The sequence below is a fragment of the Cognatishimia sp. genome (genome assembly GCF_964229375.1).
In the GTDB taxonomy this organism is placed as follows: domain Bacteria; phylum Pseudomonadota; class Alphaproteobacteria; order Rhodobacterales; family Rhodobacteraceae; genus Cognatishimia.
In genome coordinates, this window is sequence record NZ_CAXREH010000155.1 from 1 (window position 1) to 55,279 (window position 55,279).

A 55,279-nucleotide genomic window follows, 5' to 3' on the forward strand; every position below is an offset into this window, starting at 1 on the left:
TAGCTTAAGTTTTTGTTTCTTCATTTCCGCGATAGAAAAGTCGCTGGAACCTGGGGCACGTTGCTCTTCTTCGACCTGTTGGGAGAGGGTTTCGTGTTTCCGTTTCAGTTGTTCCAAATGCGAGCTCACACTCATGGCAGCCCTCCTCTCTAAGTTTCAATGTAGGTCTGCGATTGCAGCACAGATCGCCACGTCTGTCACGCTGCAGGCGCATCATAGCGCCAAGAAAGTCAGTTTCCGCCGATTGGGGGCTTGGCGATTGCGCCGAGCATCCCGCAAATGCGCAAGACGTTGAAAGAGGTGCCTGAGGGGTTAATCGGGCATCCCAAGCGCCGCACCTTGGCGCAAAACATCTTTGATATGCGGCGTGTAATCCTCGCCGTCTTGACCATGTTGCGCGCCCGCGTGCATCAGAATCGGCGCGTGAAATCGCAACGGAGCCTTGCCCGAGTGTCGCGCCCGCAAAATCACCAGATGTGCGTCGCGCCCCAGTCTGGGCTGCAGCGGTTGGATTTGAACCGACCCAAGAACCTTGGGCAAACTTACCAACAAATCCTGTACGCGTTCGGCGCGGTGAATAAAGCTGACATAGCCTTTCGGCTTTACGCGCCGGGCCGCGACATCCAGCCAGTCCGCAAGTGGGGTCGCCTCGCCCATCGCCGTTTCGCGCCCCTTATTCTGTGCGGCATGGCCAGCATCGCGGTCAAAATAGGGCGGATTGGCGATGACATGGTCAAAGCGCATGTTCTTGACCGTATCGGGCAGCGCGGTCAGATCGGCCTCAACAACGGTCAGATCGGCGGCGTTCAACGTCGCATTTTCGCGTGCAAGGGCTGCATATTCAGGTTGAATCTCAACCCCTGTTAACGCCAGATTGCCCACCCGCGCCGTGAGACAAAGCGCCGCTGTCCCGACGCCAAGGCCCAACTCTAATACAGCCTGTCCAGGCCGCGCCGGAACAGAAGCTGCCAATAGCACCGGATCAACCCCGGCCCGATAGCCCGTGACAGGCTGCCGGATCTGGACTTTTCCGCCAAGATACTCATTTTGCGAGATTTTCTGACTCACGGCCGCCCCAGCGGGATCTCGTTGTCGCGCATCACACGTTCGGCCGCGTCAACCATATCGTCGCGCACCATCAAACGGCGGGGAAATATGCCGATACCGCCTTCTAGGACGCTCATATTTACGTCCATTTCAAAGCAGTCTATACCCTCCCCCTGAAGGAGAGCTTTGGCGAAAGCAATGATCGTTGGGTCGGTGGTGCGAAGAAGCTCTTTCATACAAGGGATGTAAGGCCAAGGGCCGGGGTTTGTCGACCCTAGTGACGGGAACGTTATGAGTCTGGATCAGGCAGCACATAAACCACACGAAGCGCTGGCGGCGCTGTTGGCGGACGACATGGATCGCGTAAACGCGCTGATCACGGCACGCATGGCCAGCGAGCACGCACCGCGCATTCCAGAAGTAACCGCGCATCTTGTCGGCGCTGGTGGCAAGCGGTTGCGCCCGCTGCTGACACTCGCAACCGCGCATCTGTGTGGCTATGACGGCCCCTATCACATTCACCTCGCGGCAACGGTCGAATTCATTCATACGGCCACATTGCTGCATGACGATGTGGTCGACGAAAGCGCCCAGCGCCGTGGTCGCCCAACGGCGAATCTTTTGTGGGACAACAAAAGCTCGGTTTTGGTAGGGGACTATCTGTTCTCGCGCTCGTTCCAGCTGATGGTTGAAACCGGATCTTTGCGGGTACTGGACATTCTGGCCAATGCCTCTGCCACGATTGCGGAAGGCGAAGTTCTTCAGCTGACCGCTGCGCAGGATCTGGCCACGGACGAAAGCATCTATCTGCAAGTTGTGCGCGGCAAGACCGCGGCGCTTTTCTCGGCCGCAACAGAAGTTGGCGGCGTCATTGCAGGGGCGGATGACGCCCATGTCAAAGCGCTGTTTAACTACGGCGATGCGCTTGGGATTGCCTTTCAGATCGTAGATGATCTGTTGGATTATCAAGGCGATAGCGCCGCCACTGGCAAAAACGTTGGCGATGATTTCCGCGAGCGCAAGCTCACCTTGCCTTTGATCAAGGCCGTAGCGAAAGCCGACGACCAAGAGCGCGCGTTCTGGCAACGCACGATCGAGAAGGGCAAGCAGGAAGACGGCGATCTGGAAACGGCCCTCACGTTGCTGAAAGCCCATGGGGCGCTTGATGAGACCCGTCAGGATGCCCTGAAGTGGGCGCAGGTTGCGAAAGATGCGCTGGCAGATTTGCCGGACCACCAGATCAAGACACTTCTGATCGATCTGGCGGATTACGTGGTCGCCCGCATCAACTGATCCCCCAAGACGCGGTGGGAGTCACGTGCGTTGGCGGCTGCCGCTAGGCTGGATTTAACAACTTACCCGCTTGGACCCACCACTCTGGGTGACGCGCTGCGATGCTTTTGGCGGCGTTCTCTATGTCGGGGCTTTCGCTTTCAAACAGAGCAAAACACGTCGCGCCTGATCCTGACATCCGCGCAAGCAACACGCCTTTTGCGGCCGACAGCTCTGCCAGAACATCGCTAATGACCGGAGCTGTTGCGACCGCAGGCGGCTCTAAGTCGTTGCGCTGTGTGCTAAGCCAATCAGCCAGATCTGCGGCAGTCTCCCAGACAGGCAATTGCGCAGGCATCGGCGCGTTGTCGCGGCTGCCCAAGGCCTTGAAAATACTGGGGGTGGCGACGTGAACACCCGGATTGACCAAGAGGATGTCACAGGCAGGCAGCGGCGGAAGCGGTGTGATCTGCTCGCCGATGCCAGCCATACGCTGGGGTCCGGGCGCAAGACACACGGGCAAATCTGCACCAAGCACGAGCGTGTCTGAGGCGTCAGGCATCGGCACATCCCACAGCTCGGCCAAGGCCCGAAGGGTTGCGGCTGCGTCAGACGATCCGCCACCAATACCGGATGCCGCGGGCAAGGTCTTTTCAAGCGACAGTGCAACGGGCCTTTCGGAATCCATCAAGTGCGCCGCCTTTGTCATCAGATTGTGCGCATCCGTCGGCACTCCGGCGGCCCGAGGCCCTTTGACCGTCAACGATGTCTCGTCCGCGTTTTTGGCGCTGATGTGATCGCCAATATCGGCAAAGGCCACCAAGGAATCCAACAGATGGTATCCATCCGGCCGCTGGCCTGTCACATGCAGGGTGAGGTTAACCTTTGCCGGGGCAAATGCCCTGACACTATCCGTCATTGGCCACCTGAACCGGATCGCTGCCTTCTGCCTCAAGCACCGCATCCAGACCAGTTTCGAGCTTGGCGCGAATGCGTTCAGGGTCGGCTTCTGGCGCGCTGTCTTCGGTGATGAAGGACAGAGCGCGTTGCCACTGGAATCTTGCTTCGGTTTTTCGCCCAACCATCCAGTAAACATCGCCCAAATGGTCATTGACGATTGGGTCAACCGGCATCAAAGCCGCCGCACGTTCCATCGGTTCCACCGCTTCTTCAAAGCGACCAAGGCGATACAGAACCCAGCCATGGCTGTCGACGATATAGCCTGAATCTGGGCGTGCTTGGACGGCGCGTTCGATCATATTCAGCGCCTCGTCCAGCTTGATACGCTTCTCAACCAAGGAATACCCAAGATAGTTCAACACCTGCGGCTGTTCCGGATTAAGCGCCAGCGCCGCACGGAAATCCGCCTCGGCCGCTGGCCAGTCGCCTAGACGTTCATTGGTGATCCCACGCGCATAGAGCGTGAACCACTTGCCGTCGCTGGGATCTTCCATCATCGACAGCGCCTTGTCATAGGCCGCCGCCGCGCGTGCATAGTCCTGTTGTTGGCGGAACACATCGCCAAGCGTGTTGTGAACCACCGGCAAGTCGCCATGCGTGCGGGCCAGCTGCTCTAGAACTTCGATAGCGGCCTCGACACGGTCACTGCGACGCAGCGCTTCGGCACGGCCCAGTTCCGCCGCATGAAAGGACAGATGATCCGCTGGCACAGAGCGATATGCGCGGGTCGCAAGGTGAAATTGCTCTAGGTTCTCAAGCAGTTCTGCCGACAGCAACAAGGCATCTACGTGGTCGGGACGCAGGAATTCGGCGGTGCGTGTATACAGCAACGCATAGTCAGGGTCCGCTTCACCGCGCAGTGCATCTGCCAGCGAATAAAACACCTCGGCGATGCCCTCTTTCGCGTTCCGAACATGCGAAAACGGCAACCGCGTGCCCGCCGCCAGATCCGCGCGCAGCTGGCGCAATTGCGGGTCCAGATCTTTGCCAAACAAAGCGTCCAGAATTTCCAGACCGTCTTCATTGCGGCCAAGCTGACTGAGGATTTCGATCTGCGCCATCGCTCCGCGACGGGTCAGTTGCATCCCACGTGCGCCTTCGGACGCGTAAATATTCTCGGCACCGGCAAAATCGCCAATCGAGGCCATCGCAAGCGCCTTATGGTAAAGCGCAAATCCCGCCAGACCCGGTTCCTGGGCAACCGCGTCAAATCCTGCGATCGTCGCGTTCATATCCCCATCGCCCAGCGCAGCCCATGCCTGAACCAAACCATCCACCAGCGGGCCGATTCCCTGACCGTCCTGAATTCGCGCGATCACTTCGCCAAAACTGCCGCGTTCGGCAAGATCCGCAACCAGAGCAATATTCGCAAGCTGGCTGGACATGCCTTCGATCGCGTTCAAGCGACGCGCGACCGGAATCGCCTTGTCCATATTGCCCAGCGAGACATTCGCCAGAACCAGGCTTTCCAACAGGAACGGATCACTGGGATTCGCCACCAAAAGCCGTGTGTAATAGATCGACGCAGCCTCGTAGTCATAGCTGCTGGCGGCGGCGCGTCCGGCCAGATAGCTGCCGGCAAGACCTTGGGCCGAAGCCGGAACTGATGTGACCAGAACACTGGCCGCAATGACGAAAGACTTAAGCAAGGTGAAACGCACGATATGTCCTTGGATCTGATGGGCACAGACAGCCTATCGGGGTCTTTGACAAGGAGCAATGGCAGCCGCTTCGCAATCCTGTGAGCCGTGGTATTGCGGCTGCGATCTTGGTACATAATTGGCAAGGTTGGTTGCCCGTTGCTGCAAGGAGATCCACGATGCAGGCTGTTACCTCTGTAAAAGACCTCGAAGCGCTTTATGACGTTGTGAATCCGTTGTCGCTGGACAAAGTCGCGCGGCAGATCACCCCCAGATATCGCCAGTGGATCGAGGCTTCGCGGTTTGTGATCCTTTCTACCGTTGGGCCAGAGGGCACCGACGCTAGCCCACGCGGCGATGTTGATCCGGTGGTGCATATTCAGGATCCCGGCACTTTGCTTTTGCCTGATTGGCGCGGGAACAACCGGCTGGATTCGCTGAAAAACATCGTCCGTGACGAGCGGGTAAGCCTGATGTTCATGGTCCCCGGCAGCAACAACGTCGTCCGCGTGAACGGCACCGCGATCGTCACCGCCGACCCAGATCTCTGCGCGAGGTTTGAAAAGAAAAACATCACCCCCCGTTCGGTCATCGTGATGACAGTCGGCGAGGCCTATTTCCAATGCGCCAAAGCCATCATGCGGTCGCGTCTTTGGGCCGCAGAAGATGACAGCGACAAGGTGCCAAGTGCCGGTGATTTCCTGCGCGAGGTCAAAGAGGACTTTGACGGCGCGGGCTATGACACGGGCTATGCAGACTACGCAAAAGACCGCCTTTGGTGACCCGTTATGACAACTTGTGACCTGAAGTAAGGGATAAAAGTTGACTTCTGACCGCATTGACGTGAGGAGAGTGGCGATAAATCGTCACGACCTCGTCTTTACTGGCGACCCCTAAGCGAAAAGGAAAATCTGGATGACCATCACAGAAGCCGACCTGTTGCAGGCCCGCACAGCCTGGGGCGACGCCCTTGTCGCGATCTCTAAGGCCTATGAGAACGCGGGCATCGACGGCGCGCGGGCGCTGGCCAATGACGTTCTGGATGCGGCCTATGGCTATAATCTGGGTCCGGTGATGTTCAAACCAACGCTGGCCAGTGGCGACAAGACGTTTCGCCCAACCAAAGACGGCGCGCTGGCGTATTTTGTGGGCCACGACAAGAACTATCCATTGGACGGCGGCTTTGGCCTCAAAGGGTGGCGTCAGGCGGAGTTTGAAACATCCGCGCATTTCGTCGAAGGCAATGTTGGCATGTGGATGGGCTGGGGTCGTTTCACAGACAAAGACGGCAACGTGACCACGGTGAACAAAACCTTTGGCTATAAGAAAGACGAAGACGGAGCCGTGCGCGTCGTGTTGCACCACTCTTCTCTGCCTTACGAGCCATAAGACATGCGCGCGCGGCTCATGTCGCGCGCACCGTTTTCAGCCGTGGGCACTGGCTCTGCTAGAAAAGCCCGCAGGCGCCCCACAGGGTTTCTGATGTCGCTGCGGCAGACATCAGCAGGGCGAAAAGAATAACCAAGAACCCAACTGGCAGAATTTTCTGAGACATCACGCACTCCACGTCGCTTGCTGTGCAGTGATACGGAGCCCACGCGAAGGTCCGTCGCAGAAATGGCTGTGATTTTCGATTTTTCTCAATCGGCCCGCCAAAGAAAAAGCCCGCCAAACGCGGCGGGCTTTTCTAGGTTACATGTTCGGGTAATTCGGTCCGTCGCCACCCTGCGGGGTGACCCATGTGATATTCTGGCTTGGGTCTTTGATATCGCAGGTCTTACAGTGAACGCAGTTCTGGAAGTTGACCACGAATTCGGGCTTGCCATCTTTTTCCACGACTTCGTAGACGCCCGCCGGACAGTAGCGCTGTGCAGGTTCGTCAAACTGCGGCAAGTTCGTTGCGATTGGCAGGTTTGGATCGGCCAGACGCAGGTGGCACGGCTGGCTTTCCTCGTGGTTGGTCGCGGCAAAGCTGACGTTGGTCAGGCGATCAAACGACAGGGTCCCGTCGGGCTTTGGATAATCGATCGGCTTGTGCTTGTCGGCGGATTCTGTCGACTGCGCATCGTTCTTGCCGTGCTTCAGCGTGCCAAACAGCGACAGGCCACCCGTGAGGGTCTGGAACCACATATCAAAGCCGCCCAGTGTCAAACCTCCCAACAGGCCAAATCGGCCATTTAGGGGCGCAACATTGCGCACTTTCTTAAGGTCCGCACCGACAGGTCCGCTACGCAGTTCTGCATTGTACGCTTCAAGCGTATCGCCTTGGCGTTCAGCTTTTATGGCTTCAACCGCGGCTTCGGCAGCAGCGATGCCGGACAGCATGGCGTTATGGTTGCCCTTAATTCGCGGCAAGTTCACAAGTCCGACGGAACACCCTAAAAGCGCGCCGCCAGGAAAGGCCGCTTGCGGAATAGACTGATAGCCGCCTTTTGTTACCGCACGTGCGCCATAGGCAACCCGTTTTCCGCCCTTCAAAAGCTCGGCAACCTTTGGATGGTGCTTAAAGCGCTGAAACTCCATGTAGGGGAACAGATACGGATTTTTATAGTTCAGATCGACGATCATACCGACGTAAACTTGGTTGTTGTCGAGATGGTAGATAAACGTGCCGCCGGTATTTTTGGTCCCCAAAGGCCAACCCATTGTGTGGGTCACTTCGCCTTCGTTGTGCTTTTCTGGATCAATCTCCCAGATCTCTTTCATACCGACGCCGAATTTAGGGACGTCGCAATTCGCATCCAGATCGTATTTCGTGATCACCTCTTTCGAGAGCGATCCACGCACACCTTCAGAGAGGAAAACATATTTGCCGTGCAGCTCCATGCCCGGCTCTGTGTTGGGGCCATAGGTGCCGTCGGCCTCCAGACCAAAGACGCCCGCAACGACGCCTTTGACTTCGCCGTTCTCGCCGTAAACCAGTTCAGAGCACGCCATCCCCGGGAAGATCTCGACACCCAGTTCTTCGGCTTGTTCTGCCATCCAGCGACAAACGTTGCCCATCGAGACAATATAATTGCCGTGGTTGTTCATCAGCGGCGGCATCACAAAGTTCGGAATACGAACTTCACCTGCTTCGCCCAGCATATAGAAGTTGTCTTCTTTGACAGGCACGTTCAGCGGCGCGCCTTTTTCTTTCCAGTCAGGGATCAGCTTGTTCAGGCCAACCGGGTCCAGAACCGCGCCAGACAGGATATGTGCGCCGACTTCGGATCCTTTTTCCAAAACGACCACATCCAGGTCAGCATTCAGCTGTTTCAAACGGATCGCCGCCGACAGGCCGGCCGGACCTGCACCTACGATGACAACGTCATATTCCATTGCTTCGCGTTCGATTTCCGCCATCTGGCTAGCTCCTTGCGTGGCTAGAGAAATTTTCTTTCGCCGTTGCTAGCGCGAGTTTATTGATTAGGTCAATCAGAACCCGACGGGAATCGTCACAGAAACGTAGTGTTACGAATGGTTTTCCTGAATTTTACCGACGCATAGAACAACACATCCCAATTCTTCCGGAAATCGTGCCTTAAAGCGTGGTTTGGCTTGCATTCCCCTGATCAAATGGGTCACTTATTCCAACCCCAAATCACTGGGCGGACGATTTGCCCGCCCCCTGAGACTTTCTGAGGAAGACCGATGGATAAGATCCCCACGACGCGCAAGGGATTTGCCGCGCTGGAAACCGAGCTGAAACAGCTCAAGTCCGTTGAACGCCCTGCGATCATCCAAGCGATCGCCGAGGCGCGCGAACTGGGCGATTTGAAAGAAAACGCAGAATATCATTCTGCGCGCGAAAAGCAGGGCTTTATCGAAGGTCGCATCAAAGAGCTTGAAGGCATTATTTCGCTGGCCGAAGTGATCGACCCGACATCGCTGTCCGGCTCTATCAAATTCGGCGCAACTGTCACGGTTGCTGACGAAGATACAGACGAAGAAAAGACCTGGCAGATCGTTGGCGAGTATGAGGCCAATGTGGAACAGGGGCTTCTCAATATCAAATCCCCTATCGCCCGTGCCTTGATCGGCAAAGAAGAAGGCGACAGTGTAGAGGTGCGCACACCGGGTGGTGTGAAAAGTTACGAGATCGTCGAGATTGCCTACGTGTAAGCTCGGCACAGGGTGAGCCGGGGGCCTCATGGCCGAAGATCAAGAAAGCCAGCCAACTCCGATTGGCCTGTATCGGCGTCCGAACGCGCCAAACGTGACCGGCGTCGAGCTGATTGCGGTGGGATTGACCGTGGTTTGGGTGACAGCCTGCGTTGTGTTTTTTGTCGTCCTCGAGGCAGACACCACGGCCCTGGATTCGCTTCGGTTCATCATGACCTCTATGGCGATCTTTATGCCCGTCGCGATGATCTGGGTGGCGGCATTTGTCGCGCGCTCCAGCCGCATCATGCGCGAAGAAGGTCGGCGCCTTCAGGTCTCGATCGACGCGCTGCGCCAGAACTATACCGGTCAGGTTCAATCCACCGGTCGTGGGCTCGAGCCATCTATCGCCAAGAAACTCGATGAGATCGCCGCAGCACAACGCAAAACCGAATCCGCGATTGCCATGTTCTCGACATCGCGCGATGCCGCGCCGGCCACGCGCCCCGTTGTTGAACCCGCACCGGAAATCGATGAGGACAATCAGGGTTTCCTGGCCCTTGGCACAACCGCCGAAGATCTGACCCCACCGCTGGAAAAGCCCGACTTTATCCGCGCATTGCATTTCCCAGAGAACGCCGAAGATCAGACAGGCTTCAACGCCTTACGGCGCGCGCTCAAGGATCGTCAGGTCTCGCAGCTTGTGCAGGCGGCGCAGGATGTTCTGACACTGCTGAGTCAGGACGGGATCTATATGGATGATCTGCGTCCGGATCTAGCCCGCCCCGAAATCTGGCGCATGTTCGCCGAGGGCAAACGCGGTCGGGAAATTGCGTCATTGGGCGGGGTGCGGGATCGCTCGTCGCTGGCTTTGGCGGCAGGCCGCATGAAGCAGGATCCGATTTTCCGGGACGCAGTGCACCATTTCTTACGCCGCTTTGACCAGTCGTTTGTCGACTTTGAGAAAACCGCCAGCGATGCTGATATCGCGGCCCTAGGCGACACCCGCACAGCGCGCGCATTTATGTTGCTGGGGCGGGTGGCCGGAATTTTCGACTGATCAACTGCTAGAGACCAAAGTCTGAATAAGACACGAACTTCACAGGAGTTCCCGGCGTGATCTCTTGCGCCGCGTCAGACAGCTCGACCAGCCCTTCGGCCCAGCTGAGACCCGAAATCCTGCCCGACCCTTCCGAGGCAAAGACCTCGACGGCGCCATTTCTGACACGTGCGCGCAGATACTCACGACGCCCAGCCTTTTTGGATTTGTGAAAGGCCGCAGGCAGCATGGTGCCTGCGGGCAGCGCCCAGCTTTGACCCGCCAGAACACGCATCACGGGGCGTGCAAACACCAAGGTGCAGACCATCGCCGCCACCGGGTTGCCCGGCAGTCCGAACACAGGCGTGCCATCCCACATTCCCAGCGCCAAAGGACGCCCCGGTTTGATCGCAATCCGCCAGAGCGCCATTGTACCCGTTTCATTCAACAGCGCGGACATGTGGTCTTCGTCCCCCGCCGAGGCCCCGCCCGAGGTTAGAATGACATCCGCCTTGGACGCGGCCTCTTGCAACGCCTGCGTCAGCAACGCGCGTTGATCTGGAATGCGGCCCATGTCGATTGGCACATAGCCAAGCTGCTGGATGGCCGCCAAAAGCATCGGGCGATTGGCGTCGTAAATCTGATCTGGGGAGGCAGCCGATCCGACTTCTGCCAGCTCATCTCCGGTCGAGATCACCGCAACCCGCAAGGGTTTGCGAACAGACACCTCGGACACGCCCGTCGCGGCAAGCAAACCCAGGTCCGCAGGCGTCAAGCGATGCCCAGATGGGAAAAGCGCTGTGCCCTCTGACACGTCCTCACCCCGTTTGCGTGCATTGGATCCGGTCTTTAAAGGCCCGTGAAAGGCGACCTTGCCGTCCTGCAGGCTGACGTCTTCTTGCAAGATAACCGTGTCAGTCCCGTCAGGCAGGTTCGCGCCCGTCAGCACCCGAACCGCATGTGTGTCAGGCACGCGCCCCGCAAACGGTTGCCCCGCGGCAGACCGGCCCGTCACCAGAGGAACCTCGTGGACGCCCTCGCCAAAGGCAGCCCCGGTCAGTGCATATCCGTCCACCGCACAATTGGCATGAGGCGGATGCGCCCGCGCCGCTGTGACCGGAGCGGCTAGAACCCGCCCCAAGGCCGCCATAGGCGAAATAACTTCCTGTCCAGTCACAGATGTCAGGCGCTCGTTCAGAAGGTCCAAAGCTTCGTCCACGGGCGTCCATTCCACACCGGGCGGCAGTGCAAAGCAATCGTTCTTCAGCGGCGGCGGCTGGGTCATTGGTCAAGCTCCAGATAGCGCGCAATGAAATCGGCGATTGTTGGGATGTTGTTCAGGTCAAACTGCGGAATATCGCGCTCCAGACGGACCGGCGTATCGGTTGCGATGGCCACCACCGAAGGCGTGTTGGTCGCAATCAGCCCCTGCGCAGTCTCGGCACGGTGCGCCTCGATCTTTGGGTGGTTTTCGGATTTGAACCCCTCGATCAGCACCAAATCCACAGGCGCCAGACGGGCAATCAGTTGGTCGAGTGACGGGGGCACATCGCGATGCTCTTTCAAAATCGCATAACGCGCATCCGAGGCCAGAAGAACCTCAGACGCACCGGCCGTCCGGTGCTTGTGCGTATCCGTGCCCTTGGGATCCAGATCGACAGAATGATGGGTGCGTTTGATGGTAGAAACCGTCAGCCCACGCGAGGTGAATTCGGCCACCAACCGCTGAGTCAATGTGGTTTTGCCCGCGTTCTTCCAGCCGGTGATGCCAAATCGTTTCATGGCATATCCTCATAGATCGCGCGCGCGACCTCAAGATCCTGTGGCGTGTTCACGTTGAAAAATGGGTCAAAACCAGCGGTCTCAAACTCGGCCGTGGCCGCGCCATGCTGATCGGTCCAAAGCACCACTTTGCGCAAGCCATCCGTCAGCGCGCGGCGCAGATCTTCGCGCAATGCAACGGGCCAAAGCCCGAAGGTGGGTTGCCGCCAGAGCTTGCCATTCTCATCGCGACTTGCAGCCAAAGCCAGAGGCATATCCCCCGAAGCCGCCTGAAGCTCGGCCACCAGGTTTTGGGGATAGAAAGGCGTATCTGCTGCGACGCTGACAATGCTGTCCGCGCCCTGTTCCGCCGCCCAGTCCAATCCGGCCAAAACGCCGGCCAACGGCCCGGGCAGACCCGCCAGATTGTCAGGCAGAACCGTCAGACCCAAATCATCAAACCGCGCCCGTTCGCCATTGGCATTCAGGGCAATCGCATCAACCTGCGGGCGCAGGCGATCAATGACCAAGTCCAACAGGCTATTGTCGTCCAGCAAAAGACGGCCCTTATCGCCACCCCCCATGCGACTGGCACGCCCACCCGCCAGAATGACACCCAAGGGCGCGGTCACGACACAGCGCCTTTGCGACGGCTGGAATTCGGATCATCAGCAATGGTTGACGGGTCCGCATCATAGATCAACCGATCCTCGCCAGACAGACACATGAACCGCGCGCCCCGCAGGCGTCCAATCAAGGTCAGGCCCACCTGCCGCGCAATCTCGACACCCCAAGCGGTGAACCCAGACCGGCTGGCCAACGCGGGAATGCCCATCAGGGCACATTTGATCACCATCTCCGAGGTCAGCCGCCCGGTTGTGTAAAGCACTTTGTTGTCAGGCGACGCGCCCGTTTCATACATCCAGCCCGCGATCTTATCGACCGCGTTGTGGCGCCCGACGTCCTCCATGTAAACCAGCGGCCTGTCACCTTCGCACAGGACAGTGCCGTGGATCGCCCCTGTCGAAAGATAAAGCGACGGTGTGCGGTTGATAATCGACGACAGCCTGTACAGATCCTGCGTCCGGATGCTGAGCGCGGGCAAGGTCAGATCCTCAAGCCCCTCCATCATGTCGCCAAAAACAGTCCCCACGGCGCAGCCACTGGTGCGGGTCTTCTTTTTCAGTTTGTCTTCGTGGCTGGTCTCTTGCTCGGTCCGGACCACGACGGTTTCAAGCTCTTCGTCAAATTGCACGGCTGTGACGCGGTCTGCGTCCGACAGCATCCGTTGATTGCGCAGAAAACCCAGCGCCAAATACTCAGGGTAGTCGCCAATGGTCATCGCCGTTACGATTTCCTGACTGTTCAGGTAAATCGTCAGGGGCCGCTCTTCGATGACGCCTGTGTCCAGAGGCTGGCCCGTGTGATCCACCCCCGTGACGGCCCGCGACAGCCCGACCCCCTCGGGGTTGGGTGCGATAAGATACGTGTGGTCACTTGATTTTGCCAATTGCAAGACTCACTGGGCAAGATTAGGCGTTATGCGTTGGTAAAGTTAGGCAATTTGTATGAGTACGACCACCACGAAATCGTCATTTTGGCAAGGCTTCCGCGACGGGTTGCCTTTTATTCTGGTGATCGCACCCTTCTCGGCCCTTTTTGGCGTTGTCGCGACCGAGGCCGGATTGAACGTCATCGAAGTGTTGCTGTTTTCCGTTGTCGTGATCGCAGGTGCTGCACAGTTTACCGCGATCCAGTTGATGATGGACAACACACCGACAGTGATCGTGATCGCATCCGCCCTCGCGGTAAACCTGCGTATGGCGATTTATTCAGCCTCGCTGGCGCCCTATCTGCGAGAGGCCAAAACCTGGCAAAGGGCCCTCGTCGCCTATGGCACGGTCGATCAAAGCTATGCGCTTTCTGCCGCAAAATATGAGGCAGAGCCGGATATGACCACGCGCCAAAGGCTCGCCTATTTCTCGGGATGTCTGGTTCCGGTGCTGCCGCTTTGGTACGGGTTCACGGTGGTCGGCGCCTTGGGCGGCAAGGCCGTGCCAGATGCCCTTGCGCTGGATTTTGCAGTGCCGCTGACGTTTTTGGCGATGATCGGCCCGATGCTGCGGACCCTGCCACATGTGACGGCCGCGCTTGTGTCGATCGCAGCCGCCCTTGGTTTTGCCTGGGTTCCGTTCAACCTTGGCCTCTTGATCGCCGCATTCCTCGCTATGGTCATGGCGGTACAGTGCGAATCCTGGCTCGAGCGGAGACAAAAAACATGAGCGAACATCCAGATCTTTGGCTGATAATTGTCGCGCTTGGTCTCGGCAGTTTTGGACTGCGGTTCATGTTCACTGGCCTGTTGGGCAATTGGGCGATGCCCACCATTATCCTGCGCCACCTAAGATATGCGGCGGTCGCGGTTTTGCCCGGTCTGGTCGCCCCATTGGTTCTGTGGCCCAGCGCAACCGACGGCCAGATCGACCCCGCGCGTCTCACAGCAGCCGTGGTCACCCTTGCCGTCGCGATGATCTTTAAACGCGTGTTGCTGGGCATCCTGACAGGTGCAGGAACGCTGTTTCTGATTTTATATTTGGTGGCTTAGCGCTCGTATTCAGGAACGAAGGCGGCCAATACGCCGGTTTTGTCGTCGCTGTCATACTCATAAAGACGCTCAAAGGTCGCGCCTTTTTCGGTGAAGTAATCCATCAGCTTGCGTGGATAAAACGACTGTGGCGTGTCTTCGAAACCTGGCAATTGCCCGATCAACGCAGATGTGGATTTCGCACAGTAGGATTGCTGAACGGCAGGGTGGCTGACTGCCAATTGCAACGCCATTTCAGCAACTTCTGGTGACACGACCAGTTCCTGAATCACCACGTGATAGGTCTCACGAGCGTGAAAGCGTGTGTATTGGTCCACCAGATAAGGCGTCATGCCATAAACGGTGTCATTGCGCGACACGATCTCGGGATGACGGAAAGAGCCCGCCGGATCAAAGGCAACCCGCTGGCTGCCGTTGATCAAAAGTGAGGTATGCGCGCCCGCGCCAGAGCGGTTTGACAGCATCGTATAGAGCGTCAGTTTCGGGGCGCCACCATGGGCATAGCTTGCGCGCTGCACCTCTTCCAGACTCGCCCCGCCTTTGTTGGGCACCGTACATGCGGTGAGCAGCAAGGGGAAAACCAGAAGAATAAGGGCTTTGAAGACGCGCGCCATGCCAATTACTCCTGAAACGGGATTAGCCGTTTACGATCGCGAGGAAAATCAGAACCGCAACGGAAACTGCTGCAACCCAAGTCGAGCCTTTGATGAAGCCAGCGAAAGCCTTTTCCTGCACTTCGATGTTCATCGAGCCATGTTCATGTTCAGCCATGAGAGATGTCCTTAGTATCTAGAGTTACTTGGTGGATACTGGATTCCCTGCACCCTGTCACCACACCAAAAGCGCTCCGCGGCGAAGAATCGCGGGCTAGGTGTTTTTCTGCAAGTCTTGGGCCAGACGGAAGCCGATGCGATTTGGCTCTGGCAGCTCTTTTGGCTTTGGCAGCGCTCGAAGCATGACGTTCAGCTGGCTGACGTGCTGTACCAGCTGAGTTTTGGCACCAGCGTCATCCGTTCCATAAAACGTCACGATGTCCGGATCGAAAAACCCCATGCCTTCGATGCGCAGTACCCCGACGTCGCCGCCGGCAAACCCCATGGCAACCTCATGTTCGTTATCGAGCTGCTTTTCAAAGTTCTGAATATACAGGATCAATCGTTCATAGGCCCATGCCGCGGCGCTTTTCTGCGCCATCGGCTTTTCGGCAATCATATCTGGGAAATCGGTTTCGGCGTCCGGGTTCGAGTGGGCTTCGTAATGCTTGGGCAGTGCCTCGGCCTCGAGCGCCTCGGCAGAGGTCTTGATCTGGTCACTCATCAGGGGTCGTCCTTTAACCTACTTAAATAGCCTGCCAGACCCATGCACCATCATCACGCCGCGTGCGGCTGGCTTGGCCACTTTGATACAGGTGACTGAGATGAGCAAATGCTTCTACCAAGGCAAGGCCATATTCCGCAGGCCCGATCGAGCGTTTGAACAGAACCGGAAAGCACGCGCCGGCAACTTTAGGCGTCGCGATGTATTCGTGCAGACGTTTCAGAGCACCGTGGTGGTTGTCAATCAACTGCTGCATCCGCAGCGGCAACCCTGTGAAGGGCGTTTTATGCCCGCCCAGAACCAGATGATCCTCGCGTGCGTATTGGCTCAGCCGTTCGCAGGCCTCCATCCAGTCGCCCACTGGGTCTGCTTCGGGTTCGGTCGCATAGACACCAATGTTTGAGCTGATGGACGGCAAAATCTGGTCTCCCGAGAGCACAAGATTGTCGTCGCGACTCCAGAAGGTGGCGTGTTCCGGCGCGTGACCGTTGCCGATGCGCACGTCCCAGTCGCGACCGCCAATGCGCACGACATCGCCTTCTTTGATGCGGTGAAAGCCCAGCGGCATGGGATAGACCACATCCGCGAAATTGAAAGGCCGCTCTGTCCGTCGGGTTTCAAGGATTTCGGGATCCATTCCAGCGGACTGATAGAACGCGAGCGTTTCCTGCGAGGGCACCGGCTGTTCATCGAGCTGCAGCATCCGCGAAAACAGCCATGCAGTGCGCGTGGTCCAAAGCGTGGCGCCGTGTTCGGACTGAAACCATCCGGCAAGACCCACGTGGTCGGGATGGTGGTGGGTGACAATCACCCGAGACACAGGCTTTCCGGCCAGTGGCCCGGACAACAGCTTTTCCCAGATCGCACGCGTGCGTTTGGACGAGAACCCGGTATCGACGATGGTCCAGCTGTCGCCATCATCAAGCGCATAGGCATTCACATGGTCCAACGCCATCGGCAACGGCAGGCGGATCCAGTGGACCCCTTCTGCTACTTCGATTGTTTCGCCTTCAGCGGGCGGCTCCGCCCACGGATACCGTAGTCCGCTGTGTGCGTTCATGACGCCAGATCTTCCTCACTAAGCGCGTAGAGATCTGCGGCTCCTGCCATCGCATGGGTAAACAGACCCGCGTGTTCCGGCAGCAAGCGTTTGATATAAAAGCGCGCCAATTTCGTTCGAGGTCCATCGGTAGCCTCGGCCACCGCTGCCTTCAAGTGATAATGCGCACCCAAAACCCGGGCAAACCCGCGCAGGAACGGCACCGCGCCCGCGAACCGTTCGTTCAGCGCGCCTTGGCTAACCATCCATTCGGTCGCCTCGCGCAGCGTTTCCGATGCCTGCCAGACCGGTTCGGCCAGTTCCGGATGATCGCCCTTGATGCCTTCGGCGAAACTTTCGATGTCGTCGACCAGTTTATAAGCCGCATCGCCGCCATCCATCAGTTTGCGCGCCACCAGATCCATCGACTGAATCCCGTTGGTGCCTTCGTAGATCGCAGTCACCCGCACGTCGCGCGCATATTGCGCCGCGCCGGTTTCCTCGATGAAACCCATGCCGCCGTGAACCTGAATGCCCATATTGGCCACGTCGATACCCACATCAGTTCCAAAGGCTTTGGCAATTGGGGTCAAAAACGCCGCACGGGCGCGCCAGTCTTTCTCACCGGTTGCGTGGCCCATGTCGATAGACAGAGCACAATCCGCAGCGATGGCGCGGCTGGCAAAAATATCTGCCTTCATCGAGGTCAACATGCGCCGCACATCCGCATGATCCACAATAGCGCCAGAGCCATTTTCAATCGGGCTGCGACCTTGTTTACGGTCCATCGCATAGGCCAGCGCGTGCTGATACGCGCCCTCTGCGGCCCCGATGCCCTGCGCGCCGACGCCGAGGCGGGCATTGTTCATCATGGTGAACATGCATTTCATGCCGTCATGTTCATCACCGACAAGCCAGCCTGTGGCCCCGTCAAACTGCATCACCGCAGTCGGAGACCCGTGCAAACCCATCTTATGTTCCAGGCTGACCACCTTCAGGCTGTTGGCCACGCCCGGCGCACCGTCGGCGTCGGGAATATGGCGCGGCACCAGAAACAGGCTGATACCTTTTGTGCCCGGACCACCGTCGGGCAGGCGGGCCAACACAAGATGCACCACGTTCTCGGTGAAATCATTGTCAGCCCAGCTGATATAGATCTTTTGCCCCGTCACAGAATAAGTGCCGTCACCGTTTGGTTCGGCTTTGGACGCAAGCGCACCGACGTCAGAACCGGCTTGCGGTTCGGTCAGGTTCATTGTGCCGCACCACTCGCCGGACACCAGCTTGGGCAAGTAAATCGCTTTCAACGCGTCGCTTGCGTGCGCTTCTAACGCCTCGACCTGGCCTTGTGTCATCAGGGGATTAAGCTGCAAAGACAGGCAGGCCCCCGCCATCATCTCATTGACCGCATGCGTCACAGTCAACGGCAAGCCCATACCGCCGAACTCGGGGTTCGCAGAGCTGGACACCCAGCCCCCTTCGGCAATGGCTTTATAGGCTTCAGCAAACCCCGGCGAGGTCCGCACCTTGCCGTTTTCCAGATAGGCTGGCGTCAGATCGCCGTTGCGCTGGACCGGCGCCATAATGTCATCGCACATGCGGCCCGCTTCGGTCAGAACCGCCGAAACCGTGTCTGCATCCGCCTCGGCGAATTTATCCGTCCCCGAGACCTGCGTCAGTGGGACAACATTCTCAAAGATGTATTCATAGTCGGCAACAGGGGAGCGATACGGCATGTGGGTCTCTATTCGGTTGGCTTTCGTCGGCGGTGCTTGTAATGACCTGTGACTCTTAAAATAGAACGGCAACCGGCAACCAGCCAATAAAACGCGGCGTCAGGAACATGAGTGACCTTACGAAAATCATGCTTGCAGCAGATGCGGACGGCTTTCGCGCCGCAGCCGATATCTGGGCGTCAGGCGGGCTTGTCGCGTTTCCAACCGAGACGGTCTATGGTCTGGGTGCTGACGCGCGCTCTGATTTGGCCGTTGCCAAGATTTTTGAGGCCAAGGAACGCCCCAGCTTTAACCCGCTGATCGTTCACATAGACTCTATTGCCGCGGCGCAAAAACTGGTGGTGTGGTCTGACGCCGCAGAACGGCTGGCCGCCGCATTTTGGCCCGGCCCCCTGACGCTGGTCCTTCCGATCCAGCCGGATGCGGGCATCTCGCCTTTGGTGACGGCGGGCAAAGACACTTTGGCGGTGCGCATGCCGGCCCACCCCATCGCACAGGCGCTTTTAACAGAGTTTAACGGGCCTGTGGCGGCGCCGTCTGCCAATCCGTCGGGCAGGATCAGCCCCACAAATCCAACCCATGTGGCCGAGGGTCTGGGCACGCGCGTTGACGCAATTTTAGACGGTGGCGCATGTGACGTCGGGGTGGAAAGCACGATTGTCGGGTTGTTTGACACGCCTACGCTGCTGCGTCCGGGTGGCTTGCCACATGAAGCGCTCGAGGCCGCCTTGGGTGGACCTCTCGCGACACTTGGCGATCACATTTCAACATCTGATCTGACGGCCCCGGGTCAGTTGGCCTCGCATTATGCACCCGGTGCCGCTGTGAGGCTGAACGCGACAGAGGCCAACGCGGGTGAGGTGATGCTGGGGTTTGGCGACATCGCGGGCGATTTGACCTTGTCGGCCAGCGGCGATCTGCGCGAGGCGGCGGCGAATTTGTTCCACCACCTGCACGCCTTGGACAAGATGAACGCCAGCGGAATTGCCGTTGCCCCAATTCCTGACCACGGATTGGGTCTTGCGATCAACGACCGCCTGACCCGCGCAGCCGCACCGCGCGAAGGCTAGGCCCGTCCGGCAGAGCCTGACAACATATGCGGATCAACGCCAAGCTGCTTAAGCGCCTGCGCCCATTTTTGGTCGTCTTCTTCCACAAACATCAGCGATGACGTCGGATCTGCGACAAGCCAGCTGTTGTCCAGAATCTCTTCTTCCAGCTGCCCTGGTCCCCAACCGCTATAGCCCATAGCCAAAAGCGCCAGCTCCGGACCCTTGCCTTGGTTGATTTCCTCAAGAACGTGCAAGGACGCTGTCATCGAGAATGCATCGGTTACTTTAAGCGTGACGTCTTCTGCACAATAGTCCGAAGAGTGTAACACGAACCCCCGTTTGCGTTCGACGGGGCCGCCAAAGTGCAAAGGCAACCTGTGATTGTTTGGTTCCTCACTGCTCTCGTCCGAATCGAGAATCTCGGACAGTTTCATAAATCCAAGAAATTTGTTCACGATCAGGCCCATAGCCCCATCTTTGTTGTGAGCACAAATAAACACGACGGAGTGAGAAAAACGCGGGTCTGCCATACTGGGCATTGCTATTAAAAGACGACCCGTAAGGTCTGAATATTGATCAATGGCCACGAAAATGTCCGAAATTCACAAAGTTAGTAATATCTAGACTGCGCCTAGATGCGAAAAGGTTCAAGCAGGTTTTATGATAGAATTTGAACATAACAGCCAATCGCTCGAAAGTGAGTTGGCATTTATCATTTACTCGCGCATGTCTAAACACATGAAAACCATAACTTACGCCCTCGCCTCTTCTATTTTGTGCACCTTGTCCGCTGCGCCTGTCCTGGCACAGGGATCAGGAATCGACTTGCCAGACATCAAAGCCGAGATCGTCCAGGGATGGACACGGTCGGACGGCAAGATGGTCGGCGCGTTGCAGATTTCGCTGGATGGCGGGTGGAAAACCTATTGGCGCACGCCTGGCGACGGTGGCATCCCACCGCGCATGGATTGGTCCAACTCGCGCAACCTCGATGGGATCGACGCGCTTTGGCCGGCGCCGACAGTCTTCGTCGAAAACGGCATGACGTCTTATGGGTTTGTCGACGAATTGCTTTTACCGCTGGTCGTGACGCCCCGCAAAAGCGGGCGCGATGTCGAACTGACCGGCTTTTTGCAGATTGGTGTCTGCAAGGAAATCTGCATCCCCTATGCGCTTGATGTGTCCGGTGCGCTTGCAGCAGGCGAAACCGCGATCGCTGCGCCGATTGCGGCGGCCATGGCAGAGCGTCCGTTCTCGGCCCGCGAAGCGCGCGTTAGCGATGTATCCTGCCGCATTGCCCCAACCGACGACGGGATGATGGTAAGTGCGACCATCGACATGCCTTCGGCGGGTGGTCGCGAGTATGCGGTGATTGAAACCGGCAACCCCGAACTTTGGGTGCAAGAAGCAACCGTCTCGCGCAGCGGTGGCGAATTGACGGTTGCCAGCAACGTGCTCCACGTCGAAGAGGCGCCCTTTTTCCTTCAGCGCAGCGATATGACGATCACCGTTATCGGCACGGACTACGCGGTCGAGATCAACGGCTGTCAGGCGGGCTGAGCCCGCCGTCTGCGCAGCCACAACGACACACCGGCTGCGCAATAGCTGACCAAGATCAGCACCAGCACACCCAGCAGGAACAGACCAAGCGCGACGGAATCACCCTCGGCGGAAACCACGTCAGGCAGGGCATTCGCGACCACCGGATGCAGGCTGCCATAAAGCAGAGACCACCCCAATGTCAGTGCCAGCCACCCTGCAATCACAAGCGACAAAGGCAGCATCACCACCTGCATCGCACGCGCCTTCAACGCATGGCGAAGCGCTGTGAACTGGCGCGAAACATCTTGCTGCATCGCCAAGAGCGCCGGCACAACCAGCAACACCAAGAGCACACCAAACCCAAGACCGTAGACCAATGTAATCACCGTCGGCTTCAGGAACTGCGCCTGTACCGAGCGTTCAAACAACAGTGGAGTCAGACCCAGAACGGTGGTCAGCGTCGTCAGCATCACAGGGCGCAGACGATCCGCCGTGCCCTCGATGATAGACGGCACCAGACCGCGTTCTTTGGCGTGTTCATCGATCGTGGTCACCAGAACAATCGAGTCGTTGATGATGATCCCGGTCATCCCCAACAGGCCAACCACGGTGAACATCGACAGCGGGACATCCCAATAGTTATGTCCCCAGATCGTCCCAACCAGACCAAACGGAATGATTGCCATGACAACGATGGGTCGCGTCCAACTGCTGAACACCCAGGCAAGAACCAGATAAATCGCTGACAAACACAGGATCAGGCCCGTTCGGGCATCATTCAGGAATTCGTTTTCCTGCTCGGCCAGTCCAGACAGGCGCCATTCCACCTGCTGAAGGCTTGCAATCTCTGGCAGGATTTCCTCTTGCAGCGCGCGCTGGATTTCTGTGGCGCGGTCTGCATTGTCCTCAGAGATATCTCCTGTGACGGAAATCACCCGAATGCCGTTTTCGCGCCGCACCGTAGAGAAGCCGGTGCGCCGGTCGACACTGACGATATCGGCCAGCGGAACATAGTTGCCCGTTGGGGTCCGCATCATCGAACGTTCCAAAAAGTCTGACGTCAGCTCGCCATCGGGCAGTTCGATCTGGATCGAAGCCGTGCGCACGCCATCCGGATAGGTCGCCGCCTCAAGGCCATTCAGTCGGTGCCTGAGGACACGGCCAAGACCATCGATGGTAAAGCCCAGCGCCTGCCCCTGCGGGGTTAGTTCCAGGATCAGCTCTTCCTTGTCATAGGGCAAAGTATCCTGAACCGCAGAGACCTCTGGATAGCGCAGCAATGCTGTTTGCAACTGCTCGGACGCAGCTTTCAGCGTCTCGGCGTCGGCACCGTAAAACAGCACGTCTAGCGCGTCGCCACCGGGCCCAGAACGCCATCCTCTAAAGCTGATGGTCTCGGCAAGCGGGTGCCGGTTCACGCGATCCTGAAGGTCTGCAACGAAGGCAAAACTGGAATAAGGCCGCAAGTCCGCGTCAATCAATTCGATCGAAATCGCGCCCAGCTGATCTGCCGTGCGCTGGTCAGCCCCCGCCAACCCGCGCCCGGAATTCCCGCCCACCTCTGCAATCACAAAGGCCAGTGGGTTGCGACCGTGGCGCTCTTCGTATTCCTTGCCAATCTCTTCGGTTGCGCGCTGCATTTCGCGCATCATGGCCAACGAGTCCTCGCGGGTCGCATCCGAAGACATCAGGAAGTTGCCAGTAACAGACCCGCGTTCCGGCGCATTGAAGAACCGCCATTGAACGTCGCCCGTCATGAACACGCTGATCTGCGTCGCCAGAAGGGTAATCGTGCCGGCCAGAACCGGATAGCGCGCCCAGATCACCAGCGCCATAAAGCGGCGAAACACCCGGTCGCGGAACCAACGGAACCCCGCGTTCACGACGCGGCTGGGCATATCGTACCAATGTTCTTTCGCACTATGCGCCAAGGCGTGACGCATGTGGTTGGGCAGACTACGGAAGCATTCCACCAATGAGGCCAACAGCACCACGATGACGGTGAACGGGATGTCGATGATCAAGTCTCCGAACCGACCGCCGACAGCCGTCAGACCAAAGAACGCGATGATCGTGGTCAGCGTGGCCGCAAACACCGGCATGAACATACGTTTTGCAGCATTTTCCGCAGCAACCGCCGGAGCCTCGCCCATGCGCCGCGCGCGCGCATCGGCGTGTTCGCCCACCACAATGGCATCATCCACCACAATCCCAAGCGTGATAATCAATCCAAACAGCGAGATCATGTTCAACGTGATCCCCGCCGCATACATCAGCGCAACGGCAGCACAGAGCGCCACCGGAATGCCAGCCGCAACCCAAAAGGCGATGCGCGCGTTCAGGAACAGGAACAACAGCATCAAAACCAGGCCAAGCCCCATCAACGCGTTGTCCAAAAGCAGCGCGATCCGGCCGCTGATGGCTTCGGCGCGGGTCCGGATCAACTCGATGCTGGCCCCTTGTGGCAACGTCGCCTGAAGCGCATCCGCAACCTCTTGCACCTGTGCCTGAATGGCGATGGCGTCGCCTTTTTCAGACCGGTCAACCCGCACGGAAATCGCCGCGAGATCACCCACAAAGTAGCTGCGAGAGCGATCTGCCCCCTCGACAATCACCGTGCCGAGGTCGCCGACTGTCAACGACGAGCCGTCTGCATTGCTGCGCAGAACGATATCGGAAATCTGTGCCGCGCTGCGTTTCGCAACCCCTGTCCGCACCCGAGCGTTTGCGCCTGCCACGTCGCCCGCGGGATCCGCGTCGACCTCTTGCGCAATCGCGGATGCGATCTGTTGCATTGTGATGTCATGGGTAATCAGATTGGCGGAGGGAACTTCGATAATGGTCCGCGGGGCGGCAACACCGCGGATCGTGGTCCGTGTCACACCTTCGGCAAACAGGCGGGTAACGAATTCATCTGCAAAACGCCCCAGTTGTTCCGCCTGCAACGGGCCGCTGATGACAACATCGGTCACACGATCCCGCCATGCGCCGCGCCGCACATTGGGATCATCGGCGTCCTCTGGCAGCGTGCTGATAGCGTCCACAGACGTCTGCACATCATCTGCGGCGCGCGCCATGTCCCAGCCGGGTTCAAAGTCCATGGTTATGGTGGCCCGCCCCTCAGTCGAGCGCGCCTCGGTGCTTTCCACACCTTCGACACTCAGCAATACGGGTTCCAGCACCTGAACAATGGCGCTGTCGACGTCTTCGGCTCCGGCCCCGTCCCAGCCTACAGAAACTGTGACATTGTCGATGATCACGTCCGGAAAAAACTGCGCCCGCATCTGGGGCGCAGCAGACAGCCCCGCCATGACCAGAATGACCAGCAACAGGTTGGCCGCGGTTCCGTGGCGCACAAAATAAGACAGAATGCCCTTGGCAGAGTCAGCTACGCGAGATGCCATGGTTTATCCCCCCATCCGCTGTTCAAGGCGGTTGACCAGCCGGACAGGGACTTCGGTGCCTTGCAGCTGACCCAGTACCCGCTGTTTGGCTTCGGCTGGCATCCGGTTGTTGGCTTCGATAAAGGCCACCAGTTTCGCACGACGTTCTTCAGTCAGGGACACCATTTCAGGCGCATCGGGCACTTCGATCTTGGCCCCCTCGCGGATCGGCTTCACACGAATGCCGACGCCCAGCACCGGCGACAGGCGGGCAACGACCTCGCGACCGCCCAGTTCACGGCCCCGGACAATAATCTGATCGTCCTGACGGCGCAGCAGCCGCACTGGCAATGCCTCCAGCCGGTCCTCCTCGCCAAGCACAAGCACCTCGCCCTGTGGCGTCAGCGCGGACGACGGAATGGAAATCACACCATTAAGCACCGGTTCCTGCACCGAGACTTTAACGAAATCATCCGGTTTAAGTCCACGCGGTGCATCCAGAGTTGCAAAGACCAGACGTCCGGTCTGTCCTTCACCGACGGCCGCGCTGTCGCGGCTGATTTTCCCGCTGGCGGTCAGATCAATGCCGCTGACGTTCAATGCTACGGTGACATCGGCGTCACGCAGACGACCCGACTCATCCAAAAGCCGCGCGTATTGCGCAGTCGAGACCCGGAACGCCACTTCGAGCGCGTTGGGGTCGATCAACTGGGCAATGCGTTCATTTGCCGTGACCAACCCGCCAGTCACGGCGGTCACCTCGGCCAGGGTGCCGGTGAAATCGGCTGTGATCTGGCGATCCATCAGATTGCGTTCGGCTTCTGATACGGCCAGTCCGGCCCGTTCCAGCGACGTTGCGGCCTGATCCACGCGAGCTTCGGCATTGGCCAGCGATTGGCGACGCGACAAGGTGGCCTGACGCGCCGAGGCCAGATTGAGTTCGGCGGCCTCAATCGCGGCGGCGGTTCCGACGCCGCGCGCTTCAAGATCTTGCTGGCGGGCAAGCGCTTTGATACGCAGGTCGGCTTGTTCGATCGCAGCAGCAACATCATCCTGCGCCAAAAGCAGGCCACGGTCCGCGTCGCGCACTTCGGCCTCGGCCTCGCGCCACTCGGTTCGCGCGCGGGCCAGCGCATCGCGCGCATCCGCATCATCAATCCGCAGCAAAAGATCCCCTGCGGAGACCTGCCCGCCCTCTTGGAAATTCTCGGAAAGCTCGACGATGGATCCGCCCGCCGCGGCCCGCAGCTCCAATGTACGACGGCTTTGGATTTCGCCGAAAACCGTCAGCACAGGCGCGATATCTGCAGGTACGGCCGGAACGACATTCACGGTGAACACACGCTCACGTTGCGGAGGCGTGCGCGGTTCCTGCGCCATGCGTTCTTGCACCGCACCCCGGATCAAATTTCCAGCCATCATCAACAGCGCCACTGTCAAACTCAGCAGAAACAGCCCCGCCAGACTTTGTCTCAGAAATCGCATCGCTCACCTTCCCTAAACGGCTATCTCGTTCAAACGGCAATATTTTATCGCGCAAATGCGGCGCACATTCCAATCACCCATAGGTTATACGGTCGTGGTCGGAGTTTCCGTCACAATTAAATGAAAAAACTAGGTGTCCTGGGTAAATTTCAAGAAAAAATCGATTTTTTCGAGAAATGTGGCGCAGATTTATCCTTTGGTCCGCGCCAAATGCTCGTCGAGCCGCGGCAAGATCTCCACAAAGTTGCAAGGCATGTGACGGTAATCAAGCTGATATTTCAGGATCTCATCCCAGGCATCTTTACAGGCCCCTGTGCTGCCCGGCAGCGCAAAAAGATAGGTGCCCATGGCCACGCCACCCGTGGCGCGGCTTTGGACAGCCGATGTGCCAATCTTTTGCATCGAGACGATGGTAAACACGGTGCCAAAGGCGTCGATTTCTTTTTCATAGACATCGCGGTGCGCCTCGACCGTCACATCGCGTCCGGTCAGGCCGGTGCCGCCGGTCGAAATCACCACGTCGATGTCCTTGCGTGCGCACCAGTTGCGCAATTGCTCGGCTATCTCGGCGCGTTCGTCTTTCAGGATCATCCGATCCGCAATATTGTGGCCTGCCTCTTCGATCCGCTTCACCAATGTGTCGCCGCTTTTGTCTTCAGCAAGGCCACGGGTGTCGCTGACGGTCAGAACCGCGATGTTAACCGGAATGAAGGGGCGGCTGTCGTCGATACGGCTCATCAGTTTTTCTCCAGAATAGCCAGACGCAACGCCAGCGCCGTAAAGATCGTTGCAGTGACATATCCAATGCCACGCTGGAATTTCTGCGAGCCCGCAAGCCTTTGGCCCAGCCCGCTGGCAAAGGCCCCCACGAGGCCGTTGATGATGAAACCGCCCGTGGCAATGATACCGCCAAACATCAGAAACTGCAGAAAGACGCTGCCGGCAGAAGGGTCAACGAATTGCGGCACAAAGGCCAAGACAAACAGGATCACCTTTGGATTGCTGAGGTTCACGATCAGCCCTTGTTGAAACGCCTGGCGCGTGGTCAGGCGCACCGAGTCCGCATCCTGTGCGCTGCTGCGCAATGCTGTCGCAGCCAGATACAACAGATAGGCCACGCCCACCCAGCGGATCACATCAAAGACCCAGGGAAAGGCCGCAAGAAGCGCGCCAAGCCCAAGCCCTGCGATACAGACATGAATGATTGAACCGGTTGAAATACCCGCACTTGCAGCGAAGGCTTGTTTGGTGCCCGAACGAAGCCCCTGCCCCAAACAGAACAGCATATCCGCGCCCGGCGTCAGGTTCAGTGCCATTGCGGCGGGCACAAAGGCCAACAACAGATACAGGTCCACTCTTTATCCTTTGCCGTTCAGTCGAGATTTCAGATCGAGCAGATCCGCCCAGGCCTCGCGTTTCAGAACCGGGTTTCGCATCAGCGCGTCGGGGTGATACATCGGCAGAGCCGGTTTGCCGAAGGCCTCGACCCAGTGCCCGCGCAGACGCGAAACTCCGCGTTTGCCCAGCACGCCCTGACAGGCAATATTGCCCATCAGCACCAGTATGTCGGGGTTCGCCAGTTCGACATGACGCGCCACGAAGGGCATCATCATCGCGATCTCGTCAGCCTTCGGGTCGCGGTTTTGCGGTGGTCGCCAGGGCAGAATATTGGTCACATAGACCGAGGACTCAGCCTCTGAGCCATCCCGCGACAGATCAATCGCCGCAAACATCCGGTCAAACAGCTGACCGACGCGGCCAACAAACGGCCGCCCTTCGCGATCCTCGTCCCGCCCCGGAGCCTCTCCGATAATCATCACCTTTGCCGCCGGATTGCCGTCAGCAAACACCATCGAGCGCGCACCGCGACGCAAGTCGCAATGTTCAAACTGCGCCAAAGTCGCCTTAAGCGCCGCAAGATCGCCTGCGCCCTGTGCCTGGGTTTTGGCAACCTGAACCGGATCTATCTTGGGCTTTTTGATCGGAGCGATGGGCGCATCGGCCTTGGGTTTTGGCTTTTGTGCAGGGGTTTCATAGCGGTTCACCGGCGCATCCAAGATCGCCTCGGTCGCGCCAAGCTCGATTTGCCACTCAAGGAGTGCACGGGCCGTATGATAGTCCATCGCTGATTCCATACCCCGGAGCCTATCTGCTGACGCGCCCGGCGAAAACCACATAAGCTGTGCCGCTTTGAGCAAGCCATCGCGCCTCCGGCGGGGATATTTTTGGCAAGAGAAAAACAGGGTGGCTTGTCGCACCGCCCCGAGGTTTCTATAAGCGGCGCAGATCATCACAAGGGAGCCCGCCATGAGTTTTCGCCAAAAGCATCTTTTGGGGATCGAGGCATTGCGGCCTGACGAGATTACCACGGTTCTGGATCTGGCGGATCAGTATGTCGATCTGAACCGCAAGGACGTCAAACATTCGGACGCGCTGACCGGGCTGACCCAAATCAATATGTTCTTTGAGAACTCCACCCGCACGCAGGCCAGCTTTGAGTTGGCGGGCAAGCGTCTGGGTGCGGATGTGATGAATATGGCGATGCAAGCCAGCTCGATCAAAAAAGGGGAAACCCTGATCGATACAGCGATGACCCTGAATGCGATGCATCCGGACCTGTTGGTGGTGCGTCACCCGCATTCCGGCGCGGTGGACCTTTTGGCGCAGAAAGTAAACTGCGCGGTGCTGAACGCTGGAGATGGGCGGCATGAGCACCCGACGCAGGCGTTGTTGGATGCTTTGACGATCCGTCGCGCGAAAGGACGACTTCATCGGTTGAACATCGCAATCTGTGGCGACATCGCGCATAGTCGAGTGGCGCGCAGCAATCTGATTTTGCTTGGCAAAATGGAAAACCGTGTGCGTCTGGTGGGGCCACCGACCTTGATGCCCAGCCAGATCTCTGAGTTTGGCGTCGAAGTCTATGAGGACATGGCCGAGGGACTGAAAGATGTCGACGTGGTTATGATGCTGAGGCTTCAGCGCGAGCGGATGGATGGCGGGTTTATTCCCTCTGAACGCGAATATTACCACCGCTATGGGCTGGATGCCGCCAAGTTGCGCCATGCCAAAGACGACGCGATTGTGATGCATCCGGGTCCGATGAACCGGGGCGTGGAAATTGACGGTGACATCGCAGATGACATCAACAGGTCTGTCATTCAGGAACAGGTCGAAATGGGTGTCGCCGTGCGCATGGCGGCGATGGACCTGCTGGCGCGCAACCTGCGTGCGGCGCGGGCCAATAGATCTGTAGAGGTGTGAGATGGAAGATCCGAAAGACCCGAAAATGAGCGGTCGTGTGGCCACCGTTGCTTTGCTGGTGATGTTTGCTGTGGTGGGCCTGATGGTCTGGGTGGCAGGCTAGGTCGGCAGAGCAGGCTAGGTCGGCAGACATGGCGCAGACGCGCGATATTGGCCTGAAGGCCCTCCGCGATCAGGGATTTGATCTGCACGGAGGCGAAGAGGTGCAGGACGTGTTTCAGACCCGCTTTCTGTCGTTCATGCAGCGCAGTCTGGTGATTGGTATTCTGACCACGCTGGGGTTTGGGCTGGTGCCGGGCTTGTCCATCAGCTTTGCGATGCAGGTGGGTTTGGCTCTGATGATTGTTGTGGTCTGGTTCTTTGTGTTTGACGAATGGCAAGAATGGCGCGACCGGGGCGCTGACGTCTGGATTTTGACCAATCACCGGCTGATCCTGATCAACCCGCGCGAGGACGTCAGTGCCAGTTGGTGGAACCTGAGCGATATCCACTCTGTGCGGCGCGTGTTTTGGTGGGCCCTGCTCGTCAGAGCGCGCGACGGGCGGGCAACGCTGATGCGGTATGTGGGCCCTCTGAGCGACGTGCGTGCGCGTATCCTGGCGGCAAAAGAAGGCGCGCAAAATGTCTGATGTCTTACACGTAGATCCCGGCGAGCGTGGCAGCCTGCGCATTTTTACTGTCGACATAGAGGCCAGCGCGCGGCGCAAATTGCTGACCCCGAAATCGGACATGCCCCCGGTTGGCGCAGCATTGGGTGGATTGCTGGGCGTTGACTGGATCGATCCCGATCATGCCGATCTGTTTGATATTGCGGAATTGGACGACCTGGGGCTGCGAGGCTTTCTAAGCCAAGGGGCCGGCGTTTCGGAGGCCGATCTTGATGCGCATCGCGCACAGCTTGACGCGCTGAGCGGCACGGTTCTGATCGTTTATGCGCGCGGGTTTTCCGAAGCGGGCCATCAGCTGACGCCCGCACCGCAGGTGACCCCTGTGTTGTATCTTAGGGAAGACAAAGAGCACATTCAGTTTGACCCATTGCCAAGTGCCGCTGCGCAAGGACAGTTGACGCCCCCACCGCCGGTGCAGAAAACCCCGCATCTGACGGTTTTGCTGGCAATCCTGGCATTGCCCATTCTGGCGCTGATTGTTGGCGCGGTGGTGCTGGGGGTTCTCAGATGACACAAAGTCCGCGCGCAATTTTGTTGACGGGCCATCCCCAAAAAGGCATGTCGCCAGACACGCGCTTGGACCTGCAGGAAGAGATGACATGAAAACAGTTTTCATCAATGCACGGCTGATTGATCCCACGCAGAAGCAGGATCTGCATGGCAACCTTCTGGTCGAAGACGGCAAGATTGCAGCCCTAGGCGCGCATATCGACATACCTGCTGACGCCAAGGTCATAGACTGCGCGGGGGCCTGCCTTGCGCCCGGAATTGTCGACATTGGCGTTAAGGTTTGTGAACCCGGTGAACGTCACAAGGAAAGCTATCGATCCGCGGGCCTCGCCGCCGCGGCCGGAGGCGTTACGACGATTGTGACCCGGCCTGACACGACCCCTGCCATCGACACGCCTGAGACGCTCGAGTTTGCCACGCGTCGCGCAAACCAAGCCGCGCCGGTCAATGTTTTGCCTATGGCCGCGCTGACCAAGGATCGCGCCGGGCGTGAAATGACCGAAATCGGGTTCCTGATGGACGCCGGGGCCGTAGCCTTTACCGATTGCGACCATGTGGTCACCGAGACCAAAGTGTTTTCGCGCGCGCTCACCTATGCGCGCAGCCTTGGCGCTCTGGTTATTGCCCATCCGCAGGAACCTGGCCTGTCAAAAGGGGCCGCAGCGACGTCTGGGAAATTTGCCTCGCTACGCGGCTTACCGTCGGTGTCGCCCATCGCCGAACGCATGGGGCTTGATCGCGACATCGCCCTGATCGAAGTCACGGGCGCGAAATACCACGCCGACCAGATCACAACTGCGCGCGCGTTGCCCGCGCTTGAGCGCGCGAAAAACAACGGGCTGGATATCACCGCCGGCACTTCTATCCACCATTTGACGCTGAACGAATTGGACGTTGCGGATTATCGCACCTTTTTCAAAGTCAAACCGCCCCTGCGCAGCGAAGACGACCGTCAGGCCATCATCGCCGCCGTAAAGTCCGGCTTGATTGACACCATCAGCTCGATGCACACACCGCAAGATGAGGAAAGCAAACGTCTGCCCTTTGAGGAAGCTGCCTCTGGCGCAGTCGCGCTCGAGACGCTGTTGCCTGCGGCCATGCGGCTTTTCCACGCTGAACTTTTGACGCTTCAAGATCTGTTTCGGGCGATGTCCTATAATCCGGCCAAGCGTCTTGGCCTTGCCTGCGGGCGTCTGGACGTAGGGGCCCCTGCGGACCTTGTGCTGTTTGATCCCGATGCGCCCTTCGTGCTGGATCGCTTCAAACTGAACTCGAAATCCAAGAACACGCCGTTTGACGGCCAGCGGATGCAGGGCAAAGTCCGCGCCACATTTGTGAACGGCGTCAGCGTCTTTCAGACCTGAGCACCCGGCAAACGCGCCTTTGATCCCTGTGTGCCCCAACCGCCCTAACGACGGAGACATCCATGCCTGAATTTACCACCGTTCCCTCGCTTTTGGCGCTTGCTGCTGTGTTTGGCTATGTTTTGGGGTCAATTCCATTTGGGCTGATTCTGGCGCGCGTCATGGGGTTGGGCAATCTGCGCAACATCGGATCGGGCAATATCGGCGCAACCAACGTGCTGCGGACGGGGTCAAAGACAGCAGCAGCTTTGACGTTGCTGCTGGACGGGGGCAAAGGCGCGGTTGCAGTCATTTTGGCCCGCGTCTGGATCGGCGAAGACGCCGCGCAAATCGCGGGCCTCTTGGCGTTTGTCGGTCACTGTTTTCCGGTCTGGCTGCGGTTCAAAGGCGGCAAAGGCGTCGCGACATTTTTAGGGCTGATGCTGGCGCTGTTCTGGCCCGTCGGAATTGCGTGCTGTTTGACATGGCTGGCGACGGCCGTTGTGACACGGATCTCGTCACTTTCGGCCCTTGTCTCCGCTGCCAGCGCTGCGCTTTGGTTGGTGGTTTTTGGCCAGACTGGTATGGTCGCGCTGGCCTTGGCGTTAACCGCTCCTATCTTTTGGCGGCACGGGGCCAATATCGCGCGGCTGCGCGATGGCACAGAACCCAAGATTGGCAAGAAATAGCCCGCAAGCTGGTCGCTGCGGGCCGGTCCAATCAATAGCTGAATTCTTCGTATATCCGCGACAGATCCCCACCCCATTCGCCGTGATACTTGGCCAAAAGCTCGTCCGCAGGCACCATGCCGCTGTCGATGCTTTCCTGAAGCGCGTTCAGGAAGTGGGTTTCATCAGGCACCAGACCGCCTGCACCAGCTAGGTTGCGTTCTTTCAGGCCTGCCTCGCTGATCGCCAGCACCTCGCGCGCCAGTTCATGCATATTGATATTGCCGACGCGGGCCTGCAACCCGTGCACACTGGCCTCAACGCGCAGGGCTTCGCGGGTTTCCGCGTCCCAGTCTTTGACCAGATCCCAGGCCGCATCAAGCGAGGATTGCGAATACATCAATCCAACCCAGAACGCAGGCAAAGCGCACAGACGACGCCACGGACCACCATCCGCGCCGCGCATCTCCATGTATTTCTTGATACGGGCTTCTGGGAAGGCGGTCGTCAGGTGATCTGCCCAATCAGACAGGGTCGGGATTTCACCGGGCAATGCCGGAAGTTGACCCTTTAGGAAATCACGGAACGACTGACCTAAGGCATTGATATATTTGCCATCTCGATAGACGAAATACATCGGCACATCGAGCGCATATTCCGCATAGCGCTCAAACCCCATGCCATCTTCAAACACAAACGGCAGCATGCCCGTGCGCGCGTCGTCCAGATGACGCCAGATATAGCTGCGCCAGGATTTGTGGTTGTTCACCTTGCCCTCAAAGAAGGGCGAATTCGCAAACAGGGCTACGGCAACCGGCTGCAACGCCAGGGCCACGCGCAGCTTTTGAACCATGTCGGCCTCGGATCCGAAATCCAGATTGACCTGCACCGTGCAGGTGCGCCGCATCATCGCGCGCCCCATCGAGCCGACTTTTTCCATGTAGTCGTTCATCAACCGATACCGGCCTTTCGGCATCAGCGGCATCTCGTCGTGGGACCAGATCGGAGCCGCCCCCAGACCGATGAATTTTGCGCCGATTTCATCGGCAATATCCTGAACTTCGCGCAGGTGAATATTCACCTCGTCGCACGTCTGGTGAATGGACTCCAGCGGAGCGCCAGACAGCTCGAGTGCGCCACCCGGCTCAAGGCTGACATTCGCGCCTTCTTTCTCAAGACCGATCAGCTTGTCGGCTTCCATAACGGGGGACCAGCCGTGGCGGTCACGCAGCCCCTCAAGGATCGCAACAATCGACCGTTTTCCATCAAATGGCAGAGGTTGCAGCGTGTCTTTGCAATAGCCGAACTTCTCGTGTTCGGTGCCAATGCGCCAAGCATCTTTGGGTTTACACCCCGAGACCAGATATTCCGTAAGTTGATCGTGGCTTTCGATGGGTCCGCCACCGGACTGTGGGATCGACATGAGGCGCTCCGGCTGTTTCGCTAACGCTAGGGTGCTTAGCTGTGACGCGAGTCGGCGGCAGTGTCAATGCAATGCGCGTGGCCGTTTGGCCCAGATCACAACCACGTCATCCGCCCCCTTGTTGAGCGCAGTCAAAAGGTGATCTGTGCGGATGCCCGACAGGGCCGCAAAAGCATCAAAAAGCTGGTCCGTGCCTTCGGCATTTACCGGGATATACAGATCCGCCTGCCCCGGTTGGCTTAGAACCCAGACCGGTGGTGTGCTGGTCGGGTCAAGGCTGAGCATGTTCAGCTCTCGGATCGATACAGTGCCGCCGTTAAACGGGCCAAAATAGCTGATTTCGCCCTCATCGACGGTCACAACACCAACGCCCCCATTGCCCACGCGAAACCGCGCGCGTTGCAGGCCCGTAAAGGTCAAGATCGCACCGCCAATCGCCACGACCCCTCCGACCCATTGCAGAAGGCCGGTGCCGGTCGTCCAGTAAAGCCCCAGCACAACAACAAGAATACCGATAAGCGCTTCACGCCACCGCAGGAATACCGCCTGCGCTTCGGGTCTAATGAAATTCATAGCTGCCCTCCCAGTCGCACTGGCGTTTTGGCTAGAAAGAGACGGTAGTGCCCGATCTGCGTGAAGCCAATTTTCTCATAGGCTTTGGTGGCCATTTCGCTGGCCGCGAACAAAATCGCCTGCTTTACACCTGCCCCACGCTCTTCGGTCATATGTGCCGCGATAACGCGACCAGCAAAGCCTTGCCCGCGCAGATGCCGCGGCGTGTAGACGCCGCCGATCTGCACCATATTTTTCACTCGCGCGTTGATTGACGACATCGCCACCGATTGATCTTCAACCGTCAGAATGCGCGTCGCGTTCTCTTGGACCGAAACCGTGGCCCGCGTCGCGGAATCCTCATCCACATTGGCGTCGTCGGCAGTGTTCAACCCTGCATCCACAAGATATCCTCGCCACCAGTCTTTTAAAAGCGACCAGTCATCCGCAGACGGTGCGCGAATGTCAGACGCGCTATCCGGTAAATCGCTCAGATCCATGAACATCAAAGGGTCCAACGCATCTAAGGCAACGTCATCGGCATGAATGCCCAATACGGACATCACATGTTCGACTTGCGCGGCGTCCCCGGTAATTCCTCGGAATAGCCGCCCCGCAACGCATTGCGCAAAGGCTTGCCAGACCGCGTGATCCCCGTCTGGGCACTGAACCATGAGATACCCTTGCATGGTCGCCCCAAAGACCCCCTGGATAGAGCCAGAGTCTTCCAGGACCCAGAACTCGGTTCCATGGCGGTGCTCGCGCTCAAACAAACCATGCTCCAGCAGGTTTCCTGCCAAAAACATGGACGTGGCAAGATGCGGTTGCAAAAAAGCGAGGAGCGCAGGTTCATCCCCTGCGCGCGCCGCGCGTATCATGCCCAATCCCCCAGCGTTTTCTGCCAGAGCGTCATCGCCGCGACCGCTGCTGTGTCAGCGCGCAGGATACGTGGCCCCAAGGATACTGTGGTGGTGCCCTTCATCGACGTCAGGCGCGCGCGTTCCGTGTCGGAAAACCCGCCCTCGGGCCCGATGAATATGGCCCACGGTCCCGCGGAGTCTGCACCTTCGCTGGCGAGATCCAAGGTCGCCTGTCCAACCTCAGCTTCGTCACAGAACATGATGCGGCGGTCGGCGGGCCAATCGGCCAAAAGCCGGTCGAATTTTTGCAGATCAGACACCTCGGGCACAAAGGTTCCGCCACATTGCTCGGCTGCCTCAACGGCATGCGCCTGCAGACGATCCTGCCGCACCCGTTCCGAATTGGTGAACTCTGTCTGCATCGGGACAATCCGGGCCGCGCCCATTTCGGCGGCTTTCTCGACGATGAAATCCGTGCGGGCCTTTTTGATCGGCGCAAAGACCAGCCACAGGTCCGGCGGCATGTGCAACGGCTTGGTCATTTCTGAACAGACCAGCTCTCCGGCGCGTTTCCCGGCGCTGGCCACATCCGCGCGCCATTCGCCATCTCGGCCATTGAACAGCAAAACAGATGACCCGACGGTCAGTCGCATTACCCCAAAGAGATAATGCGCCTGATCACGATCCAGAGGAACCGATTGCCCTGCCCCCAGCGGGTGATCTACATACAGTCTGACTTTTGCATCCTTCATGAGGACCTACATATGGGCGAGACGCCGCTAGCACCAGAGCCAGAGGGTCAGGTTTCTGACGCTGTCAAAGGCAATTGGGTGGATCACAGGGCGCCAGCCTGGTCGCGGCCCTATCTCAGACTGTCTCGCGCAGACCGCCCGACTGGCACCTGGCTGCTGTTTTTTCCCTGTCTGATGGGATTGTCGCTTGCGATTCTCAGCGACAACATCCTGACGCTGCATGATCTGTGGACGGTGGTGGCCTGCTTTGCCGGGTCTTTCCTGATGCGGGGCGCGGGCTGTACCTGGAACGACATCACGGACCGCAACTTTGATGGGCAGGTCGAGCGAACGAAATCACGCCCGATTCCTTCGGGACAGGTGACGGTCAAAGGTGCCGTGATCTGGATGCTGGTGCAGACGCTGGTGGCCTTTGGCATTCTGCTGACGTTCTACCCTACGGCAATTTATCTTGGCATCGCCGCTTTGGTGCCTGTGATGATCTATCCCTTCGCCAAACGCTTTACGTGGTGGCCGCAAGTGTTTCTTGGCGTGGCCTTCAACTGGGGCGCATTGGTGGGCTGGACGGCGCACACCGGCTCTTTGGCTTGGCCTGCGGTGGTGCTTTATGTTTCGGGCATCACATGGACGCTGTTTTATGACACGATTTACGCGCATCAGGACAAAGAAGATGATGCGTTGATCGGGGTGAAATCCACCGCGCGCCTGTTTCAAGAGCAAACGCCAAAATGGATGCTGGGCTTCCTGATCGCGACTGTCTCGCTGATGGGCGCGGCCGCGATTTTGGTCACGCTAGATCGCAGTCCTTTGTCGCTAGTAGTTGCCCTTGCTGGCCCTTGGGCGATGGGCTGGCATCTGACCTGGCAGCTGCGGGTCATGGATATGGACAATCCCGACAGCCTTCTCAAACTGTTTCGTACAAATAGGGATGCCGGGCTCATCCCTTTGCTGTTTTTTGCCATCGCCTATTTCGTCTGATTGAAAGAACACCATGAACTGGCGTAACACTTTGGCAAACACCGGGGATAAGATTTCTCAAATGCGTTTGCCCGTGCAACTTCCCTTCAACCTCCCAATGGTTGGAACTTTTCTCTTCGCAGCGTTTCTGAGCGTTGTGGCCGCGTATTTTACGGCACTTGCCGTAGAAGACGTTTCCGAAGACGGCGTGCTGGACGCGCTCGAGGCCAAAAACATGGACTGGGTCGAAGTCCATGCCGAAGGGCTGAATGTCTTTCTGACGGGCGTTGCACCGCAAGAATCAGATCGGTTTATCGCCTTGAGCGTCGCCGGAACCGTGGTCGATGCGGCGCGTGTCATCGACAATATGGACGTGCAGGCCTCGGTCGCGCTGGCGCCGCCCAAGTTTTCGATCGAAATTCTGCGCAATGATTCCGGCATCTCGCTGATCGGTCTGGTCCCAGAAGAGAACAACCGGCAGGTTATCCTGCGCCGTATGACCTCGATTGCGGGCGGGTCGGACAATCTGAGCGACTTTATGGAAGTCGCGGAGCATCCGGTGCCCTCTGGCTGGTCACAGGCGCTTGGTTTCGCGATTGAGAGCCTTGAGGATCTGCCACGAGCCAAAGTCTCGGTTGAAAGCGGGCGTGTGACCATCACAGCGATGGCCGACAGCCCCGAAGAAAAAATCACGCTTCAGGCACGCATACGCGGCAATGTTCCTGCGGACGTTGATCTGGACCTGACGATTTCGTCGCCGCTGCCGGTGATCACCCCCTTCACGCTGCGCGCCAAGCTTGAGGGCGACACCTTTGAGTTTGACGCCTGTTCTGCCGACACCACAGAAGCGCGCGACCAGATCCTGACCGCCGCCGCACAGGCCGGCATGGCAGGCGACGCTGACTGCCGCGTCGGGCTTGGCGTACCAACGCCCCGCTGGGCCGACGCCGCAGAAGTCGCGATCAATGCGCTTAAGGATCTGGGCGGAGGTTCTGTGACCATCACGGATGCCGACATCGCGCTGATTTCGATGCCGAATATGGATGCCGCGCGCTTTGACCGTGTTGTGGCAGAAACCAAAAAAGAGCTGCCTGAGGTGTTCACCCTGCACGCCACGCTGCCCATCATTGAGGACGGCGAGGTTCAAATCCCCGAGTTCGGCGCGACGCTCAGCCCGGAAGGTCTGGTACAGCTGCGCGGTAAACTTGGCACCGAGCTGAGCCGTACGACGATCCGCAGCTATGCCCAAGCGCGCTTTGGCAGCGACAGCATCTACGATGCAACGCGCCTGACCGACACGTTGCCTGTGGGATGGGCCAATCGGGTCATGGCGGGGCTGGATGCCTTGTCAGAACTGCACAATGGATCGATGACCGTCACACCAGACGTTGTCGACGTACGCGGCCAGTCCGGACGCGAGGATGCCGGTACGCGGATCAGTCAGGTTCTCAGCGCCAAGCTGGGCGAAGCTGAACATTTCTCGTTGAATGTCGCCTATAACGACGCGCTGAACCCGTTGGCCAATTTGCCCACGCCGGAAGAATGCCTCGCAGACATCCAAGCCACCCAAAGCGACAGTAAGATCCTGTTTGAATCAGGCTCGGGCACTTTGGACAAATCAGCCGGACCCATTCTGGATCAGATCGCGGAAATCCTGAAAGCCTGCGGTGGCATTCGCCTGCAGATTCAGGGCCATACCGACAGCCAGGGCCGCGAAAGCATGAACCAGGCTCTCAGCCAGAACCGTGCGCAATCCGTCCTTGCTGCCCTGCGTGAACGCCGCGTGCTGACGGGTAACTTCCAAGCCGTCGGTTTTGGTGAAACCCAGCCGATCGCTGACAACGAAACCGAGGAAGGACGCGAAGCCAATCGTCGTATTGAATTCGTGATCCTTGCCGAAGAAGACGCCGAAGACAGCGCCGAAGCCGACGCATCCGAGGACGCAGAGGCTGGCGAAGACGACGCCGAGACCACCGAAGAGGAGACCGAGAATGTCCAGAACTGAGTTTATCATCGCCACCGCGATCGTTCTCTTTATCGCCTTTAGTCTGGGGTGGTTGGCCAATTGGCTGGTGCATCGCTTTACCCGCGTTGCACAATCTGACGTGGATGAACTGGAACGCATGAGCCAAGAGTTGCACGACGCAGAAGAGACGCGCGATCAGGCGATCTTGTACCTTCAACAGCGCGAAGCCGAGCTGACCAATCAACTCAGCCAGACCGAAGCTGAACTCTCTGCAGCAATGGAAGGTCTGCGCGACGCGCGGGCACAGCTGGGCTAGACATACATAGCGATGCATCCACTCGGCAGTGTGGCGGCTACCAGCGGTTTAGTGCTTCTTCGTCATCCTCTTTGGCGGCGACCCATTCGGCCCCGTCAGAGGTGATCTCGCGCTTCCAGAATGGCGCGCGGGATTTCAGGTAATCCATCAGATAATCCGCTGCTTCAAACGCCGCTTTGCGGTGCCGTGCTGCGGTCGCGACCATCATGATCTTTTCGCCGGGAACAAGGTCGCCGTGCCGATGGATCACCAGCACATCCTGCAAATCCCAACGGCTCTGCGCCTCTGTTGCGATCTTGGCCAAGGCTTTTTCCGTCATGCCCGGATAGTGCTCGATCTGCATAGACTTCAGTGTGCCCGCATCGTTGTTGCGCACAATGCCGGTAAAGCTGACCAACGCACCCACGTTCTCATGTCCTTGCGCAAAACCCTCGGTTTCCGCGGCCACATCAAACGGGTCAGATTGCACGAGAATACGCATGGCTTAACCACCCGTCATGGGTGGAAAAAACGCCACTTCGCGCACGCCCTCCAGCGAGGCATCAAAGTCGGACAAATCCTGATCCAACGCCACGCGCAACGCGCTGAGATCTGAAAAGGCAACCGCATAACGCTCTTCGCGCGCGCGCAACTCTTCCACCAACTCCATCACTGTTGAGGCAGAGCTTTCCAGCGTCTCTTTCGGGAGTCCGATGCGTTCGCGCACCCATGCAAAATACAGAACCTGCATCTTCAATCCTTCAAATGTGGCGCAGCTTTGCGGAAATAGTCGATCCCGGTGATCACAGTCAAAGCCGCCGCCAGCCACATCAACCCAATCGCGCCATAGGTGGACCAGATCATTCCGTTATAGAGATGGCGCACCCCCAGCGGATCCTCTTCGGTTCCAGCCAGGATGTCCTGCACGATCTGATAATCCATGCCCCATGTCCACATGCCGAAGTAGTGCTCAAACAGCCCCTGAACAATCAGCACAGAAATCGCGACCATCTGAGTTGCGGTTTTCCATTTTGCCAGTTTGGTAACTTTCAAAGTGCCCGCGACATCGCCCAAAAACTCGCGCAGTCCCGACACAAAGACCTCGCGGAACAGGATCAACGTTGCTGGGAACAAAATCCAATGCGACAACGACGAGAACACCACCATCACCGCCAATGCGATCACCACCATGGCTTTGTCTGCGATGGGGTCCATCATGGCGCCAAGCTTGGACACCTGCTGCCATCTGCGTGCGAGAAACCCGTCCAGATAGTCCGTCAAAGACGCCAGAATGAACACCGCCAACGCCGCCCAATCTGCAAAAGGGCGTGGCATCAGCAGGAAGAAAACAGCGATGGCCGGCGCCGCCAAAAGGCGCAGCACGGTCAGGATATTTGGGATATTCCTCGTCATGCCCCATCCCTAGCCTGTCGCGCCGCGCAGGAAAAGCGCGGTTTTTCACAAATGCGTTCAAAAAGCCGAAAGGCCGAGCACTGGGATATGCTCGACCTTCCTGATGACGCTTAAAGACTGAAGTTGGCACGGTACCGCGTGTGGCGAGGGCAACGGCTCGGCTAACATATGGGACGCGTGCAGCAGAGGGTTGCCCGGGGCAGTATGTGTTCTTTGCGTCTTAGTCTTTCTACGAAATTCGCACGCGAGACCGTCAGGAACGAGGGATAACAGACATCCCCATTCGGCTAACGCCCCATCCGATCGGATAGGGTGCACCAAAACGGCGGCTGGTCAGTTGCCCTCGTGGAAAAAGCCATAGATGGTTTCTGCAAGCGCGTCCGAGACGCCTTCGACCGCTTTCAGATCGGCAAGGTTCGCGCGGCTTACGGCCTTTGCGCTGCCGAAATGTGCAAGCAAAGCCCGTTTGCGGGTCGCGCCGACGCCTGGCACATCGTCCAGGGGCGTGGCTCCCACTGACTTGGCACGTTTGGCGCGGTGTGTTCCAATGGCGAAACGGTGCGCTTCGTCCCGCATCCGCTGGATAAAATAGAGCACAGGATCATTTCTGCGCAACGCAAAGGCGCGCACGCCGATGCGGTGGAATTCCTCTTTGCCCTGATCGCGATCCACGCCTTTGGCGACGCCAACCATCGGAATGTCTTCGACCCCGAATTCGCGCATGATCTCAGCCACCGCACTTACTTGCCCCGCGCCGCCGTCAATCAACAGCAAATCGGGCCACTGGCCATTCTGACGATCCGGGTCTTCTTTCAACAGGCGCTTGAACCGGCGTGTCAGCACTTCTTTCATCATGCCAAAGTCATCGCCCGGCGTCAGGTCATCGCCTTTGATATTGAACTTACGATAGTTGTTTTTGGCAAAACCGTCGGGTCCGGCGACAATCATCGCGCCGACCGCATTGGTGCCTTGAATATGCGAGTTGTCATAGACCTCGATCCGCTCTGGCGGCCCCTTGAGGTCAAAGGCTTCGGCGACGCCAGCCAGCAGTTTGGCCTGTGTTGCGCTTTCGCTCATCTTGCGGCCCAGCGACTCACGCGCGTTGCGCGTGGCACCGGCGATCAGCTCGGCCTTTTCTCCGCGCTGAGGCACAGTGATCTCGACCTTGCGGCCAGCCTTCTCGGACAAGGCCTGTGACATCAGATCCGTGTCTTCGATCCCGTGCGAGAGGATCAGCTGACGCGGCGGCTCTTTGGTGTCATAGAACTGGCCGATAAAGGCCTGCAACACTTCGGACGGCGCGATATCTGTGCCCGCGCGGGGATAGAAATCTCGGTTGCCCCAGTTTTGATTGGCGCGAATGAAAAAGACCTGCACACAGGCCTGCCCGTTTTCCATATAGAGCGCGATCACATCGGCCTCGGCCACACCGCGCGGGTTGATACCCTGCGCGCTTTGCACCTGTGTCAGTGCTCTGATCCGGTCGCGAAGAACGGCGGCGCGTTCAAAGTTCATCTCGGTGCTGGCAACCTGCATTTCGGCGGCCAGCTTTTCTTGAATGTCGGTCGAGCGCCCCGACAGATACCGCTCGGCATCGGCGACCGAGGCCGCATAGTCCTGCGGGCTGATCTTGCCAACGCAGGGCGCGGTGCAGCGTTTGATCTGATATTGCAGACAAGGGCGCGTGCGGGTTTCAAAACTGGCGTCGGAACAATCCCGCAGCATAAAGGCCTTTTGCAGCTGGTTGAGTGTCCGGTTCACAGCCCCCGCGCTGGCAAAAGGGCCATAGTAGGCCCCCTTTTCTTTCTTGGCCCCTCGGTGCTTTTGCAAACGCGGGAATTCGTGCGACTTGCTGACCAGGATATTTGGAAAGCTTTTGTCGTCCCGCAACAGCACGTTGTACTTGGGTTTGAGTTGTTTGATGAGGTTCTGCTCAAGCAGCAACGCCTCGGTTTCTGTCTTGGTTGTCAGAAACATCATCGAGGCAGTTTCGCTGATCATACGCGAGATTCGACCGGTGTGCCCGGATGGGCGCGCATAGTTTGACACCCGCGCGCGCAGGTTGCGCGCCTTGCCCACATACAGAACCCGCGCCTGTGAATCCAACATGCGATACACGCCCGGCGAACCATCCAGCGTCTTTAGATACTCGTGTATCCGCGCGTGGCCTGTCAGGGTTTCAGAGGGGATCTGCGTGCTGTCGGTCATGAATTCAAGAAATATGATTCTTTGGCGACCGCTGCAATGACGGTCCCGCTTTGACAAGGGAAAACATGTCCACGTTTTCTGTGGATAAGTCTGGATATAACTTTCACCGGCACGGGAAACTCCCTTGTTTTTATGCCCATTCCACAAGTTGCCTAAAAAATAGGCACTAAATTAAGCTGCTGATATTAAACAACAAAAAATTTATCATCACGCAAAACGCTGAAAACATTACGCTTTTTGTAACAGGCCTGTGAACACGCGTGACAAAGTGCACAACTTTCGCGACCACCCGAACATCTTGCGCGATTACAAGGGTTTATGGAGGGGCACTCGATCTGGCAATTGCCATATCAAAATGCGTGTTTCCGCACGTCTTACGCGGCCAGAACGACCAAAAGGTATATGACATAGGCTGCGGTCAACATCACGCCCCATCGCCGTGTCATATCCTTTTTGAAGACAACAAATGGCAGCAGAAGCAAACTCGCGCCAAGCATCACCCACAGGTCAAAATGCAGCAGCCCGCGGTCCACAGGAATGGGGCCTACGAAACTTGCGATGCCGATAATCGCCAGCAGGTTAAACATGTTAGAGCCGATGACATTGCCCAACGCCACATCTGCCTGCTTGCGCAGCGCAGCCATGACGGTGGTCGCAAGCTCTGGCAAACTGGTGCCGATCGCGATCAGAGTCAGGCCAATGACGGTCTCGGGTACGTGGAACTGGCGGGCAATATCAATCCCGCTGTCCACCAACAGCTCGGCACCCAGCGGCAGGCCGATAAGACCAAGCAGCAAGTACACGCTGATCTTCCACCACGGAGCGTCTGGATCTGCGCCTTCCAGCTCTTCTTCGTCCTCAGCCGAGCTGACTGCACAGCTTCCGTCCTCGGACCGGCGATGTTTGAGCGCCGTGCGCGCCGCATCCCACAGCACAATGGCAAGCACTGCCAGCAGGACAATGCCACTGACCCAGGTAAACACACCCACATAGGCCAATGCCATGAACAGCACAGTGGCCACCATCATGATGGCATAGCTTTTGCGCGTATCACACTGGCTGGTCTGAAGCCGGCTCAGCATGGCCGGAATACCCAGCACCAGCAGAATATTTGCCGTGTTGGACCCGATGACGTTGCCCAAGGCCAAGCCTGGCGCGTGATCGTCCACCGCGCTGATGGCGATCAACAGTTCGGGGGCCGAGGTGCCAAAGGCCACGATGGTCAGGCTGACAATCAAAGCGGGGATCCCCAACCGCAGGCTGATATTGACGGCTCCACGCACCAGCGCGTCGCCTGCCATCAACAAAATCACCAGACCCAAGGCGGCCGTCAGCCAAACGAGCATGCGTTTCTAGCCCTTCTTATTTTGGCAGGTGCAGGGGCCCTTACCAATTCTAAAGCGCCCGCACTTGGCGCATCTCGCACTTTGCAACCGTTTCTGTCCCGGTATCGTAAACTTGCCAAACATCGCGAGCACCGCGATGAACACAAGGAATATCGAGACAGCCTTGAAAATCACTCTAGAGGCCAAACCGTGCGAAAGACGCGCGTTCCTCTAGCCCAGCTAGGGCATCCTGAGACAGGCTTGCGCCAAAGCGACGCCACATCGAGCGACGCTGTTCATAGCGACGGAAGCGGACCTTCTCGCCAAAGCGCTTTTTCATCTCGGGCACCAGATGGCCGACCGTATCGGCAAGGCCGACCTCGATCGCCTTTTGGCCCACCCAGATTTCACCTGTGAACAGGTCTTGGTCCTCGGCAAGCTTTGCGCCACGCCGCGTTTTGACGTGGTCGATAAAGACCTCGTGGATCTGCTCCAGCATGCTGGACAGTCGCGCCACGTCTTCTTCTTTTTCCGGACGGAAGGGATCCATCATGGACTTTGACTTGCCCGCCGTATGCACACGCCGCTCAATGCCGTGCCGCGCAATGAAATCCTGCGCGCCAAACCCGGCAGAGATCACGCCGATAGAACCGACGATGGAGGACCGATCCACAAAAATCTCATCCGCAGAGGCAGCCAGCCAATAGCCACCAGAGGCCGCGACATCCTCGACAAAGGCAAAGACCGGAATGTTTTTGTCATCCGCCAGACGGCGAATGCGTGCCCCGATCAGGGCGCTTTGAACGGGCGATCCGCCGGGTGAATTCAGGATCAAGGCAACCGCCGAAGGTTTCCCACGGCTGAAGGCTTTTTCAATCAGAGGTGCCAAGCTTTCGTCGCTTAGGCCGCCCCGCGACCCAGCAGCAATAACACCAGACAGCCGCACAACGGCGACCGTCTTTTCGCGTTTCGAGAAGGGGTTCAATCTGACCATGACTGCCATGTAGAGTTTTGCCCCCGTGATAACAAGGGATCCGCCTTGCAAATAAGCGCTTTCCACATCGGAAAGCGCCCATTGTTTAGTTGCGGATTTTCCAGCCGGTTTTAAAGATCCACCAAATGGCGATCAGACACAGCGTTGTGAAACCGGCAATCGCAAGCAGACTGACCAGGATCGGCACATCCGCCAGACCAAAGAACGCCCACCTAAACCCGGAAATCAGATAGACCACTGGATTGAACAAGGTCACCACCTGCCAGAAGTCAGGCAGCATTGAGATCGAGTAAAAGGACCCACCCAGAAACACCAGTGGCGTGACGATCAACAAGGGCACAAGCTGAAGCTGTTCAAAGTTGCTGGCCCAGATCCCGATGATAAATCCAAAGAGCGCAAAGCTTAGGCAGGTCAGCACCATAAAGGCGATCATCGCAGGCCAATTCTGGATCTGTAGGTCCACAAAGAGCGACGCGGTCGCAAGGATCACCACCCCGATAAACATCGACTTGGTCGCCGCCGCCCCCACATAGCCCACAACGATCTCTAAAAAGCTGATCGGGGCCGACAAAAGCTCATAGACCGTGCCGATAAACTTGGGGAAATAAATCCCGAAGGACGCGTTAGAGATGCTTTGCGTGATGATCGAAAGCATGATCAATCCAGGTACGATGAAGGCGCCATAGGACACGCCTTCGACCTCTTGGATACGGCTGCCAATCGCGGCGCCAAAGACCACGAAATACAGGGAGGTCGAGATGACCGGAGAGATGAAGCTCTGGGCCAGAGTGCGGAAAAAGCGGGCCATCTCAAAAACATAGATGGCGCGGATAGCTGTCCAGTTCATGCGGCGTCTTCCTTATGAACGAGGCCTACGAAGATGTCTTCGAGGCTGCTTTGTTCTGTCTGCAGATCGCGCAGGGTCAACCCCGCGGCGGCAATATCGCTCAGCAGCGACGTGATGCCGGTGCGATCTGCCTTGGTATCATACGAGTAGACCAGCGTCTGGCCGTCGTCACTCAGCGCAAGGTCATAGGCCGCAAGGCTGGCTGGCACGTCGGCCACGGGTTCCTGAAGCTCGACCTTCAGCTGTTTCTGCCCAAGCCGCTTCATCAGCGCGGTCTTTTCCTCGATCAGCAAAAGCTCACCTTGGTTAATGACGCCAACACGGTCGGCAATGGCCTCGGCCTCTTCGATATAATGAGTGGTCAGAATGATCGTGACACCGCTGGCTTTCAGATCAGCCACGATGTCCCACATGTCTTTGCGCAATTCGACGTCAACGCCCGCGGTCGGTTCGTCTAGAAACAGAACCCGCGGCTCGTGGCTGAGCGCTTTGGCAATCAACACGCGGCGTTTCATGCCGCCGGACAGAGTCATAATCCGGTTGTCTTTTTTGTCCCACAGCGACAGCTGACGCAGAATTTTTTCGACATAGTCAGGATTGCGCCGCTTGCCGAACAAGCCGCGCGAGAAGGTGACTGTGTTTATCACGGTCTCGAACGGCTCAAGGTTTACCTCTTGCGGCACCAATCCGATCAAAGTGCGCGCGGCGCGGAAATCGGCGTTGATGTCGTGGCCATCCACGGTCACAGACCCCGACGTCGCCGTCGTGATACCGCAGACAGTTGAAATCAACGTGGTCTTGCCAGCGCCATTGGGCCCCAGCAAAGCCAGGATTTCGCCAGATTGGATGTCCAGGGATACGCCCTTAAGGGCCTCGAACCCTCCGTCATAGCGTTTCACAAGATCTTTTATTTCAAGAATTGACGTCATAGTTGCCCCTCTTTGTTGTCTGCGACATAGGCCTCATGTCGTGACAAACCAAGCCCCGTATAGCGGATATACAGAACTGCATGGATGCGTCGGCAAAGGCAAGAGAGACCTGTCCAACAAAAAGCGCAAGCAATCGTGCATTCAGGCCGATTTCCCTCTTGACCCTACCTGTGGTCTCGCTTAATTCCCCGCTACCCGTGGCGCGGTAGCTCAGTTGGTTAGAGCGAACGACTCATAATCGTTAGGTCGGGAGTTCAAGTCTCCCCCACGCCACCACTTTTCCCTTACAGATCCCTTACAGAAAAAAAGACACCGCAGGATCTGCGATGCCTTGTTTGGATCAGCCATGGAACAGACGTGGCGCGCAGGTCAGCCCGCGCGCACAGTGTCGATCATCAGTTGGACGTTCTCTGGATCCGCATCAGGTGTGATGCCGTGTCCAAGATTGAAAATATGTGGCCCGCCCGCAAGTGCCTGACAGATTCGCCGTGTCTCGGACACAAGCGCGTCGCCACCGGTCACCATATGCGATGACGCCAAATTGCCCTGCACGCAGCCATCTGGCTGAACATTCTGTGCAACCCATTCTGCTGTGACCGCATCGTCAAAGGCCACGCAATCCGCGCCGGTCGCCTTGGCGAAGCCGACATAGCGTTCGCCCGCGCCGCGTGGAAAGGCAATGATCGGCACGCCAGGATGCATGGCCTTCAGGGCTGTTATGATCTTTTTGGCTGGCTCCAGCGCGTATTTGTCAAAATCCGCGCCTTTCAGCGACCCGGCCCAGCTGTCAAACAGCTTGATAACCTCGGCCCCAGCCCTGATCTGCTCGGACAGATACAAAATTGTGCCCTCAACCAGACGGTCAATCACCTGATCAAACACCGCTGGGTTGCTGTCTTTCAGTGCGTGCGCAGGCCCCTGATCGGGCGTTCCACGCCCTGCGATCATATAGGTCGCCACGGTCCACGGTGCGCCCGCAAAGCCTATCAGCGTGGTGTCGTCAGGCAGTTGGCGCCGCAAGATACGCACGGTCTCATAGATTGGATTGAGCGTCTCGTGGATCGAGTCAGCCGGTGTCAGCTTGTCGAAATCAGCCTGACTCTGAATCGTAGACAAACGCGGCCCCTCTCCGGTGACGAACCAAAGATCCGCGCCCAATGCCTGTGGCAGAAGCAAAATGTCGGCAAACAGGATCGAGGCATCAAACCCATACCGGCGGATCGGCTGCAATGTGACCTCGGCCGCCAGTTCGGAATTATAGCAAAGCGACAGGAAATCCCCGGCCTGCGCGCGGGTGGCGCGGTATTCTGGCAGATACCGTCCTGCCTGCCGCATCATCCAAATCGGGGGGGTCGGCAGGGTTTCTCCTGCCAGTGCTCTCAGAATCGTCTTTTGCTGCGCCATCAGGTCACCTTATGATTTGTAAGGTTAGGTCTAGCGCCAGCGACAAGATGTCAAGGCCAGCGACGCTTGTCAGGACAAAGGGACGCGGTTAGAGGTGCGGCCATGACGATTGATCTTCCTTCTCAAAACGCGCCGTTGAAAATCGGCACACGTGGGTCCCCGCTGGCTTTGGCGCAGGCGCATGAAACACGCGACCGCCTGATGGCAGCACATAACCTGCCCGCCGAGGCCTTTGAGATCGTGGTCATCCATACAACCGGCGACAACCGTCAAATGATCGATGCCGACCGCCCGTTGAAAGAAATCGGGAACAAAGGCCTTTTCACCAAATAAATCGAAGACGCCATGCTGCGCGGCGACATTGATATCGCAGTGCATTCCACCAAAGACATGCCCACCGTTCAGCCGGACGGCTTGGTGCTGAACGTCTTTCTGCCCCGCGAGGACGTGCGGGATGCGTTTATCTCTCTGAAGTATAAGTCGATTTCCGACCTGCCTGCAGGGGCCGTCGTTGGCACCTCGTCGTTGCGACGCCGGGCGCAGCTCTCGCAGATTCGGCCTGATCTAAAACTGGTCGAGTTTCGCGGCAATGTGCAAACCCGCCTGAAAAAACTGGAAGACGGGGTCGCGGATTGCTCGTTTCTGGCAATGGCAGGACTAACGCGCTTGGGCATGACAGACCGCGCCACCGCAGCCATCGAAGCAGACGAGATGCTCCCCGCCGTCGCCCAAGGCGCCATCGGGATCGAGCACCGCGAAAACGACACCCGCGCGGCAACTTTGCTGGCGGCCATCCACCATGCCGAGACAGCCGCCCGTGTCACATGCGAGCGCGCGTTTCTGGCAAAACTCGACGGCTCTTGCGAGACGCCAATAGCAGCATTGTCCGTGATCGAAGGCGACCAGATCCACCTGCGCGGCGAGATCCTACGGCCCGACGGCTCTGAACGCCTGACCGCCGAGGGCAAAGCCCCTCGGGCAGAAGCCGTGGCCTTGGGCACCGATCTGGGCGCCGACATCCTTGCCAAAGCGCCTAAGGATTTCTTTAGCTGGCGCTAGGGGCTAGGGGCCTAGACCCACTTAGCCATCGGAGGCAGGCTCATCAGGACGGCATTGGCGTCGTGGCCTGTTTCCAGCCCGAATTTCGTGCCGCGGTCATAGACGAGATTATACTCGGCATAGAGCCCGCGATGCACGAGCTGTGCGTCTTTCTCGGCCTCACCAAACGCATCCACACGGCGTTTCTCCACCAACGGCTGATAGGCTGGCAAAAACGCCCGCCCGATGTCCTGAATAAAGGCGAAATCCGCGTCCCAGTCGCCGCTGCAATGGTCGTCCAAAAAGATGCCACCGACGCCGCGCGCACGTCCGCGATGGGGCACATAGAAATACTCATCCGCCCAAGCCTTAAGGCGCGGATATTGTTCGGTGTCGTGCAGATCGCAGTGATGTTTTTGAACCGCGTGAAAATGCGCGGTGTCTTCCTCGTATTCCAAACAGGGGTTCAAATCCGATCCCCCGCCGAACCACCACGCATGAGGGGTCCAAAACATACGCGTGTTCATGTGAACCGCCGGACAATGCGGGTTCTGCATATGCGCAACCAGAGAAATGCCGCTGGCCCAGAACCGCGGATCTTCCTTCATGCCCGGAATGCCTTTACGGGCCGCCATCGCGTTTTGAGCGCGCGTTCCCAAGGTGCCGTACACGGTCGAAACATTAACGCCGACCTTCTCAAACACGCGACCGCCGCGCATGACCGACATCAGCCCACCCCCGGCGTCCGAGCCGTCTTCGGCTGACCGTTTGGTTTCGGTAACATCAAAGCGCCCGGCCGGTTGATCTGCGAAGGGGCCGTCGGAATGGCTGTCCTCCAGCCCTTCAAAGGCCGCCACGATCGTGTCGCGCAGCTCGCGGAACCATGCGCTCGCGCGCGCTTTTTGTGGACTGAGATCCTCGGTCATAAGAGGCTCCTGAAATTAGTGAACCGGCGTCTGCACCGGGTCGATCAGCGTGCGACCGCCATCCACGGTGATGACCTGCCCCGTAACAAACCCTGCCGCATCCGACGCCAGATAACGTACGGTATCGGTGACCTCGGCGGCGGGGGCAATGCGACCAAGTAACGTGTTCTCTTCGATCGACTTCCGGTATTCGGGGTTTTCGCGCAGCGTGTTCTGCATGCTTGCGCTCATGACAGAGCCGATCGCAACCGCGTTCACCCTGATCTGATGCTCGGCAAGCGCCGTGGCCAGACCGCGCGTCATCTGATCCAACGCCGCCGTCGCCATGGAATAGCCCATCAGCTGAGGATGCGTGCGACAGGCGGCAATCGAGGACAGGTTCACAATCGCACCGGCCGATCCGTCGCCGTCGTCTTCTGCTTGTTTGATCATCCGCTTTGCGACGGCCTGTGACAGACGCAGCGAGGTCATCAGGTTCTGGCCCAACATGGTTTCGACCGAGTCGTCATCCATATCCAGTGGATCCGTCATCAAAATCTGGCGGCTGGCATTCACCAGAATATCCACGCGTTCAAACGCATCGACGGTGGCCGACAACAGGTTGGCAATGGTCAGACGCTCGCGCAGGTCTCCGGCAAAATGGATCACGTTGGAACTGTCTGGAAAGTCACCGACCTCTTTGGCCAGCTGCGCATCATCCATGTCTGCCAGAACAACATTGGCACCACGGTCCGCAAACGCACGTGCAACGGCAAGGCCGATCCCATTGGCTGCACCCGTAATAATGGCGGTCTTGCCTGCGATAGAAAATGACATGGCCTGCCCCTCTGATTCTGAGAAAACTTACGCGGAATTAGCGCCGTGCGCGAGCGGGCCGTTCGGCGCGCAGGATTTTGAACCGATTGTCGCCGGTCACTTCTTCGACTTTGGCGAAATGCGTCTCAAGCGTTGCTTCATAGGGCAAGTGCCGGTTGGCACCCATCCAAAGCGGTCCGGACGGGGATAACATACGCGCCGCCGCCGCAATAAAGGCGCGCCCAAGATCAGGATCTGCCGCGCGCCCTGTGTGAAACGGAGGATTCATCACGACCGCGTTCATCCGGGCACGAGGCTCCCATGCGGTGGCGTCCGCCCAATGAAACGAGGCTCTTGGATCCGTGACATTGACCCGCGCACAGTCCAGCGCCGTGTGATCGGCCTCGACCAGATAAAGATCCTCGACGTCAGAGCGCTTCAATATCTCGCGTGACAGATATCCCCATCCCGCACCCAGATCGGCCACGTGCTTGCCCAGTTTATCAGGCAAGGCCGCACTCAAGGCACGCGAGGCCGGATCGATTCCGTCGGCGGAAAACACACCGGGGCGGGTTTCAAAACCCCCATCGATTTCAGATGTTTCAGACTGGGTCCACTCGGAAAAATCGCCGCCCTGAAACCAGAACAGCTTGCCATGCGCCTTGGAAAAGCTGCCGCCAACATCGGCGCGTTTCTTGCAGGCTTTCAATAGGCTATCGACACCGTCGGTCTTTTGCCCATCGACATAGACCGCACCACCCAGCGCAGCCGCCTGCGCGATCCGCAAATGCGCCAGCGCTTTGGCGCGTGGCACCACGACGACAGCCGCCGCAAAATCCCCCTCGGGCGCAAGCGCTACCTCATAGCCGGCATGGGCAAAAACATCATAGGCGGGTTTTGTCGTTTGGATAACCACGACGCGCTCGCGGGGCAAAGCAGCGATGTCTGCCAGCTCGCGTGGGCCAAAAACCGCGATCCGACCGGTTTCGGGCAGATCCATTTGTCCCGCGTCCAGCGCGAGCGAAAGACGTTCACCTGCCATCACATCCTGACCCAAGCGCGCGGCGCTGGATCACTCCTTTTCCATGGTGCATTGCAACGGGTGCTGATGACGCCGCGCGAAATCCATCACCTGTGTGACTTTGGTTTCTGCGATCTCGTGGCTGAACACCCCAACGACCGCAACGCCCTTTTTGTGCACGGTCAGCATAATCTCGAACGCTTGCGCGTGTGTCATGCCAAAGAAGCGCTCGAGGATCTGAACGACGAACTCCATCGGCGTGTAATCGTCATTGAGCAAAAGCACTTTGTACAGCGGTGGGCGTTTCGTCTTGGCACGGGTTTTGACCGCGACGTCTGAATCAGAGTCGTCGTCACCGTTCACAGACATGCGCAGCGGTTCCAAAATCATGGTCAATCAATCCGTCCCAGATGATGAAAGCTGTATATAGCTTAACTTTCCGTATAGAAAAGAGGCTGGGCAGCGATTGCGGGGCATTATGGCCGGAAAACTCACGACGATTGGTTTTGATGCGGACGATACCCTCTGGCACAACGAGCGCTTCTTCCGTATGACGCAAGATCGATTCGCCGAGTTGCTGGTCGATTTCTGTGAACAGGACCACCTAGAAGAGCGCCTGCTAGAAGCGGAAAAGCGCAACCTTGGTCACTATGGGTTTGGCGTCAAAGGCTTTGTTCTGTCGATGATCGAAACCGCGATCGACGTTACAGACGCGCGTGTGCCCGCCTCGGTAATTTCAGAGTTGATGCAGGCCGGGCGAGACATGCTGAACCACCCGATCGACCTTTTGCCCCACGCCGCCGAAGCGGTCGCCCACTGCGCAGAACATCACCGCGTGCTTTTGATCACCAAAGGCGATCTTCTGGATCAGGAACGCAAGCTCGCGCAATCTGGACTGGGCGAGATGTTTGACGGTGTGGAAATTGTGTCTGACAAACGCCAATCCACCTATGAAAGCATCTTTGAGCGCCACGGCGACGGTCCACATCAGGGTATGATGGTCGGAAACTCGATGAAATCCGATGTCGTCCCTATGGTTCAGGCCGGTGGCTGGGGCGTTTATGTCCCACACGGGCTGACCTGGGCGCTCGAGCAAGCCGACCCGCCACAACAGGCGTCCAAATATCATCATATCGACACGCTGCACGCCTTGCCTGATCTGGTCGACCAGCTTTCAGAGCGCAGCAGCGCCGCTTTGGGGCGAGCGCCGATATAGTGTTTCATTTGCAAAGATCCACAACATATGGATTTTTCGCCCTTGATTTTCCAGAAAACTAAATAAATCAAAGGGTTTATTCGATTCTCGCTCTGTGGTAGATTGGCTGCAATAATATTCGCCGTAGAAACGGCAGTCGAGGCAGTAAAGGCAGAAGCAGTGAAGGATCGGAGCAGCCGTCCGACCCATCGCGGGTTGGCGATTCTTGCGTCACTCTTGTTGTTTTTGGGGTTGGTTAACCCTGTTTTCGCAGCGCCCTATGCTGCGATGGTGATTGATGCGCGCTCTGGTGAAGTGCTGCACTCTCGCAATGCCGACACACGCCTGCACCCTGCATCTCTGACCAAAATGATGACGCTTTATATTGCCTTTGAGGCGGTGAAAAACGGCGAAATCACCATGGATACCAAGGTACGTGTGTCCAAACATGCCGCCGCAGAGCCTCCGTCGAAGTTGGGCCTGAAATCCGGTCAACGGATCGCCCTGCGCTATCTGGTGCGCGCGGCCGCGGTAAAATCGGCAAATGACGCGGCCACAGCCATTGGCGAAGCGATTTCCGGATCCGAAGCGGCCTTTGCCCGCCGCATGAACCGCACCGCGAAAGCGCTGGGGATGTCCAACACCACCTTCCGCAACGCGCATGGTTTGACCGAGTCTGGGCACCTGTCGACCGCGCGGGACATGACGACGATGGGCCGTCATCTGCTGTATGACTATCCGCAGTATTACAATCTGTTCTCTCGCACTTCGACCTATGCGGGCGTGCGCGAAGTCGCCAATACCAACCGCCGTATGCTGGGGTCTTACCGCGGTGCGGATGGTATCAAGACCGGCTACACCCGTGCAGCGGGCTTCAACCTTGTCGCCTCGGCTGAACGGGGCAGCGAACGCATCATCGCAACCGTCTTTGGCGGCCGCTCGACCGCAACACGGAACGCGCGTGTCGCGGAATTGTTGGATCTAGGCTTTAAACGCGCGCCAAGTCGCGTCGCTCTGCGCAAACCAACGCTGCCGGTTTATAACGGTGCGCCAAATCAAAACGTTGGTAGCAAGACCGTCCGTGTGGCAACGGCCATCAAGAAAAGCCTGCGCCCCATGCTGCGACCAGGGTCTGCCCAGACGCCTGAACCCACCACTCTGATCGCAGGCGTTGACCCCAACGCCATCAATGACGCGCTGGAAGAAGCCAAAAGCGCTTCGCTGGTGAACAAAGAACCCACGCGCCCTGCCCCTCTGATTGTCGAAGATCAAGAGCCGCAGGTGGTGACGCGCCTGACCACGTCGGGTGGACGGCATTGGGGGATCAACGTTGGCCGCTATACCAGCCGCTATGCGGCTGAAAAGATGCTGCTGAAAACCGCACTGGCTGAGATGACCACGCTGGATGGGTCGCTGCGCAAAGTGGTGAAATCCAGCCGTGGGTTTGACGCGAACTTCATGGGTCTGTCCCGTGAAACCGCTGACCTTGCCTGCCGCCGCCTGCAGGCACGGCAAATCTCGTGCTTTATGATCGGGCCGAGCTAAGCGCAGCAGCCGCGCTCTTTGGATATTTTTAGCAAGAGAAAGAGGCGGTTCTGCTATGCAGGTACCGCTGCGAGAAGCTCTTTTGTGTAGGCGGTTTTGGGCGCATCAAAAATCTCGGATGCCGCGCCGGCCTCGACCACGTCGCCTTGCTTCATCACCATGATCTTGTGGCTCATGGCGCGTACAACATGCAGGTCGTGGCTGATGAACAGATATGCCAGCCCGTATTTCTTTTGCAGATCCCGCAACAGATTCACGATCTGCACCTGAACCGTCATATCCAGCGCCGAGGTCGGCTCGTCCAGCACCAGCAGTTTGGGGCGCAGGATCATCGCACGGGCAATGGCGATCCTTTGGCGCTGGCCGCCTGAGAACTCATGCGGGTAGCGGTCCATGGTGGCGGGGTCCAGCCCGACTTCT

Annotated in this window: 58 protein-coding genes, 1 tRNA gene and 1 pseudogene (1 of these 60 cut by a window edge); 21 read left to right on the top strand and 39 right to left on the bottom strand. The window is 58.1% G+C overall.

From position 1 onward, the window contains the following. The 3 genes from ACEQWH_RS11560 to ACEQWH_RS11570 form a co-directional block, all read right to left on the bottom strand. The coding region (locus ACEQWH_RS11560; protein ID WP_370231154.1) for a YdcH family protein at positions 1-135 on the bottom strand (135 nt) is incomplete at its 3' end. A 177-nt stretch (positions 136-312) separates the two neighbouring features. Beyond that, a complete protein-coding gene (locus ACEQWH_RS11565; protein ID WP_370231006.1) occupies positions 313-1,068 on the bottom strand; it encodes a tRNA1(Val) (adenine(37)-N6)-methyltransferase in 756 nt (251 codons plus the stop codon). Continuing rightward, positions 1,065-1,283, bottom strand: coding sequence for a DUF2007 domain-containing protein (locus ACEQWH_RS11570; protein ID WP_370231008.1), 219 nt, complete (start codon positions 1,281-1,283; stop codon positions 1,065-1,067). The genes ACEQWH_RS11565 and ACEQWH_RS11570 overlap by 4 nt, the downstream gene beginning before the upstream one ends. A gap of 55 nt (positions 1,284-1,338) precedes the next feature. On the opposite strand from ACEQWH_RS11570, the gene ACEQWH_RS11575 reads away from it, so the two are divergent. Beyond that, the gene (locus ACEQWH_RS11575) at positions 1,339-2,340 is read left to right on the top strand and encodes a polyprenyl synthetase family protein (RefSeq protein WP_370231010.1); all 1,002 of its coding nucleotides are present in this window, start codon (positions 1,339-1,341) and stop codon (positions 2,338-2,340) included. Between the two features lie 43 nt (positions 2,341-2,383). On the opposite strand, the gene ACEQWH_RS11580 is transcribed toward ACEQWH_RS11575, so the two are convergent. Together ACEQWH_RS11580 and ACEQWH_RS11585 are read right to left on the bottom strand one after the other, a co-directional pair. Beyond that, positions 2,384-3,238 (bottom strand): 4-(cytidine 5'-diphospho)-2-C-methyl-D-erythritol kinase, encoded by an 855-nt coding sequence (locus ACEQWH_RS11580; protein WP_370231013.1) that lies wholly within the window; start codon positions 3,236-3,238, stop codon positions 2,384-2,386. Continuing rightward, positions 3,228-4,940 carry a tetratricopeptide repeat protein gene (locus ACEQWH_RS11585; RefSeq protein WP_370231015.1) on the bottom strand — a complete coding sequence of 571 codons (1,713 nt, stop codon included), beginning with the start codon at positions 4,938-4,940 and terminating at the stop codon, positions 3,228-3,230. Before ACEQWH_RS11585 ends, ACEQWH_RS11580 begins: the two co-directional genes overlap by 11 nt. A gap of 158 nt (positions 4,941-5,098) precedes the next feature. On the opposite strand from ACEQWH_RS11585, the gene ACEQWH_RS11590 reads away from it, so the two are divergent. Then, the gene (locus ACEQWH_RS11590) at positions 5,099-5,701 is read left to right on the top strand and encodes a pyridoxamine 5'-phosphate oxidase family protein (RefSeq protein ID WP_370231017.1); all 603 of its coding nucleotides are present in this window, start codon (positions 5,099-5,101) and stop codon (positions 5,699-5,701) included. A 133-nt stretch (positions 5,702-5,834) separates the two neighbouring features. Beyond that, positions 5,835-6,308, top strand: coding sequence for a phosphoribosyl-AMP cyclohydrolase (locus ACEQWH_RS11595; protein WP_370231019.1), 474 nt, complete (start codon positions 5,835-5,837; stop codon positions 6,306-6,308). A 303-nt stretch (positions 6,309-6,611) separates the two neighbouring features. Here the strand turns inward: ACEQWH_RS11595 and ACEQWH_RS11600 are convergent, their stop codons facing one another. Further along, a complete protein-coding gene (locus ACEQWH_RS11600; protein ID WP_370231021.1) occupies positions 6,612-8,264 on the bottom strand; it encodes an electron transfer flavoprotein-ubiquinone oxidoreductase in 1,653 nt (550 codons plus the stop codon). A gap of 288 nt (positions 8,265-8,552) precedes the next feature. Between ACEQWH_RS11600 and greA the strand changes: the two genes are divergently transcribed. Then, positions 8,553-9,023, top strand: coding sequence for a transcription elongation factor GreA (gene greA / locus ACEQWH_RS11605; protein WP_370231023.1), 471 nt, complete (start codon positions 8,553-8,555; stop codon positions 9,021-9,023). Between the two features lie 28 nt (positions 9,024-9,051). Then, a complete protein-coding gene (locus ACEQWH_RS11610; RefSeq protein WP_370231025.1) occupies positions 9,052-10,062 on the top strand; it encodes a hypothetical protein in 1,011 nt (336 codons plus the stop codon). Between the two features lie 7 nt (positions 10,063-10,069). Here ACEQWH_RS11610 and glp read toward each other — a convergent pair whose 3' ends face one another. Genes glp through ACEQWH_RS11630 form a run of 4 tightly spaced genes read right to left on the bottom strand, consistent with a single transcriptional unit; the run spans position 10,070 to position 13,318 of the window. Continuing rightward, positions 10,070-11,326 carry a gephyrin-like molybdotransferase Glp gene (gene glp, locus ACEQWH_RS11615; protein ID WP_370231028.1) on the bottom strand — a complete coding sequence of 419 codons (1,257 nt, stop codon included), beginning with the start codon at positions 11,324-11,326 and terminating at the stop codon, positions 10,070-10,072. Then, the gene (mobB, locus tag ACEQWH_RS11620) at positions 11,323-11,823 is read right to left on the bottom strand and encodes a molybdopterin-guanine dinucleotide biosynthesis protein B (RefSeq protein WP_370231031.1); all 501 of its coding nucleotides are present in this window, start codon (positions 11,821-11,823) and stop codon (positions 11,323-11,325) included. Before mobB ends, glp begins: the two co-directional genes overlap by 4 nt. After that, a complete protein-coding gene (gene mobA, locus ACEQWH_RS11625; protein ID WP_370231034.1) occupies positions 11,820-12,434 on the bottom strand; it encodes a molybdenum cofactor guanylyltransferase MobA in 615 nt (204 codons plus the stop codon). The genes mobB and mobA overlap by 4 nt, the downstream gene beginning before the upstream one ends. Further along, positions 12,431-13,318: a formate dehydrogenase accessory sulfurtransferase FdhD gene (locus ACEQWH_RS11630; protein ID WP_370231037.1), complete on the bottom strand. Its 888-nt coding sequence runs from the start codon at positions 13,316-13,318 to the stop codon at positions 12,431-12,433. Before ACEQWH_RS11630 ends, mobA begins: the two co-directional genes overlap by 4 nt. A gap of 52 nt (positions 13,319-13,370) precedes the next feature. Here ACEQWH_RS11630 and ACEQWH_RS11635 point away from each other — a divergent pair, with 52 nt between their 5' ends. Both ACEQWH_RS11635 and ACEQWH_RS11640 read left to right on the top strand, forming a co-directional pair. Then, complete coding sequence (locus ACEQWH_RS11635) at positions 13,371-14,084, top strand: AzlC family ABC transporter permease (RefSeq protein WP_370231040.1); 714 nt, start codon at positions 13,371-13,373, stop codon at positions 14,082-14,084. Continuing rightward, positions 14,081-14,407 (top strand): AzlD domain-containing protein, encoded by a 327-nt coding sequence (locus ACEQWH_RS11640; protein WP_370231043.1) that lies wholly within the window; start codon positions 14,081-14,083, stop codon positions 14,405-14,407. The genes ACEQWH_RS11635 and ACEQWH_RS11640 overlap by 4 nt, the downstream gene beginning before the upstream one ends. Here the strand turns inward: ACEQWH_RS11640 and ACEQWH_RS11645 are convergent. The 5 genes from ACEQWH_RS11645 to ACEQWH_RS11665 form a co-directional block, all read right to left on the bottom strand. Beyond that, a complete protein-coding gene (locus tag ACEQWH_RS11645) occupies positions 14,404-15,021 on the bottom strand; it encodes a hypothetical protein (protein WP_370231045.1) in 618 nt (205 codons plus the stop codon). The genes ACEQWH_RS11640 and ACEQWH_RS11645 overlap by 4 nt on opposite strands. A gap of 22 nt (positions 15,022-15,043) precedes the next feature. Continuing rightward, positions 15,044-15,178, bottom strand: coding sequence for an aa3-type cytochrome c oxidase subunit IV (locus tag ACEQWH_RS11650; protein ID WP_370231048.1), 135 nt, complete (start codon positions 15,176-15,178; stop codon positions 15,044-15,046). A 96-nt stretch (positions 15,179-15,274) separates the two neighbouring features. Further along, positions 15,275-15,724: a DUF6173 family protein gene (locus ACEQWH_RS11655; protein WP_370231050.1), complete on the bottom strand. Its 450-nt coding sequence runs from the start codon at positions 15,722-15,724 to the stop codon at positions 15,275-15,277. 22 nt (positions 15,725-15,746) lie between these two features. Further along, positions 15,747-16,784, bottom strand: coding sequence for an MBL fold metallo-hydrolase (locus tag ACEQWH_RS11660; protein WP_370231053.1), 1,038 nt, complete (start codon positions 16,782-16,784; stop codon positions 15,747-15,749). Continuing rightward, positions 16,781-18,499 carry an acyl-CoA dehydrogenase gene (locus ACEQWH_RS11665; protein ID WP_370231056.1) on the bottom strand — a complete coding sequence of 573 codons (1,719 nt, stop codon included), beginning with the start codon at positions 18,497-18,499 and terminating at the stop codon, positions 16,781-16,783. The genes ACEQWH_RS11660 and ACEQWH_RS11665 overlap by 4 nt, the downstream gene beginning before the upstream one ends. A gap of 107 nt (positions 18,500-18,606) precedes the next feature. Here ACEQWH_RS11665 and ACEQWH_RS11670 point away from each other — a divergent pair, with 107 nt between their 5' ends. After that, on the top strand, positions 18,607-19,569 hold the full coding sequence (locus ACEQWH_RS11670; RefSeq protein ID WP_370231058.1) for an L-threonylcarbamoyladenylate synthase: 963 nt from the start codon (positions 18,607-18,609) through the stop codon (positions 19,567-19,569). On the opposite strand, the gene ACEQWH_RS11675 is transcribed toward ACEQWH_RS11670, so the two are convergent. Beyond that, complete coding sequence (locus tag ACEQWH_RS11675; RefSeq protein ID WP_370231061.1) at positions 19,566-20,138, bottom strand: YqgE/AlgH family protein; 573 nt, start codon at positions 20,136-20,138, stop codon at positions 19,566-19,568. The two genes, ACEQWH_RS11670 and ACEQWH_RS11675, sit on opposite strands and share 4 nt — an antisense overlap. A gap of 151 nt (positions 20,139-20,289) precedes the next feature. Here ACEQWH_RS11675 and ACEQWH_RS11680 point away from each other — a divergent pair, with 151 nt between their 5' ends. Beyond that, positions 20,290-21,111 (top strand): protein-disulfide reductase DsbD domain-containing protein, encoded by an 822-nt coding sequence (locus tag ACEQWH_RS11680; protein ID WP_370231063.1) that lies wholly within the window; start codon positions 20,290-20,292, stop codon positions 21,109-21,111. Here the strand turns inward: ACEQWH_RS11680 and ACEQWH_RS11685 are convergent. From ACEQWH_RS11685 to ACEQWH_RS11705, 5 genes are all read right to left on the bottom strand, one after another. Continuing rightward, positions 21,099-24,497 (bottom strand): efflux RND transporter permease subunit, encoded by a 3,399-nt coding sequence (locus ACEQWH_RS11685; RefSeq protein ID WP_370231065.1) that lies wholly within the window; start codon positions 24,495-24,497, stop codon positions 21,099-21,101. The genes ACEQWH_RS11680 and ACEQWH_RS11685 overlap by 13 nt on opposite strands. A gap of 3 nt (positions 24,498-24,500) precedes the next feature. Further along, positions 24,501-25,961 (bottom strand): efflux RND transporter periplasmic adaptor subunit, encoded by a 1,461-nt coding sequence (locus tag ACEQWH_RS11690; protein WP_370231067.1) that lies wholly within the window; start codon positions 25,959-25,961, stop codon positions 24,501-24,503. A 189-nt stretch (positions 25,962-26,150) separates the two neighbouring features. Beyond that, positions 26,151-26,699, bottom strand: coding sequence for a molybdenum cofactor biosynthesis protein B (moaB, locus tag ACEQWH_RS11695; RefSeq protein ID WP_370231069.1), 549 nt, complete (start codon positions 26,697-26,699; stop codon positions 26,151-26,153). Beyond that, on the bottom strand, positions 26,699-27,277 hold the full coding sequence (locus ACEQWH_RS11700; protein ID WP_370231156.1) for a LysE family translocator: 579 nt from the start codon (positions 27,275-27,277) through the stop codon (positions 26,699-26,701). Before ACEQWH_RS11700 ends, moaB begins: the two co-directional genes overlap by 1 nt. A 42-nt stretch (positions 27,278-27,319) precedes the next feature. Beyond that, a complete protein-coding gene (locus ACEQWH_RS11705) occupies positions 27,320-28,096 on the bottom strand; it encodes a uracil-DNA glycosylase family protein (RefSeq protein WP_370231071.1) in 777 nt (258 codons plus the stop codon). Between the two features lie 172 nt (positions 28,097-28,268). Here ACEQWH_RS11705 and ACEQWH_RS11710 point away from each other — a divergent pair, with 172 nt between their 5' ends. The 5 genes from ACEQWH_RS11710 (at position 28,269) to plsY (ending at position 32,435) form a co-directional block, all read left to right on the top strand. Next, complete coding sequence (locus ACEQWH_RS11710; RefSeq protein ID WP_370231074.1) at positions 28,269-29,225, top strand: aspartate carbamoyltransferase catalytic subunit; 957 nt, start codon at positions 28,269-28,271, stop codon at positions 29,223-29,225. 131 nt (positions 29,226-29,356) lie between these two features. Next, the gene (locus ACEQWH_RS11715) at positions 29,357-29,854 is read left to right on the top strand and encodes a hypothetical protein (RefSeq protein WP_370231076.1); all 498 of its coding nucleotides are present in this window, start codon (positions 29,357-29,359) and stop codon (positions 29,852-29,854) included. Continuing rightward, positions 29,847-30,404 (top strand): hypothetical protein, encoded by a 558-nt coding sequence (locus ACEQWH_RS11720; protein WP_370231079.1) that lies wholly within the window; start codon positions 29,847-29,849, stop codon positions 30,402-30,404. The genes ACEQWH_RS11715 and ACEQWH_RS11720 overlap by 8 nt, the downstream gene beginning before the upstream one ends. Positions 30,405-30,492: 88 nt before the next feature. Then, the gene (gene pyrC / locus ACEQWH_RS11725; RefSeq protein WP_370231082.1) at positions 30,493-31,767 is read left to right on the top strand and encodes a dihydroorotase; all 1,275 of its coding nucleotides are present in this window, start codon (positions 30,493-30,495) and stop codon (positions 31,765-31,767) included. 62 nt (positions 31,768-31,829) lie between these two features. Beyond that, entirely contained in the window at positions 31,830-32,435 is a 606-nt protein-coding gene (plsY, locus tag ACEQWH_RS11730) for a glycerol-3-phosphate 1-O-acyltransferase PlsY (protein ID WP_370231085.1), read from the top strand. A gap of 31 nt (positions 32,436-32,466) precedes the next feature. Here the strand turns inward: plsY and ACEQWH_RS11735 are convergent, their stop codons facing one another. The 4 genes from ACEQWH_RS11735 to ACEQWH_RS11750 form a co-directional block, all read right to left on the bottom strand. Then, on the bottom strand, positions 32,467-33,837 hold the full coding sequence (locus ACEQWH_RS11735; RefSeq protein WP_370231088.1) for a glutamate--cysteine ligase: 1,371 nt from the start codon (positions 33,835-33,837) through the stop codon (positions 32,467-32,469). A 63-nt stretch (positions 33,838-33,900) separates the two neighbouring features. Further along, positions 33,901-34,410, bottom strand: a complete 510-nt coding sequence (locus ACEQWH_RS11740; protein WP_370231091.1) for a hypothetical protein — start codon at positions 34,408-34,410, stop codon at positions 33,901-33,903. Next, entirely contained in the window at positions 34,407-35,267 is an 861-nt protein-coding gene (locus ACEQWH_RS11745; RefSeq protein WP_372521402.1) for a GNAT family N-acetyltransferase, read from the bottom strand. The genes ACEQWH_RS11740 and ACEQWH_RS11745 overlap by 4 nt, the downstream gene beginning before the upstream one ends. Further along, a complete protein-coding gene (locus tag ACEQWH_RS11750; RefSeq protein WP_370231097.1) occupies positions 35,264-36,001 on the bottom strand; it encodes a 16S rRNA (uracil(1498)-N(3))-methyltransferase in 738 nt (245 codons plus the stop codon). The genes ACEQWH_RS11745 and ACEQWH_RS11750 overlap by 4 nt, the downstream gene beginning before the upstream one ends. Positions 36,002-36,013: 12 nt before the next feature. Between ACEQWH_RS11750 and ubiA the strand changes: the two genes are divergently transcribed. The 3 genes from ubiA to ACEQWH_RS11765 all read left to right on the top strand — a co-directional run bounded on the left by ubiA (position 36,014) and on the right by ACEQWH_RS11765 (position 39,240). Then, positions 36,014-36,979 (top strand): 4-hydroxybenzoate octaprenyltransferase, encoded by a 966-nt coding sequence (gene ubiA, locus ACEQWH_RS11755; protein WP_370231100.1) that lies wholly within the window; start codon positions 36,014-36,016, stop codon positions 36,977-36,979. A gap of 61 nt (positions 36,980-37,040) precedes the next feature. After that, positions 37,041-38,963, top strand: a complete 1,923-nt coding sequence (locus ACEQWH_RS11760; RefSeq protein WP_370231103.1) for an OmpA family protein — start codon at positions 37,041-37,043, stop codon at positions 38,961-38,963. Further along, positions 38,950-39,240 carry a hypothetical protein gene (locus ACEQWH_RS11765; RefSeq protein ID WP_370231105.1) on the top strand — a complete coding sequence of 97 codons (291 nt, stop codon included), beginning with the start codon at positions 38,950-38,952 and terminating at the stop codon, positions 39,238-39,240. Before ACEQWH_RS11760 ends, ACEQWH_RS11765 begins: the two co-directional genes overlap by 14 nt. A 37-nt stretch (positions 39,241-39,277) precedes the next feature. Here the strand turns inward: ACEQWH_RS11765 and moaE are convergent, their stop codons facing one another. The 8 genes from moaE to ACEQWH_RS11805 all read right to left on the bottom strand — a co-directional run bounded on the left by moaE (position 39,278) and on the right by ACEQWH_RS11805 (position 46,935). Continuing rightward, positions 39,278-39,721, bottom strand: a complete 444-nt coding sequence (gene moaE, locus ACEQWH_RS11770; RefSeq protein ID WP_370231108.1) for a molybdopterin synthase catalytic subunit MoaE — start codon at positions 39,719-39,721, stop codon at positions 39,278-39,280. 3 nt (positions 39,722-39,724) lie between these two features. Further along, positions 39,725-39,970, bottom strand: coding sequence for a molybdopterin converting factor subunit 1 (gene moaD / locus ACEQWH_RS11775; protein WP_370231110.1), 246 nt, complete (start codon positions 39,968-39,970; stop codon positions 39,725-39,727). A 2-nt stretch (positions 39,971-39,972) separates the two neighbouring features. Further along, positions 39,973-40,632, bottom strand: a complete 660-nt coding sequence (pgsA, locus tag ACEQWH_RS11780) for a CDP-diacylglycerol--glycerol-3-phosphate 3-phosphatidyltransferase (RefSeq protein WP_370231112.1) — start codon at positions 40,630-40,632, stop codon at positions 39,973-39,975. A 333-nt stretch (positions 40,633-40,965) separates the two neighbouring features. Further along, entirely contained in the window at positions 40,966-42,840 is a 1,875-nt protein-coding gene (uvrC, locus tag ACEQWH_RS11785) for an excinuclease ABC subunit UvrC (protein WP_370231115.1), read from the bottom strand. Positions 42,841-43,214: 374 nt separating this feature from the next. Beyond that, the gene (locus ACEQWH_RS11790; protein WP_370231117.1) at positions 43,215-44,186 is read right to left on the bottom strand and encodes a calcium/sodium antiporter; all 972 of its coding nucleotides are present in this window, start codon (positions 44,184-44,186) and stop codon (positions 43,215-43,217) included. 175 nt (positions 44,187-44,361) lie between these two features. Continuing rightward, positions 44,362-45,159, bottom strand: a complete 798-nt coding sequence (locus ACEQWH_RS11795) for a S49 family peptidase (RefSeq protein WP_370231159.1) — start codon at positions 45,157-45,159, stop codon at positions 44,362-44,364. Positions 45,160-45,244: 85 nt separating this feature from the next. After that, on the bottom strand, positions 45,245-46,006 hold the full coding sequence (locus ACEQWH_RS11800) for an ABC transporter permease (RefSeq protein ID WP_370231118.1): 762 nt from the start codon (positions 46,004-46,006) through the stop codon (positions 45,245-45,247). Next, positions 46,003-46,935 (bottom strand): ABC transporter ATP-binding protein, encoded by a 933-nt coding sequence (locus ACEQWH_RS11805; protein WP_370231121.1) that lies wholly within the window; start codon positions 46,933-46,935, stop codon positions 46,003-46,005. Before ACEQWH_RS11805 ends, ACEQWH_RS11800 begins: the two co-directional genes overlap by 4 nt. Positions 46,936-47,134: 199 nt before the next feature. Between ACEQWH_RS11805 and ACEQWH_RS11810 the strand changes: the two genes are divergently transcribed. Further along, positions 47,135-47,211, top strand: a tRNA-Met gene (locus ACEQWH_RS11810). Between the two features lie 93 nt (positions 47,212-47,304). On the opposite strand, the gene hemE is transcribed toward ACEQWH_RS11810, so the two are convergent. After that, positions 47,305-48,339: a uroporphyrinogen decarboxylase gene (hemE, locus tag ACEQWH_RS11815; protein WP_370231123.1), complete on the bottom strand. Its 1,035-nt coding sequence runs from the start codon at positions 48,337-48,339 to the stop codon at positions 47,305-47,307. A gap of 102 nt (positions 48,340-48,441) precedes the next feature. Between hemE and hemC the strand changes: the two are divergent. Next, positions 48,442-49,398 (top strand): annotated as a pseudogene (gene hemC, locus ACEQWH_RS11820) (hydroxymethylbilane synthase). Between the two features lie 11 nt (positions 49,399-49,409). Here the strand turns inward: hemC and hemF are convergent. The 4 genes from hemF to clpS are packed head-to-tail and all read right to left on the bottom strand — an operon-like array spanning position 49,410 to position 52,509. Beyond that, complete coding sequence (gene hemF, locus ACEQWH_RS11825) at positions 49,410-50,303, bottom strand: oxygen-dependent coproporphyrinogen oxidase (RefSeq protein WP_370231126.1); 894 nt, start codon at positions 50,301-50,303, stop codon at positions 49,410-49,412. A gap of 15 nt (positions 50,304-50,318) precedes the next feature. Next, positions 50,319-51,119, bottom strand: coding sequence for an SDR family NAD(P)-dependent oxidoreductase (locus tag ACEQWH_RS11830; protein ID WP_370231129.1), 801 nt, complete (start codon positions 51,117-51,119; stop codon positions 50,319-50,321). A 37-nt stretch (positions 51,120-51,156) separates the two neighbouring features. Further along, a complete protein-coding gene (locus ACEQWH_RS11835; protein ID WP_370231131.1) occupies positions 51,157-52,140 on the bottom strand; it encodes a class I SAM-dependent methyltransferase in 984 nt (327 codons plus the stop codon). A 30-nt stretch (positions 52,141-52,170) separates the two neighbouring features. Next, positions 52,171-52,509 carry an ATP-dependent Clp protease adapter ClpS gene (gene clpS, locus ACEQWH_RS11840; RefSeq protein ID WP_370231161.1) on the bottom strand — a complete coding sequence of 113 codons (339 nt, stop codon included), beginning with the start codon at positions 52,507-52,509 and terminating at the stop codon, positions 52,171-52,173. Between the two features lie 88 nt (positions 52,510-52,597). Here clpS and ACEQWH_RS11845 point away from each other — a divergent pair, with 88 nt between their 5' ends. Both ACEQWH_RS11845 and ACEQWH_RS11850 read left to right on the top strand, forming a co-directional pair. Beyond that, positions 52,598-53,335, top strand: coding sequence for an HAD family hydrolase (locus tag ACEQWH_RS11845; RefSeq protein WP_370231133.1), 738 nt, complete (start codon positions 52,598-52,600; stop codon positions 53,333-53,335). A 267-nt stretch (positions 53,336-53,602) separates the two neighbouring features. Further along, positions 53,603-54,859, top strand: a complete 1,257-nt coding sequence (locus tag ACEQWH_RS11850) for a D-alanyl-D-alanine carboxypeptidase family protein (protein WP_370231163.1) — start codon at positions 53,603-53,605, stop codon at positions 54,857-54,859. A 53-nt stretch (positions 54,860-54,912) separates the two neighbouring features. Here ACEQWH_RS11850 and ACEQWH_RS11855 read toward each other — a convergent pair whose 3' ends face one another. Further along, positions 54,913-55,279, bottom strand: the 3' portion of a protein-coding gene (locus tag ACEQWH_RS11855; protein ID WP_370231135.1) for an ABC transporter ATP-binding protein. The gene runs 1,214 nt beyond the window's last position; the window shows 367 of its 1,581 coding nt (coding positions 1,215-1,581); its start codon lies beyond the right edge, outside the window; the stop codon is at positions 54,913-54,915.

Bases quoted from the DNA above. Each gene is read 5' to 3' on its own strand.
- ACEQWH_RS11835 (WP_370231131.1), bottom strand. From the start codon at position 52,140: ATGGCAGGTGAACGTCTTTCGCTCGCGCTGGACGCGGGACAAATGGAT.
- ACEQWH_RS11765 (WP_370231105.1), top strand. From the start codon at position 38,950: ATGTCCAGAACTGAGTTTATCATCGCCACCGCGATCGTTCTCTTTATC.
- pgsA (WP_370231112.1), bottom strand. From the start codon at position 40,632: ATGACGAGGAATATCCCAAATATCCTGACCGTGCTGCGCCTTTTGGCG.
- moaB (WP_370231069.1), bottom strand. From the start codon at position 26,699: ATGAGCCGTATCGACGACAGCCGCCCCTTCATTCCGGTTAACATCGCG.
- ACEQWH_RS11690 (WP_370231067.1), bottom strand. From the start codon at position 25,961: ATGCGATTTCTGAGACAAAGTCTGGCGGGGCTGTTTCTGCTGAGTTTG.
- ACEQWH_RS11645 (WP_370231045.1), bottom strand. From the start codon at position 15,021: ATGGCGCGCGTCTTCAAAGCCCTTATTCTTCTGGTTTTCCCCTTGCTG.
- ACEQWH_RS11570 (WP_370231008.1), bottom strand. From the start codon at position 1,283: ATGAAAGAGCTTCTTCGCACCACCGACCCAACGATCATTGCTTTCGCC.
- ACEQWH_RS11595 (WP_370231019.1), top strand. From the start codon at position 5,835: ATGACCATCACAGAAGCCGACCTGTTGCAGGCCCGCACAGCCTGGGGC.
- ACEQWH_RS11635 (WP_370231040.1), top strand. From the start codon at position 13,371: ATGAGTACGACCACCACGAAATCGTCATTTTGGCAAGGCTTCCGCGAC.
- ACEQWH_RS11650 (WP_370231048.1), bottom strand. From the start codon at position 15,178: ATGGCTGAACATGAACATGGCTCGATGAACATCGAAGTGCAGGAAAAG.
- ACEQWH_RS11610 (WP_370231025.1), top strand. From the start codon at position 9,052: ATGGCCGAAGATCAAGAAAGCCAGCCAACTCCGATTGGCCTGTATCGG.
- ACEQWH_RS11575 (WP_370231010.1), top strand. From the start codon at position 1,339: ATGAGTCTGGATCAGGCAGCACATAAACCACACGAAGCGCTGGCGGCG.
- ACEQWH_RS11845 (WP_370231133.1), top strand. From the start codon at position 52,598: ATGGCCGGAAAACTCACGACGATTGGTTTTGATGCGGACGATACCCTC.
- mobB (WP_370231031.1), bottom strand. From the start codon at position 11,823: ATGAAACGATTTGGCATCACCGGCTGGAAGAACGCGGGCAAAACCACA.
- ACEQWH_RS11850 (WP_370231163.1), top strand. From the start codon at position 53,603: ATGGTGATTGATGCGCGCTCTGGTGAAGTGCTGCACTCTCGCAATGCC.
- ACEQWH_RS11670 (WP_370231058.1), top strand. From the start codon at position 18,607: ATGAGTGACCTTACGAAAATCATGCTTGCAGCAGATGCGGACGGCTTT.
- ACEQWH_RS11800 (WP_370231118.1), bottom strand. From the start codon at position 46,006: ATGAACTGGACAGCTATCCGCGCCATCTATGTTTTTGAGATGGCCCGC.
- ACEQWH_RS11700 (WP_370231156.1), bottom strand. From the start codon at position 27,277: ATGGCACTGAACCTGACGCCGGGCGCGGATATGCTGTTCTGTTTGGGG.
- hemE (WP_370231123.1), bottom strand. From the start codon at position 48,339: ATGGCGCAGCAAAAGACGATTCTGAGAGCACTGGCAGGAGAAACCCTG.
- ACEQWH_RS11655 (WP_370231050.1), bottom strand. From the start codon at position 15,724: ATGAGTGACCAGATCAAGACCTCTGCCGAGGCGCTCGAGGCCGAGGCA.
- ACEQWH_RS11745 (WP_372521402.1), bottom strand. From the start codon at position 35,267: ATGATACGCGCGGCGCGCGCAGGGGATGAACCTGCGCTCCTCGCTTTT.
- ubiA (WP_370231100.1), top strand. From the start codon at position 36,014: ATGGGCGAGACGCCGCTAGCACCAGAGCCAGAGGGTCAGGTTTCTGAC.
- ACEQWH_RS11790 (WP_370231117.1), bottom strand. From the start codon at position 44,186: ATGCTCGTTTGGCTGACGGCCGCCTTGGGTCTGGTGATTTTGTTGATG.
- moaD (WP_370231110.1), bottom strand. From the start codon at position 39,970: ATGCAGGTTCTGTATTTTGCATGGGTGCGCGAACGCATCGGACTCCCG.
- ACEQWH_RS11805 (WP_370231121.1), bottom strand. From the start codon at position 46,935: ATGACGTCAATTCTTGAAATAAAAGATCTTGTGAAACGCTATGACGGA.
- ACEQWH_RS11580 (WP_370231013.1), bottom strand. From the start codon at position 3,238: ATGACGGATAGTGTCAGGGCATTTGCCCCGGCAAAGGTTAACCTCACC.
- uvrC (WP_370231115.1), bottom strand. From the start codon at position 42,840: ATGACCGACAGCACGCAGATCCCCTCTGAAACCCTGACAGGCCACGCG.
- hemF (WP_370231126.1), bottom strand. From the start codon at position 50,303: ATGACCGAGGATCTCAGTCCACAAAAAGCGCGCGCGAGCGCATGGTTC.
- ACEQWH_RS11795 (WP_370231159.1), bottom strand. From the start codon at position 45,159: ATGGTCAGATTGAACCCCTTCTCGAAACGCGAAAAGACGGTCGCCGTT.
- ACEQWH_RS11640 (WP_370231043.1), top strand. From the start codon at position 14,081: ATGAGCGAACATCCAGATCTTTGGCTGATAATTGTCGCGCTTGGTCTC.
- ACEQWH_RS11665 (WP_370231056.1), bottom strand. From the start codon at position 18,499: ATGCCGTATCGCTCCCCTGTTGCCGACTATGAATACATCTTTGAGAAT.
- moaE (WP_370231108.1), bottom strand. From the start codon at position 39,721: ATGCGTATTCTCGTGCAATCTGACCCGTTTGATGTGGCCGCGGAAACC.
- ACEQWH_RS11750 (WP_370231097.1), bottom strand. From the start codon at position 36,001: ATGAAGGATGCAAAAGTCAGACTGTATGTAGATCACCCGCTGGGGGCA.
- ACEQWH_RS11735 (WP_370231088.1), bottom strand. From the start codon at position 33,837: ATGTCGATCCCACAGTCCGGTGGCGGACCCATCGAAAGCCACGATCAA.
- clpS (WP_370231161.1), bottom strand. From the start codon at position 52,509: ATGATTTTGGAACCGCTGCGCATGTCTGTGAACGGTGACGACGACTCT.
- ACEQWH_RS11830 (WP_370231129.1), bottom strand. From the start codon at position 51,119: ATGTCATTTTCTATCGCAGGCAAGACCGCCATTATTACGGGTGCAGCC.
- ACEQWH_RS11685 (WP_370231065.1), bottom strand. From the start codon at position 24,497: ATGGCATCTCGCGTAGCTGACTCTGCCAAGGGCATTCTGTCTTATTTT.
- ACEQWH_RS11760 (WP_370231103.1), top strand. From the start codon at position 37,041: ATGCGTTTGCCCGTGCAACTTCCCTTCAACCTCCCAATGGTTGGAACT.
- ACEQWH_RS11680 (WP_370231063.1), top strand. From the start codon at position 20,290: ATGAAAACCATAACTTACGCCCTCGCCTCTTCTATTTTGTGCACCTTG.
- ACEQWH_RS11715 (WP_370231076.1), top strand. From the start codon at position 29,357: ATGGCGCAGACGCGCGATATTGGCCTGAAGGCCCTCCGCGATCAGGGA.
- ACEQWH_RS11600 (WP_370231021.1), bottom strand. From the start codon at position 8,264: ATGGCGGAAATCGAACGCGAAGCAATGGAATATGACGTTGTCATCGTA.
- ACEQWH_RS11740 (WP_370231091.1), bottom strand. From the start codon at position 34,410: ATGAATTTCATTAGACCCGAAGCGCAGGCGGTATTCCTGCGGTGGCGT.
- pyrC (WP_370231082.1), top strand. From the start codon at position 30,493: ATGAAAACAGTTTTCATCAATGCACGGCTGATTGATCCCACGCAGAAG.
- ACEQWH_RS11710 (WP_370231074.1), top strand. From the start codon at position 28,269: ATGAGTTTTCGCCAAAAGCATCTTTTGGGGATCGAGGCATTGCGGCCT.
- ACEQWH_RS11705 (WP_370231071.1), bottom strand. From the start codon at position 28,096: ATGGAATCAGCGATGGACTATCATACGGCCCGTGCACTCCTTGAGTGG.
- ACEQWH_RS11590 (WP_370231017.1), top strand. From the start codon at position 5,099: ATGCAGGCTGTTACCTCTGTAAAAGACCTCGAAGCGCTTTATGACGTT.
- glp (WP_370231028.1), bottom strand. From the start codon at position 11,326: ATGACCCAGCCGCCGCCGCTGAAGAACGATTGCTTTGCACTGCCGCCC.
- greA (WP_370231023.1), top strand. From the start codon at position 8,553: ATGGATAAGATCCCCACGACGCGCAAGGGATTTGCCGCGCTGGAAACC.
- ACEQWH_RS11660 (WP_370231053.1), bottom strand. From the start codon at position 16,784: ATGAACGCACACAGCGGACTACGGTATCCGTGGGCGGAGCCGCCCGCT.
- ACEQWH_RS11720 (WP_370231079.1), top strand. From the start codon at position 29,847: ATGTCTGATGTCTTACACGTAGATCCCGGCGAGCGTGGCAGCCTGCGC.
- plsY (WP_370231085.1), top strand. From the start codon at position 31,830: ATGCCTGAATTTACCACCGTTCCCTCGCTTTTGGCGCTTGCTGCTGTG.